Origin of the sequence: Type-D symbiont of Plautia stali, from assembly GCF_001485335.1 — a bacterium.
GTDB lineage: Bacteria > Pseudomonadota > Gammaproteobacteria > Enterobacterales > Enterobacteriaceae > Pantoea > Pantoea vagans_C.
In genome coordinates this window covers 1-57,671 of the sequence record NZ_BBOC01000024.1, presented here as the reverse complement: position 1 = coordinate 57,671, position 57,671 = coordinate 1, and the positions used below count along the sequence as shown (strand labels likewise).

47 protein-coding genes and 6 pseudogenes (1 of these 53 running past the window's edge) are annotated in these 57,671 nt (G+C 52.8%); 20 read left to right on the top strand and 33 right to left on the bottom strand.

The annotated features are described in order from the left end of the window. Positions 1 to 1,776: the 3' portion of a choline transporter gene (locus PSSD_RS09985; protein WP_058971143.1), read on the top strand. It extends 255 nt beyond the left edge of the window; the window shows 1,776 of its 2,031 coding nt (coding positions 256-2,031); its start codon lies beyond the left edge, outside the window; its stop codon occupies positions 1,774 to 1,776. A 417-nt stretch (positions 1,777 to 2,193) separates the two neighbouring features. Beyond that, positions 2,194 to 3,168, top strand: coding sequence for a UV DNA damage repair endonuclease UvsE (uvsE, locus tag PSSD_RS09980; protein ID WP_058971140.1), 975 nt, complete (start codon positions 2,194 to 2,196; stop codon positions 3,166 to 3,168). Here uvsE and yfiB read toward each other — a convergent pair. From yfiB to ascF, 5 genes and pseudogenes are all read right to left on the bottom strand, one after another. Next, on the bottom strand, positions 3,155 to 3,628 hold the full coding sequence (gene yfiB, locus PSSD_RS09975; RefSeq protein ID WP_058971136.1) for an outer membrane lipoprotein YfiB: 474 nt from the start codon (positions 3,626 to 3,628) through the stop codon (positions 3,155 to 3,157). The genes uvsE and yfiB overlap by 14 nt on opposite strands. Beyond that, positions 3,625 to 4,837, bottom strand: a pseudogene (gene dgcN, locus PSSD_RS09970) (diguanylate cyclase DgcN/YfiN). Before dgcN ends, yfiB begins: the two are co-directional and overlap by 4 nt. Position 4,838: 1 nt before the next feature. Continuing rightward, complete coding sequence (gene yfiR, locus PSSD_RS09965) at positions 4,839 to 5,411, bottom strand: regulatory sequestration protein YfiR (protein ID WP_064511453.1); 573 nt, start codon at positions 5,409 to 5,411, stop codon at positions 4,839 to 4,841. Between the two features lie 182 nt (positions 5,412 to 5,593). Beyond that, positions 5,594 to 7,027: a 6-phospho-beta-glucosidase gene (locus PSSD_RS09960; RefSeq protein ID WP_058971130.1), complete on the bottom strand. Its 1,434-nt coding sequence runs from the start codon at positions 7,025 to 7,027 to the stop codon at positions 5,594 to 5,596. Between the two features lie 16 nt (positions 7,028 to 7,043). Further along, positions 7,044 to 8,482 (bottom strand): annotated as a pseudogene (ascF, locus tag PSSD_RS09955) (PTS cellobiose/arbutin/salicin transporter subunit IIBC). A gap of 245 nt (positions 8,483 to 8,727) precedes the next feature. Between ascF and PSSD_RS09950 the strand changes: the two are divergent. Further along, positions 8,728 to 9,750, top strand: coding sequence for a LacI family DNA-binding transcriptional regulator (locus PSSD_RS09950; protein ID WP_058971127.1), 1,023 nt, complete (start codon positions 8,728 to 8,730; stop codon positions 9,748 to 9,750). On the opposite strand, the gene PSSD_RS09945 is transcribed toward PSSD_RS09950, so the two are convergent. After that, positions 9,738 to 10,628 (bottom strand): LysR substrate-binding domain-containing protein, encoded by an 891-nt coding sequence (locus PSSD_RS09945; RefSeq protein WP_058971123.1) that lies wholly within the window; start codon positions 10,626 to 10,628, stop codon positions 9,738 to 9,740. The two genes, PSSD_RS09950 and PSSD_RS09945, sit on opposite strands and share 13 nt — an antisense overlap. Before the next feature lie 132 nt (positions 10,629 to 10,760). Between PSSD_RS09945 and PSSD_RS09940 the strand changes: the two genes are divergently transcribed. Both PSSD_RS09940 and PSSD_RS09935 read left to right on the top strand, forming a co-directional pair. Further along, positions 10,761 to 11,015 (top strand): hypothetical protein, encoded by a 255-nt coding sequence (locus PSSD_RS09940; RefSeq protein WP_058971120.1) that lies wholly within the window; start codon positions 10,761 to 10,763, stop codon positions 11,013 to 11,015. A 422-nt stretch (positions 11,016 to 11,437) separates the two neighbouring features. Then, positions 11,438 to 12,496, top strand: coding sequence for an acyltransferase family protein (locus PSSD_RS09935; protein ID WP_058971117.1), 1,059 nt, complete (start codon positions 11,438 to 11,440; stop codon positions 12,494 to 12,496). Positions 12,497 to 12,527: 31 nt separating this feature from the next. Here the strand turns inward: PSSD_RS09935 and PSSD_RS09930 are convergent, their stop codons facing one another. Both PSSD_RS09930 and PSSD_RS09925 read right to left on the bottom strand, forming a co-directional pair. Further along, positions 12,528 to 12,851, bottom strand: coding sequence for an AzlD domain-containing protein (locus tag PSSD_RS09930; RefSeq protein WP_058971115.1), 324 nt, complete (start codon positions 12,849 to 12,851; stop codon positions 12,528 to 12,530). A gap of 1 nt (position 12,852) precedes the next feature. Continuing rightward, on the bottom strand, positions 12,853 to 13,593 hold the full coding sequence (locus PSSD_RS09925; RefSeq protein WP_058971112.1) for an AzlC family ABC transporter permease: 741 nt from the start codon (positions 13,591 to 13,593) through the stop codon (positions 12,853 to 12,855). Positions 13,594 to 13,697: 104 nt separating this feature from the next. On the opposite strand from PSSD_RS09925, the gene PSSD_RS09920 reads away from it, so the two are divergent. From PSSD_RS09920 to PSSD_RS09910, 3 genes are all read left to right on the top strand, one after another. Continuing rightward, positions 13,698 to 14,531: a helix-turn-helix transcriptional regulator gene (locus tag PSSD_RS09920; RefSeq protein WP_058971161.1), complete on the top strand. Its 834-nt coding sequence runs from the start codon at positions 13,698 to 13,700 to the stop codon at positions 14,529 to 14,531. A 107-nt stretch (positions 14,532 to 14,638) separates the two neighbouring features. Next, complete coding sequence (locus tag PSSD_RS09915; RefSeq protein WP_153011427.1) at positions 14,639 to 15,709, top strand: NAD(P)H-dependent flavin oxidoreductase; 1,071 nt, start codon at positions 14,639 to 14,641, stop codon at positions 15,707 to 15,709. 319 nt (positions 15,710 to 16,028) lie between these two features. Beyond that, a complete protein-coding gene (locus tag PSSD_RS09910) occupies positions 16,029 to 17,483 on the top strand; it encodes a PTS fructose transporter subunit IIC (RefSeq protein WP_058971105.1) in 1,455 nt (484 codons plus the stop codon). A 28-nt stretch (positions 17,484 to 17,511) separates the two neighbouring features. Here the strand turns inward: PSSD_RS09910 and PSSD_RS09905 are convergent, their stop codons facing one another. From PSSD_RS09905 to PSSD_RS09890, 4 genes are all read right to left on the bottom strand, one after another. Next, positions 17,512 to 18,744, bottom strand: a complete 1,233-nt coding sequence (locus tag PSSD_RS09905; protein ID WP_058971102.1) for a multidrug effflux MFS transporter — start codon at positions 18,742 to 18,744, stop codon at positions 17,512 to 17,514. Positions 18,745 to 18,865: 121 nt separating this feature from the next. After that, positions 18,866 to 22,012 carry an efflux RND transporter permease subunit gene (locus PSSD_RS09900; protein ID WP_039334152.1) on the bottom strand — a complete coding sequence of 1,049 codons (3,147 nt, stop codon included), beginning with the start codon at positions 22,010 to 22,012 and terminating at the stop codon, positions 18,866 to 18,868. Then, a complete protein-coding gene (locus tag PSSD_RS09895) occupies positions 22,012 to 23,172 on the bottom strand; it encodes an efflux RND transporter periplasmic adaptor subunit (RefSeq protein WP_058971100.1) in 1,161 nt (386 codons plus the stop codon). The genes PSSD_RS09900 and PSSD_RS09895 overlap by 1 nt, the downstream gene beginning before the upstream one ends. Positions 23,173 to 23,208: 36 nt before the next feature. After that, positions 23,209 to 23,559 carry a helix-turn-helix domain-containing protein gene (locus tag PSSD_RS09890; protein WP_039334157.1) on the bottom strand — a complete coding sequence of 117 codons (351 nt, stop codon included), beginning with the start codon at positions 23,557 to 23,559 and terminating at the stop codon, positions 23,209 to 23,211. A 283-nt stretch (positions 23,560 to 23,842) separates the two neighbouring features. On the opposite strand from PSSD_RS09890, the gene PSSD_RS09885 reads away from it, so the two are divergent. Next, entirely contained in the window at positions 23,843 to 24,736 is an 894-nt protein-coding gene (locus tag PSSD_RS09885; RefSeq protein ID WP_039334159.1) for a LysR family transcriptional regulator, read from the top strand. A 7-nt stretch (positions 24,737 to 24,743) separates the two neighbouring features. Here the strand turns inward: PSSD_RS09885 and PSSD_RS09880 are convergent. Continuing rightward, positions 24,744 to 25,432 (bottom strand): annotated as a pseudogene (locus tag PSSD_RS09880) (type 1 glutamine amidotransferase domain-containing protein). Between the two features lie 13 nt (positions 25,433 to 25,445). Beyond that, positions 25,446 to 26,864 (bottom strand): coniferyl aldehyde dehydrogenase, encoded by a 1,419-nt coding sequence (locus PSSD_RS09875; protein WP_039334163.1) that lies wholly within the window; start codon positions 26,862 to 26,864, stop codon positions 25,446 to 25,448. A 104-nt stretch (positions 26,865 to 26,968) separates the two neighbouring features. Between PSSD_RS09875 and PSSD_RS09870 the strand changes: the two genes are divergently transcribed. Further along, positions 26,969 to 27,865 (top strand): LysR family transcriptional regulator, encoded by an 897-nt coding sequence (locus PSSD_RS09870; RefSeq protein ID WP_058971097.1) that lies wholly within the window; start codon positions 26,969 to 26,971, stop codon positions 27,863 to 27,865. A 220-nt stretch (positions 27,866 to 28,085) separates the two neighbouring features. Here the strand turns inward: PSSD_RS09870 and mqo are convergent, their stop codons facing one another. The 3 genes from mqo to PSSD_RS09855 all read right to left on the bottom strand — a co-directional run bounded on the left by mqo (position 28,086) and on the right by PSSD_RS09855 (position 32,381). Next, on the bottom strand, positions 28,086 to 29,732 hold the full coding sequence (gene mqo / locus PSSD_RS09865; protein ID WP_039337112.1) for a malate dehydrogenase (quinone): 1,647 nt from the start codon (positions 29,730 to 29,732) through the stop codon (positions 28,086 to 28,088). A gap of 282 nt (positions 29,733 to 30,014) precedes the next feature. Further along, positions 30,015 to 31,403 (bottom strand): APC family permease, encoded by a 1,389-nt coding sequence (locus tag PSSD_RS09860; RefSeq protein WP_039337113.1) that lies wholly within the window; start codon positions 31,401 to 31,403, stop codon positions 30,015 to 30,017. Positions 31,404 to 31,544: 141 nt separating this feature from the next. After that, complete coding sequence (locus tag PSSD_RS09855; RefSeq protein ID WP_039337114.1) at positions 31,545 to 32,381, bottom strand: helix-turn-helix domain-containing protein; 837 nt, start codon at positions 32,379 to 32,381, stop codon at positions 31,545 to 31,547. Positions 32,382 to 32,534: 153 nt separating this feature from the next. Between PSSD_RS09855 and PSSD_RS09850 the strand changes: the two genes are divergently transcribed. From PSSD_RS09850 to PSSD_RS09820, 7 genes and pseudogenes are all read left to right on the top strand, one after another. Next, complete coding sequence (locus PSSD_RS09850) at positions 32,535 to 33,674, top strand: ornithine cyclodeaminase family protein (protein WP_058971094.1); 1,140 nt, start codon at positions 32,535 to 32,537, stop codon at positions 33,672 to 33,674. A gap of 23 nt (positions 33,675 to 33,697) precedes the next feature. Further along, on the top strand, positions 33,698 to 34,120 hold the full coding sequence (locus PSSD_RS09845) for a RidA family protein (RefSeq protein ID WP_039337116.1): 423 nt from the start codon (positions 33,698 to 33,700) through the stop codon (positions 34,118 to 34,120). A 16-nt stretch (positions 34,121 to 34,136) separates the two neighbouring features. After that, positions 34,137 to 35,431, top strand: a pseudogene (locus tag PSSD_RS09840) (NAD(P)/FAD-dependent oxidoreductase). A 221-nt stretch (positions 35,432 to 35,652) separates the two neighbouring features. After that, the gene (gene leuC / locus PSSD_RS09835) at positions 35,653 to 37,089 is read left to right on the top strand and encodes a 3-isopropylmalate dehydratase large subunit (protein WP_058971091.1); all 1,437 of its coding nucleotides are present in this window, start codon (positions 35,653 to 35,655) and stop codon (positions 37,087 to 37,089) included. Next, positions 37,076 to 37,702 (top strand): 3-isopropylmalate dehydratase small subunit, encoded by a 627-nt coding sequence (gene leuD / locus PSSD_RS09830; RefSeq protein ID WP_039337123.1) that lies wholly within the window; start codon positions 37,076 to 37,078, stop codon positions 37,700 to 37,702. Before leuC ends, leuD begins: the two co-directional genes overlap by 14 nt. Further along, complete coding sequence (locus tag PSSD_RS09825) at positions 37,699 to 38,613, top strand: alpha/beta fold hydrolase (RefSeq protein WP_058971088.1); 915 nt, start codon at positions 37,699 to 37,701, stop codon at positions 38,611 to 38,613. The genes leuD and PSSD_RS09825 overlap by 4 nt, the downstream gene beginning before the upstream one ends. Positions 38,614 to 38,643: 30 nt before the next feature. Beyond that, positions 38,644 to 39,603, top strand: a complete 960-nt coding sequence (locus PSSD_RS09820; protein WP_039337127.1) for a LysR substrate-binding domain-containing protein — start codon at positions 38,644 to 38,646, stop codon at positions 39,601 to 39,603. A gap of 26 nt (positions 39,604 to 39,629) precedes the next feature. Here PSSD_RS09820 and PSSD_RS09815 read toward each other — a convergent pair whose 3' ends face one another. Together PSSD_RS09815 and kup are read right to left on the bottom strand one after the other, a co-directional pair. Continuing rightward, the gene (locus PSSD_RS09815; protein ID WP_039337129.1) at positions 39,630 to 39,935 is read right to left on the bottom strand and encodes a YdgH/BhsA/McbA family protein; all 306 of its coding nucleotides are present in this window, start codon (positions 39,933 to 39,935) and stop codon (positions 39,630 to 39,632) included. 277 nt (positions 39,936 to 40,212) lie between these two features. Further along, complete coding sequence (kup, locus tag PSSD_RS09810) at positions 40,213 to 42,081, bottom strand: low affinity potassium transporter Kup (protein WP_058971085.1); 1,869 nt, start codon at positions 42,079 to 42,081, stop codon at positions 40,213 to 40,215. A 366-nt stretch (positions 42,082 to 42,447) separates the two neighbouring features. Here kup and PSSD_RS09805 point away from each other — a divergent pair, with 366 nt between their 5' ends. Then, positions 42,448 to 43,557, top strand: coding sequence for an SDR family oxidoreductase (locus PSSD_RS09805; protein WP_058971082.1), 1,110 nt, complete (start codon positions 42,448 to 42,450; stop codon positions 43,555 to 43,557). Positions 43,558 to 43,598: 41 nt separating this feature from the next. Here the strand turns inward: PSSD_RS09805 and PSSD_RS09800 are convergent, their stop codons facing one another. Beyond that, positions 43,599 to 44,399 carry a MetQ/NlpA family ABC transporter substrate-binding protein gene (locus tag PSSD_RS09800; protein ID WP_039337134.1) on the bottom strand — a complete coding sequence of 267 codons (801 nt, stop codon included), beginning with the start codon at positions 44,397 to 44,399 and terminating at the stop codon, positions 43,599 to 43,601. A 403-nt stretch (positions 44,400 to 44,802) separates the two neighbouring features. On the opposite strand from PSSD_RS09800, the gene PSSD_RS09795 reads away from it, so the two are divergent. Beyond that, entirely contained in the window at positions 44,803 to 45,009 is a 207-nt protein-coding gene (locus PSSD_RS09795) for a hypothetical protein (protein ID WP_153011426.1), read from the top strand. Between the two features lie 18 nt (positions 45,010 to 45,027). Here PSSD_RS09795 and PSSD_RS26200 read toward each other — a convergent pair whose 3' ends face one another. Beyond that, positions 45,028 to 45,354, bottom strand: coding sequence for a TetR family transcriptional regulator C-terminal domain-containing protein (locus tag PSSD_RS26200; protein ID WP_268810629.1), 327 nt, complete (start codon positions 45,352 to 45,354; stop codon positions 45,028 to 45,030). A gap of 173 nt (positions 45,355 to 45,527) precedes the next feature. Here PSSD_RS26200 and PSSD_RS09785 point away from each other — a divergent pair. After that, a pseudogene (locus PSSD_RS09785) lies at positions 45,528 to 46,130 on the top strand (ABC transporter six-transmembrane domain-containing protein); the annotation flags it as partial. Here the strand turns inward: PSSD_RS09785 and PSSD_RS09780 are convergent. From PSSD_RS09780 to PSSD_RS09725, 12 genes and pseudogenes are all read right to left on the bottom strand, one after another. Further along, a pseudogene (locus tag PSSD_RS09780) lies at positions 46,131 to 46,920 on the bottom strand (MBL fold metallo-hydrolase). It abuts the pseudogene before it with no gap. A gap of 71 nt (positions 46,921 to 46,991) precedes the next feature. Beyond that, complete coding sequence (locus PSSD_RS09775) at positions 46,992 to 47,318, bottom strand: gamma-glutamylcyclotransferase family protein (protein WP_058971073.1); 327 nt, start codon at positions 47,316 to 47,318, stop codon at positions 46,992 to 46,994. Positions 47,319 to 47,493: 175 nt separating this feature from the next. Continuing rightward, positions 47,494 to 48,021: an RNA polymerase sigma factor gene (locus tag PSSD_RS09770; protein WP_231568922.1), complete on the bottom strand. Its 528-nt coding sequence runs from the start codon at positions 48,019 to 48,021 to the stop codon at positions 47,494 to 47,496. Between the two features lie 26 nt (positions 48,022 to 48,047). Further along, positions 48,048 to 48,479: a hypothetical protein gene (locus PSSD_RS09765; protein WP_039337147.1), complete on the bottom strand. Its 432-nt coding sequence runs from the start codon at positions 48,477 to 48,479 to the stop codon at positions 48,048 to 48,050. Positions 48,480 to 48,628: 149 nt separating this feature from the next. Beyond that, a complete protein-coding gene (locus PSSD_RS09760; protein WP_058971068.1) occupies positions 48,629 to 49,915 on the bottom strand; it encodes an MmgE/PrpD family protein in 1,287 nt (428 codons plus the stop codon). Continuing rightward, positions 49,912 to 50,835 carry a serine hydrolase domain-containing protein gene (locus tag PSSD_RS09755; protein ID WP_058971065.1) on the bottom strand — a complete coding sequence of 308 codons (924 nt, stop codon included), beginning with the start codon at positions 50,833 to 50,835 and terminating at the stop codon, positions 49,912 to 49,914. The genes PSSD_RS09760 and PSSD_RS09755 overlap by 4 nt, the downstream gene beginning before the upstream one ends. 2 nt (positions 50,836 to 50,837) lie before the next feature. Continuing rightward, entirely contained in the window at positions 50,838 to 51,602 is a 765-nt protein-coding gene (locus PSSD_RS09750) for an ABC transporter ATP-binding protein (RefSeq protein ID WP_039336956.1), read from the bottom strand. Next, positions 51,599 to 52,462 carry an ABC transporter ATP-binding protein gene (locus tag PSSD_RS09745; RefSeq protein WP_039336955.1) on the bottom strand — a complete coding sequence of 288 codons (864 nt, stop codon included), beginning with the start codon at positions 52,460 to 52,462 and terminating at the stop codon, positions 51,599 to 51,601. The genes PSSD_RS09750 and PSSD_RS09745 overlap by 4 nt, the downstream gene beginning before the upstream one ends. Then, positions 52,455 to 53,390 (bottom strand): ABC transporter permease, encoded by a 936-nt coding sequence (locus PSSD_RS09740; protein WP_052206286.1) that lies wholly within the window; start codon positions 53,388 to 53,390, stop codon positions 52,455 to 52,457. The genes PSSD_RS09745 and PSSD_RS09740 overlap by 8 nt, the downstream gene beginning before the upstream one ends. After that, the gene (locus PSSD_RS09735) at positions 53,387 to 54,457 is read right to left on the bottom strand and encodes an ABC transporter permease (protein WP_039336954.1); all 1,071 of its coding nucleotides are present in this window, start codon (positions 54,455 to 54,457) and stop codon (positions 53,387 to 53,389) included. The genes PSSD_RS09740 and PSSD_RS09735 overlap by 4 nt, the downstream gene beginning before the upstream one ends. Positions 54,458 to 54,469: 12 nt before the next feature. Further along, entirely contained in the window at positions 54,470 to 56,062 is a 1,593-nt protein-coding gene (locus PSSD_RS09730) for an ABC transporter substrate-binding protein (protein ID WP_052206284.1), read from the bottom strand. 17 nt (positions 56,063 to 56,079) lie between these two features. Continuing rightward, the gene (locus PSSD_RS09725) at positions 56,080 to 57,507 is read right to left on the bottom strand and encodes a M20 family metallopeptidase (RefSeq protein ID WP_058971060.1); all 1,428 of its coding nucleotides are present in this window, start codon (positions 57,505 to 57,507) and stop codon (positions 56,080 to 56,082) included. Between the last annotated feature and the right edge of the window lie 164 nt (positions 57,508 to 57,671).

The following is a 57,671-nucleotide window of genomic DNA, read 5'->3' as shown; positions in this document are numbered from 1 at the left end:
TCCAAACCGGAATTCAGCTTATTAAGCTGGTCAGCGATGCTGTTTGCTGCGGGGATCGGCATTGACCTGATGTTCTTCTCAGTGGCGGAACCCGTCACGCAATATATGCAGCCACCGGAAGGGGCCGGGCAAACCATGGAGGCAGCACGCCAGGCGATGGTGTGGACGCTGTTCCACTATGGCGTCACCGGCTGGTCAATGTACGCGCTGATGGGCATTGCGCTCGGTTATTTTAGTTACCGCTATAACCTGCCACTCACCATTCGTTCTGCGCTCTATCCGATATTTGGCAAACGCATCAATGGGCCTATTGGTCATACCGTGGATATCGCTGCAGTGGTCGGAACCATCTTCGGTATCGCGACCACGTTAGGGATTGGTGTGGTTCAGCTCAATTACGGCCTCAATGTGCTGTTTGATATTCCAGAAGGCTTTACCGCGCAGGCGGCGCTGATTGTGCTGTCGGTGATTATCGCCACCATTTCCGTGACCTCGGGCGTGGATAAAGGCATTCGTATTTTGTCGGAGCTGAATGTTGCGCTGGCGCTGGGCTTGATTCTGTTTGTGCTGTTTATGGGCAAAACCGATTTCTTGCTGAATGCGTTGGTGCTGAACGTGGGCGATTACATTAACCGCTTTATGGGCATGACGCTAAATACCTTCGCCTTTGATCAGCCCAAAGAGTGGATGAACAGCTGGACGCTGTTCTTCTGGGCATGGTGGGTAGCCTGGTCGCCGTTTGTCGGTTTGTTCCTGGCGCGTATTTCACGTGGTCGTACCATTCGTGAGTTTGTACTCGGCACGCTGATTATTCCTTTCACCTTTACCCTGTTGTGGCTGTCGGTGTTCGGTAACGCGGCCTTGTATGAAATCATTCATGGCGACGCCGGTTTTGCTCAGGAAGTGATGGCGCATGCTGAACGCGGTTTCTACAGTCTGCTGGCACAGTATCCTGCCTTTAAGTTCAGTGCTTCGGTTGCCACTATCACCGGCATGCTGTTTTACGTGACCTCAGCGGATTCCGGTTCGTTGGTGTTGGGCAACTTCACCTCAAAACTGAAAGATATTAACAGCGATGCCCCTAACTGGTTGCGTATTTTCTGGTCGGTGGCGATTGGGGTGCTGACGATGGGCATGCTGATGACCAACGGTATTTCTGCCTTGCAGAATGCCACGGTGATTATGGGCCTGCCGTTTAGTTTTGTGATTTTCTTCGTGATGGCAGGACTGTATAAATCGCTAAAAGTTGAAGATCACCGTCGTGCCAGTGCCAGCCGCGAGACCGCGCCTTATATTCCGGCCAGTAACGATCGCTTGAGCTGGAAGAAACGTTTGTCACGCTTGATGAATTATCCCGGTACGCGCTACACCCAGCAGATGATGGAGACAGTGCTGTTCCCGGCGATGCAGGATGTGGCGAAAGAGCTGGAGTTGCGTGGAGGACGGGTGTCTCTGGAGCGCGTTGAGCCAGAAGAGGGGCAACCGCTTGGGCATTTGGATCTGCGTGTGCTGTTAGGCGAAGAGCAAGATTTCGTGTATCAGATTTGGCCACAGCAGTATTCGGTGCCGGGCTTTACCTATCGCGCCCGCAGCGGTAAATCGACCTATTACCGGCTGGAGACCTTCCTGCTGGAGGGGAGCCAGGGTAACGATTTGATGGATTACAATAAGGAACAGGTGATTATCGATATCCTCGATCAGTATGAACGTCACCTTAACTTTATCCATCTGCATCGAGAAGCACCGGGGAGTAGTATTACGTTCCCGAGCGTGTAGTGAATCACTTCGTTGGCACCGTTCTGGCGCTGGCTTGCACGTAGTCGACTGCTGGCGCTGGATTGTACGCGGGCGCCGTCTGGGGCTGCACAGGGGCAGGCGGTCCTCGCGCCGCTGACGCGGTGCCTTCACTTCATTCGTCTGCCTTACGGACCGGTGCCGATGGAACATCCATGTTCCAGCGCCACCTTTCGCCCGCGTCCTGCGGGCTCTCCTGGCAGACTCACTCCGTTCAGCGCTGCGGATGCCTGCCCCTGTGCAGCCCCAGCCGGCTTATCAACCTGAGTGCGTGTCGTTAAAAAGGGCACGTGCTTTTGTTGATGGCAACGATAAACAGCATTAGCGCCTGTTCCTGATATTTTCTGCAACCTTCAGATTGCCAGCTACACTTTCAGGCTGTTCTGAAGGGGATGTAAGATGAAATTAGGGTTTGCGTGCAAATTCTTAGATGCACAGGCTAAGCAGCCATTTCCGTTTAAAACCACCACGCGCACGCGTTTTCTCAGCCTGGATCGTGCGGCGCAGGCCAGTTTGCTCTCTCATCTGGCCACTCTGAATCTCGAAAACCAATTTCGGATGCTGGAGCAGTTGGCAACGTTGCCAGACGCGTTGCGCATGATGCGTATTGGCAGCGACCTGCTGCCGCTGTATACCGTGCCCGAAGCCACGGTCATTTATGCAGAATTAATGCCTGATTTGCTGCCGCTGCTGTCGCGCTGCGGCGAGTTCGCCCGCGCGAACAATATTCGTCTCTCTTTCCATCCTGGCCAATATTCGGTGCTTGCTTCAGACAATGAAGGGGTCGTGGACCGGGCGATTGAGGATGTGGAGTATCATGCCAGCTGTGCTGTCGCAATGGGTTATGGCCGCCAGTTCCAGGATTTCAAAATCAACATTCATATGAATGGCAAGAAAGGCATTGAGGGATTTCGCGCCGCCTTTCTGCGGCTCTCTCCCGAGGCACGCAATATGCTGACGGTCGAGAATGACGAGATATCCTGTTCGATAGACGATGTGCTTCAAGCCCGCGATATGTGCCCGGTGGTGCTGGATATTCATCACCATTGGGTGAAAGAGAATCACTATATACTGGCGGACGATGCGCGGATTCCGTTGATCATCGAATCCTGGCGCGACGTGCGGCCGGTGCTGCATTATTCGGTTGCTCAGGAAGGGCTTATCCCAGATGAGGGTTTTCCTGACCAGCATGATTTAGCCGTCAGTAAATCTAAATTGCGTGCTCATGCGGATTATTATTTCAATCAAACGCTGAATGACTGGGTGCTGTCATTCCAGGATTTCGACATTATGTGTGAGGTGAAAATGAAGAACCTGGCGGTCGAGCGACTCTATCAATATGCACTCGACCGCCAGTTAATTACGGAGAAGTAATAATAATCGCCACGCGGCGGTTTTGAGCACGGCCTTGCGCCGTGTTGTTGCTGGCAATCGGGGCGGTCATCCCCAGGCCACGTGTGGTGATATTGGTGCGTGGCACAGCGGCACCCTGCGCCCATTGCGCCGCAACGGCGTTGGCGCGCTTGAGTGACAGTTGCTGATTGTAGTAGGCTTTGCCGTAGTTATCGGTGTGGCCATCGATCCGTACATGTTGGATCCCCGTATCAGACAGTTTTCTCGCCATGGCAGCAATGGTGGTTTGGCTGCCAGGCGTCAACTGAGACTCGTTGATGCCAAATAAAATCTTCTCTGATAAGCCCAGGCCCCAGCCTTCACTGTTTTCAGTAAAGCCTTCACTTTGCATTGCCGAGATTTGTGCCGCCGTAAAACGGCCAGGTGACTGACAGCCGACGATGGACATAATACAAACCAGCAGAAAGAGTTTTATCTTCATATCCGTACCTTATTGATCCCTTTGTTTTTGTACATATTCATGTCTGCACGTTCCAGAATCGATTCCACGGTATCGCCATGTTGTGACCAGGCGTAGCCAATGGTGACAGAAGTGGTAATCGGCGTGCCTTCCGCAATCATGATCTTCTGCGCGATAGCGCTGCGAATCTCCTCGGTGAGCAGTTGCAACTGTGATTCGGTGGCACGACTGGTGATCAGCATGGCAAATTCATCACCCCCCAGTCGGGCGACCAGATCCTGTTTGTAGGCCAGTGATGCCAGACGCGAACCGATGGCGCGTAGCACTTCATCTCCAGCGGCATGCCCCCAGTTGTCGTTGATGCTTTTGAAGCGGTCACCGTCGAGGAACAGCAAAACAAACTGCTCTTGCGCCAGCTGTTTATCCAACAGCGAGGTCAACTGAGCAACAAAAGCGGCGCGGTTGGCCAAACCGGTCAGCGGGTCTTCTAAGGCTTTGGCTGCCAGCGAGCGGTTATCGCGCAGCAGTGACGCTTGTAATGACTGCATCTCAGCCAACAGCGAATTCAGGTCTTCAGAGAACAGCTGGAATTCTTTCGTCCGGCTTTCTGGGATGCGTAATGAAAAATCACCGGAGCGGATAACGTAATGAATTGAACTGGTGATATTGCGCAGTGACACCAGAATACCGCGATGCAAAAAGGCGCTCAGCAGTGAGGCGACGACCAGCACGCAGATCATACCGCTGGTTAAAATCATCACCGAATAGCGAATAAAGTCGGCAGCCCCGGTCACCGTGCCAACCAGTGTCAGAGTACCGACCACATTCTCAGAATGATTGATATTCACACTGATCGGGCGAGCATAGATCCATTCACGCAGGAAGTTCTGATACCAGCCGCTTTGCTGCTGCTGATCTTGCCAGTTCACTAATACCGTTTGATCATCAGTGACCAGTTTTGCTGAGGCGAACATACCTTCATTGCCTAACATGGCAATTTTTTTATGCGCATCATAGCTGTCTTCAAATACGGTAGCAGCGGTCAAACTGTTACTTAGCGTAGCGGCAATCAGCTCCAGATTTCTTTTTCATAGCGTTTAATGAACAGCAACGAAGTAGAAGAGAGCAGCAGCCAGCACAGCAGTAAAATAACAGCCGAGTTAATGATGCTGATTTTGCGCAGCTTTATGCGGATAGATGATTTCTCATTTTTATTTTTTCAAATTTCATCTTATTGGCTTCCTTTGCGCGACAGCAACAACACATCCGGGCTGACTCGCACGCCGCTGCGGCTCAGCGAGTCAAGGTTGACGGAAAACATGGGATGATCGGCATTGAAGATTAAACAGAAAGCGGCACCGACGGCGCAATCTGGGTTATTTTCAGCCAGCGACAGCACTGCTTTACCGGGCTCCATGGCCAGTAATTCCGTCTGTTGTTGCGGGGTCTGGTCGCCAAAATAAATGGCATCGCAACGATTACTGGCTAACTCATTGTCACTATTCAGGTAAATGACACTAAACGGCAGCGAGTTTGCCGTTGGGCTGGCGGGAAAGTTGAGGTGCTGTGCAGAGGAGAACACACAAAGTTGTGGTGCGCCGTGCAGGGCTGGCCAGCGGGTAAAACTGATAATACCGCTGACAATACGATTGGCCTTGTCATCTTTTCCCGCAGCAAGAGCAGGGGAAGAGAGCGAGAACAGCAGAAACGCAACAGCAGCAATCAGGGCAAGCGCCACTTTAAGCTGGGCAAAAAGCAGAAAGAGAACTTCACGTAAGTGAAGGCGTGGATCAGAACGTAACATGCCGCAATTCCGCTGGATTAATCGCGGAAATAGTACCATCGACTTTTACGAAAGAGTACAGATGTTCTCTGTCAGAAGAGTCTTATCTTTTAATTCAGTTGGATAATTAGCGCCATTCATTAATAGAGATCATGGCTTATTAAATGAGATGCAGGGCGCAGCAAGCTGCGCCACAAAACGAATTAATCACCTAGGTCACTGCCGTTACTGGCAATGACTTTCTTATACCACCAGAAAGACTTTTTACGCGAACGCGCCAGTGAGCCGTTACCCAGGTCATCACGATCGACATAGACAAAACCGTAACGCTTACTCATTTCACCGGTTGAGGCGGCCACCAGGTCGATGCATCCCCATGTGGTATACCCGATGACCGGAATGCCATCCGCAATCGCTTCGCCCATGGCATGAATATGCTGGCGTAAATAACTGATGCGGTAATCGTCGTGAATTTCACCGTTTTCATCTGGTTCGTCGCGTGCACCCAGCCCGTTTTCCACTAAAAATAGCGGTTTTTGGTAGCGGTCATACATCATGTTCATGGTGATGCGCAGACCCAAGGGATCGATGCCCCAGCCCCATGCGCTGCGTTCGATATGGGGATTGGTCAAGGACTTCACGACATTAGCCGCGCTGCTGTTTTTCTCATTCATATCCGCTGAGGCACAGCGCGATGCGTAATAGCTGAATGAGACAAAATCAACGGTATGGCGCAGGATCTCGGCATCGCCATCCTGCCAGGCAATTTCAATACCTTTTTCACGGAACACGCGCGCAGCATAAGAGGGATAGGCACCGCGCGCTTGCACATCAATAAAGAACAGGTTTTCGCGATCCTTTTCCAGAGCCGCCCAGACATCTTCCGGTTTACAGGACCAGGGATAGAAGTTACCGCCCGCCAGCATGCAACCCACTTGGTTTCCTGGATTGATCTCATGCGCGATTTTGGTCACCAGTGCGCTAGCCACCAACTCATGATGAGCTGCCTGGTATTTCACCTGCTCTGGATTATCTTCTGGACCGAATACCAACCCCGCACCAGAGAAAGGACTGTGCAGCAGAATATTGATCTCATTGAAGGTCAGCCAGTATTTCACTAGTCCATTGAATGCCTCAAAGCAGGTTTTGGCGTAACGCGCGAAGAACTCAATCATCTTGCGGTTGCGCCAGGAACCATACTCGGTGACCAGATGCATCGGCACATCGAAATGACATAACGTCACCAGTGGCGTGATGCCATACTTCTGGCACTCTTCAAACAGGCTGCGATAGAAGGCAATGCCTTCCTCATTGGGCGTCAGTTCATCGCCATTCGGGTAAATACGGCTCCAGGCGATAGAGGTGCGGAACACGGTGAAGCCCATTTCCGCCATCAGTGCGATGTCATCTTTGTAGCGACGATAAAAATCGATAGCATCATGGCTGGGATAATACTCGTCTTCACGTAATGCAAAACGCGGTTCCAGCCCTAATTTCACTGGCATGCGGTTTGCTCCGTGCGGGATCATGTCCACCGTCGTCAAACCCTTACCGCCCGCCAGATAGCTCCCCTCTGACTGATTAGCGGCTAACGCGCCGCCCCATAAAAATCCTGCAGGAAATGTCACTTCAGACATAAAAAACCTCAATTTATCAATTAGCGCTTACGGCTTTGGTTGCCTCTGCAACCGGTTGTTTAGAGGCCGTTTCACTGACCGGAACATCTTCAAACCCGAGAATCAGGGTCAACACAAAAGAGAGCACCACCGACAGCACCATCACGCCGCCCACCCAGACGATGCTCATGGGATTGGTCGGATCAAAAAACTGCACGCTGGTGAACAGACCCGGTGAGGCCATGGAATGGCTGGCGAGTCCGCCAATGCCGGCGACGGCACCACAAATAAAGCCGCTGATTAAACAGGCGATCAGCGGACGTTTCAAACGCACCGCGACACCATAGAGCGCGGGTTCGGAAATGCCGGCGACAATGGCGGAAGCTGCAGCGGCGAAGGCGGTTTGGCGCAGTTCAGGGTTTTGGTTTTGAACGCCACCGCCAGTGACGATCCGCCTAAGGACAAATTGGCACCAATTTCAGACGGCATCACCATGCCTTCTTTGCCGGTTTCAGCGATGGTTTGAATAATGGTCGGTGTAAAGACGCGGTGCATCCCGGTCATCACCAGCAGTGGCCACAGCGCACCCATAATCGCCACGGACAGCCAGCCGAGATAGCCATGGATGGTGTAGACCAACGCAGAAATGCCGCTGCCGATCCAGATACCAATCGGCCCAATGAGCACAATGGCGATAGGCGCAGCAATCAACACGATCAGCATCGGTTTCAGGAAGTTTTTGGTGACCGCCGGGGTAAAACGATCAACCCAATATTCGATGTGAGACAAAATCCACGTCATCACCAGGGCGGGAATAACGGTGTAGGTGTATTTCACCGCCGTGACGGGAATATAAGCGAACTCTACCGCCTGGCCTTGCGCTGCTTTTGCCATGAGATCAACAAAATTGGGGTGCACCAGCACGCCCGCAATGGCAATGGCTAACGACATGTTGGTTTTGAATTTCAACGCCGCTGACGCCGCAACCATGATCGGCAGGAAGAAGAAAGCACCGTCGCCGATGACATTCAGTATCACCAACGTGGACGATCCTTTCGGCAGTACGCCGCTCATTTCCAGCACCATCGCCAACAGTTTCACCATCGACCCACCAATGATGGCAGGGATCAGCGGTGACATGGTGCCGACCAACGCATCCAGAATACCTGCGCCAATCGATCGCAGCGTGATTTTACGTTTTACCGCTGTACCGAGGCTGCCATCAGGCGTGCCCAGCTTCAACACCTCCTGATAGGCGAGATTAACGTTGTTGCCGATGATCACCTGGCATTGTGTATCGGTGTGCACCACGCCCATCACGCCAGGAATGGCCTTGAGGGCGGCGTTATCGATTACCGCGCTGTCTTTTAACACGAAGCGCAGGCGCGTCATGCAATGGGTGACGGCTTCAATATTGGAAAACCCGCCGAGTGCAGCCACGATGGCGCGCGATACTTCAGCATAATTTTTAGCCATGGATGTTGGATCTCTGTTTTTTTAGTAGGGGTACAAACGTCAATGAGTGACTTGTGAGAAACCGGTTTCACAAAATCATGAACAGCCACTTCAATCCAGGCAAGGTATTTATAAACTGATGTTGATAAGTGTGAAGTCGATCGTTTTCTTAACGCGCGTACTCGAAAGGTTTTTTGGAGAAAAACTCCCGCACTATTCGCCGCTTAGGTACACTGCGGCAATGCAGGCATCTAAAAGAGTGAAAAATGGCAACCATCATTGAGGTGGCAAAAGTTGCGGGTGTGTCCAAAGCCACGGTCTCACGTGTTCTTTCAGGCAACGGCTATGTCAGCGAAGAGAAGCGCGAAAAGGTATTTCAGGCTATAGCTGAAACCGGTTTTCGCCCCAATTTACTGGCGCGTAATCTGGCGACCAAATCAACGCAGACGATTGGTCTGGTTATCACCAATACCCTTTACAGCGGCAGCTATTTCACTGAATTGATGCAACATTCGGCACGGTTGATGGAGCAACAGGGGCGGCAACTGTTACTGGTGGATGGCAAGCACAGTGCAGAAGAGGAGCGGGCGGCGATTCAGTTTCTGCTCGACCTGCGTTGTGATGGTGTGATCATCTATCCACGTTTTCTCACCATCGAAGAGATGGATGAGATCATTGATCAGCACAAGCATCCCATTCTGGTGATTAACCGCCGTTTACGTCAGCATGACAGCTACTGTATTTATTCAGACCAGCAGCAGACCTGTGCGGATGCGGTAGAACAACTGATCGCACTGGGGCACCGTGACATTGCGTTTGTTACCGGATCACTGGATTCACCCACCGGACGTGAACGACTGGCGGGATACAAATTGGCACTGGCCAAGCATCAGATTGCGGTGCAGGACGCGTTGATTATTGAGGGAAAATGGCAGGCGCAAAATGGGGTGACGGCCGTTGAGACACTGCTGGCGCAGGGGAAACCCTTCAGCGCACTGGTTGCCAGTAACGATGAGATGGCGGTCGGCGCGCTGAAAGCGCTGGCGGCGCATCATATTGCGGTACCCGCTCAGGTCTCAGTATTGGGTTTTGATGATATTCCACTGGCTCCGTTTACCATCCCGTCACTCTCCAGCGTCAAAATGCCAGTTACAGACATGATTCAGGAAACCCTTGAACGGCTGATCTCGATGCTGGATGGTGGCGAAATGCGCAATCGCAGAACTTTCTCCGGCGAACTGGTGCGCAGAGAGTCGATTGGACCTGCGCCGCAATGTCACGGTTCATGAAAAGCCCGCAATAACCACTGTTTGAACTGTTGTACATCCTGGCGCTGTGCCTTTTCCACACTGGTGACGAATGTGTAACGGGCGCCCGGTAACGTTCCTGGCAAGGCAATCTGCAATAAGCCTTGATTCAAGGCGCGCTGAATCAATAATTCACTGGCCAGCAACACACCCTGACCGGCAATGGCCGCTTGAATTGCGTGCGTTTCGTCGTCGAAATGGATGCCGCTCTCCACCTTTAAATCATCGGGACCATAGCTCTCCTTCCACTGTTGCCAGTTGGGCTCCGGTGTGGGAACGCGGCGGTTCTCAACATGAAATAAGGTGACATTGCGCAAATCGGTAACGTCCTGCAAGTCCAGCTGTGGGCTGGAGACCAGAACAAATCTGTCGTTGTAAAGCAGTGTAGAGTCCAGGTCCTCATCAATGTTCATGCCATATCGAATGGCACAATCCGCTACGGAACCACGTACATCCACCAATTCAGTGCCGCTATGGAGGCGCAGCGCCATATGCGGATGTTCCTGATGCAGTCTGGACAGACGTGGCACCAGCCAGTTGGTGAGGAAGTTAGAGGTGGTACTCAGGGTCAAAGTGGCCGGGGATTCGGCAGCCTTGAGAGTATCAACGGCATCGCGCAGGGTGGCGAAAATATGTGTCGATGCCTGGAAAAGTGTTTCACCAGCGGGTGTGAGCGTCACGGCACGTGCAGACCGGGTAAATAAGCGTTGATTCAGTGCTTCTTCCAATACCCTTATCTGATGGCTTATCGCAGTGGGTGTGACGCCAATTTCATCCGCGGCCATTTTAAAACTGGCATGACGTGCAACGGCATCAAAGGCGCGAATAGCACCAAGTGGGGGTAGGCGCTGTATTTTCATGGATGAATTCATCTCATGTATGGTTGAAAACTATGACTTTGTAGTATAACACCAATGAGACGTAACCTGTCAGCATCATCTAATCAGGATGAATACTGTTCATCCTTTTGCTGCTTACAGGAATCGTACATTATGTTGAGATCTTTATTTTGGGCCAAAGGCCTCTTTGCCTTACTCAGTCTTGGAAGTGTGGTTTTCGCCATCATGATTTATTTCATTCGGGGTGAAATGAGTTTCCTCGTCAATCGTACTGCAGCGGTACTGCTGCTGCTTTTTATCCTTCATGAGCGCTACAGCCAGCAACCTGTGTTTCGCCACTGGGCAATGATCTTTTACTGGCTGGTAGGTGCGGGCATGTTGACTCTATTTATTGTTGATACTCTGTAAAATGGGCGGCAAAACAGCTTCATCCGACACTGTTTCCCCAGATTGATATGGTGACCGCCACGCAGGCGTTTTATCGACAGTTTTACGATTACCCACTCAGCGCGGGTGATGCGCAGCGTATTTTGCAGGCATTACCGCCAGAATAAGTATTGATTAGCATTTTTTACAGATATTTATTACAGGCCGGTCATGATGCTGTTAATGACTGGCCTGTTATTACTGCGAGCATGTAGATAAATGACCTGTAGAGTTCGTTGTTTAATAATGATAGTAAGGCCAATGTAAACTTGTGCAGTATGAGTCTGTGTTGTTAAATAAACTTTTGTTTGTAACTTATTTAATCAGATTTAGTCTTATTGTGATAGGAATTGCTTCAGTGTTAATTTGACTTTACTCACACGGTCATCTTTCCTGAGGGAATTATGCACGCACGTATCAAGCATCTTGATGGAATGCGCGGCTTAGCTATTTTATTGGTCATTGGCTACCATGCCTATGCACGTTGGCCTGAGCTGTTGCCTTATGTTAATCATACCCAACATATTCCCATATTTTCTTTTGGCTGGCTCGGGGTGGAACTATTTTTTATGATCTCCGGGTTTGTCATATTTATGACGCTGGACAAATCAGAAAGCTATATCAGTTTCCTGAAGAAACGCTGGTTGCGCCTGTTTCCAGCGATGCTGATTGCCAGTTTGTTGCTTTTCTTTGCGGGAGGTTTTTACCCTGAATGGTCAGCCATGACGCCACATGTCAAAAACTTGCTGCCAGGCCTTATCTTCACCAATCCTGAGACGCTAACGCAAATCACCGGCATTGAATTCAAATCCATGGCGGGATCTTTCTGGTCGCTTTACGTTGAGGCGGTATTTTACCTGATTATCGGTTTAATCTATTTTACTCTGGGACGAAAATATTGTTTGCCAGGCTTGCTGGTGCCAATGTTGCTGTTATCAGGTGCGTCCGTTTTAAAATCGCTGGGACATCCTTTGCTAGTCGATGTGGTATCTAAATTCGGCTTTATCCATTACGCCTGGTTTATGGTGGGATGTCTGGTATATGAACGGATGCATGGCAGGGATAAGGCATTCCATTATGCGATTGTGGCGTTTGCGTTACTGATCAACTTCAGCTATTTCATTAAAAATGCTGGCGTCATTACTGTTATACCTTTACTGATGGTGATGCTGTTCTTTATTGCCAGTTTTTATTCAAGAATGTTAGAACGCATTTTATCGTTGCGCTTCCTGACTGCCATTGGTTTTGCCAGTTATGCGTTCTATTTGATCCATGAAAATTTGATGATTGCCACACTGATAAAAATCAATGTGCACATTAAAAATGAGTTCGTCATGTTGCTGATGCCGATAGCGGTAGCGACCGTTCTCTATTATATCGCGTGGTTTATCAGTAAATATGCGGAGCCTGCACTGAGGAATCTGTTGAAGGGCAAGCGCACGCCAGCCCCGGAGGTCAGTTAACAGGCGACGGCTTTTGGGCCGTCCCTTAAGCCTACATGCCGAATATATAGCGCAGTGCTGTATAGGCCACCATGCCTGCCAATACGGTGGCAAATAAACCACGGGTGATCACGCCCGTAATGGCGGCAATCAGCGCGGCCAGCAGGGATAAACTCAGCCCTGAAGCGGTGAGGGCCGGTTTCTCCACTAATTCGGCGGTGACAATGGCCGCCATAATCGCTGCAGGAATGAAACTCAGCCACTGTTGCGCCAGTGGGGCCAGGCGAAAACGTGAGAGCAGCAGAATCGGGCCAACGCGCATGACCGCCGTGACCAGCGCCGCAATCACAATGGTCAGCAGGACATTACGTTCCATTTTACACACCCTCCTTGTACTTCATGCGTAAAACCAGCGTTGCTAAACTGGCGGCAATTGAGGCCGCCACAATCACCACCACACTCAGGTCGAGGTGTCCGGCCGAGAAAAAGGTCACCAATACCGCCACGACAATCGCCAGCGTTTCAAGCCATTTACGACGGCTGGCAAACCACGTCATTAATATTAAGCCGATAAACATCGACACCAGGCTGAAGCTTAGACCGGCCATCAGTGATTCGGGCACTGCTGACGCTGCGTAAGCACCGATCACACAGGCAAGAATCCAGTTGAGCCAGGCGGGCAGGTTAAGGCCAAACATCCAGCTAAAGCCGATCTTGCCGTGCTGGCTACCGTGTTGTACGGCCACACCGAAAGTTTCATCGGTGAGTAACAGGCCGCTGACCACTTTCTGCCAGCCGGTTTGCCCGCGGAAAAAGACGCTAATGGCGGAACTCATCAACAAGTAGCGGAGATTCACCAGCATCACGCTTAACACCACCGAGGTCATTTCCGCTCCGGAGGCCCAGAGTGAATAAAATAAAAACTGCGCCGAACCGGTGTAGAGCAGGGTTGCTAACAGCGCGGTTTGCAGCACAGAAAACCCTGCCAGCGTGCCAATGGCGCCCGCCGCAAAACCGATGCTCAGGTAGCCTGGCACCGTGGGTAAACAGGCGATAAATCCCGCACGAAAGCTCTCCCTTTCGCTGTGTTTTGGCAGGGTTTGACTATTCAACGACATAATTAAGTTCCAAAACCTTCTCAACAGATGCAGCAATAATAAGCATGGATGCACAAGGCTATAGTAAAATCCTGCTCCCGGAGAAAATCAGCGAAGGATTTGTGATGCAGGAAAAACGTGACGACATCAAACTGTGGCGCGATCGAGGAATGCTCGGTGGAATGGAAATCCTGCGCGCGCGCTGTTATGAGCACAGTTACCCGCCACATTTCCACGACGAATATGTGATTGCCGCGTTTGCACGCGGCGCACAGCGCACGCGTATTTGTCGCCAGCAGGGTATTGCTGCTGCTGGTACCGTAATGGTTATCCAGCCGGGAGAAGTGCACACCGGGGAAGCGGTTCAACGTGATGAGGGTTGGGATTATTGTGCCTTCTATCCTTCAGCTTCGCTGGTCAATGAGGTGGCTGAGTCAATCATTGGCGGCACAGGCGAACTCAATTTTGGCGCCGAAGGGATGCGTTATGATCCTGCGCTGGCCCAGCAGATGCTGCAGGCTTCCGCCGTGATGCAGCAGAGCCCAGATGCGGTTGAAAAGGAGTGTGCGCTCTATCAGATTCTTAATACGTTGATTCGTCAACATGGCGAACGCACCCTAAAAGGCGGGCAAAAAAACGCCTTGCGTGCCGATATCCGTCAGGCGATTGATTTCCTGCACAGCCACTATCATCAACCGCTCGCAGTCAGTGAGATCGCCGCCGTGGCCGGTTTGAGCGAATTTCATTTTATGCGCACTTTCCAAAAGCTCACGGGTCTGTCGGTGCATCAATATCTCACCCAAATCCGCCTGGTGCGCGCCAAACGCCTGCTGTCGCTGGGACTGGATGCGGCGCAAACCGCTAACGATGTTGGATTTTTTGATCAGAGCCATTTTATTAAAAAATTCCGCGTACATTTTGGCATTACGCCGGGCGCGTTTGCCGCGGCGTCACTATAAATGACATCGCCCGCTGATATTTAGGTGCATTTAAAATGCATGTTATCTGGAGGCGGCTTTGAATCGGTGCTACTTTTATTTCACTTAAATTTAGCGTGGATATCACCGTGGCACTTTCGCTTTGTGAAGCATTAGGTTTGCAATACCCGATAGTACAGGCGCCGATGGCCGGTGTATCAACACCGGAAATGGCAGCCGCCGTGACTGAGGCAGGGGCGCTGGGTTCGATCAGCGTGGGGGCGGCAACGCCTCAACAGGCGGAAGCGATGATCGCCAAAACACAGGCACTGACGCGTGGCGCGATCAACGTTAACGTGTTTTGCCATGCCCCAGTTCAACGCCATGCTGCACGCGAGCAGGCATGGATTGAACGGTTCCGCGAATTGTTTGCCCGCTATGGCGCAGCGCTACCAGATGAACTGCAGGAGATTTACCAAACCTTCTTAGGCAATCATGCGATGTTTGATGTGATTGCAAAGGCAAAGCCTGCTGCAGTCAGCTTTCATTTTGGCCTGCCAGAAGCTCAGGTGATTGAGCAGTTTAAACAGCGGGGGATTATCACGTTCGCTACCGCCACCAACGTCACGGAAGCACTAGCGGTTGCTGAACACAAAATTGATTTTATTGTTGCTCAAGGCATGGAGGCGGGTGGTCACCGTGGGCAATTTGATCCACGGACTTTCGATCCTCAAATGTCGACGTTGACACTCGTGCAGGCTATTCGGCAACACACTTCCCATCCGGTTATTGCTGCTGGCGGAATCATGGATGGCGCTGGCATGGCCGCCATGATGCAGTTGGGCGCGACCGGCGTGCAAATGGGCACGGCTTTTGTACTCTGTCCAGAATCGGCAGCGAATGACGCCTACCGCGCCGCACTCAAACAATCCAATGAAACGGCGACGGTGATGACGGCGGCCATCTCGGGCCGTCAGGCGCGCTGCTTACGCAACGCTTTCTGCCGTTTTAGCCAGGATGTCAGATCCGACGAGATCCCCGACTATCCCTTAACCTACTCACTGGGCAAGGCTTTAGCCGCAGCGGCTGCCGCCAAAAATGAACCCGGTTTTGGCGCACAATGGGCAGGACAGGGCGCGGGGCTGGCGCGAGAAATGCCGGCCGGGCAACTGATCCAGACAATCGTGCGTGAGTGGCAGAATCAGAGTAGGGGCCTTTAAATCAATGCCAGTGCGTTGGCTTACCCTGGCGCGCATAAAATGCGCACTCTGCGAACACCCCGCACGACCATCGTAGGGTTGCCATGTATGGCGACCCAAAACCAGCATTAAACCTTCGGCCTCCAGCGGCTGTAATCCCTATCCCTGATGAAGCCAAATTGTAGTGTTCAATAAAATGTCCACAATCTGCCCAACATTTAGTATTTCGCCCTTCGTTCAATCGTTTTACAACCTTACTCATCGAATAACCAAAAGCCGTCAATAGTGGCGAAGTCGAATAAACGACATCGCGATAATATCGACCATGTGGAGTTTATCAATGAGACTCATTGCCATCACCGCCTGTCCCACAGGCGTCGCGCATACGTATATTGCGGAAGCCAACCTGAAAAAAAGTGCTGCAAAAATGGGTATTGATATTGTGGTGGAAACCCACGGTGCGGTGGAAAGCAAATATCACTTCACAGATGAAGATATTAATAACGCAGATGCGGTATTGATTGCAGCGGATAAAGTGATTGATACAGGCCGTTTTAGTGGCAAACGTATCTTTAAAGTGCCGGTCGCTCGAGCAGCAAAAGATGCCACGGGACTATTAAACAGCATTCTGGATGGCGCGCTTCAGCCCGAAGCGCTTGTTGAGCAGAAAAAGGAAACGACCAAAGACACGCCTCCTCTCACTAACGGTAAATCTATTGTCTCCCAACTCTATGTTCACTTAATCACTGGGGTAAACCTGATGATCCCCTTTGTGGTGGCCGGCGGCATTCTGATTGCCCTCAGTTTTTCTTTCGGCATTACTGCCGCAACGCCAGGTGATGCCCATTTTAGTCCTATCGCCAAAATGCTCTCTGACGTAGGCGGCGGCGCTGCGTTCGCGTTAATGTTGCCCATTCTGTCGCTGGGCATCAGCAAATCTATCAGCGGTAATCTCGGTATTGTCTCCGGCGCCGTGGGCGGTATGCTCGCCGTGCACACTGGTGCAGGTTTCTTAGGCGCACTGTTCGCCGGTTTCCTCGCCGGATATATCACCCTGTTGGTGGTGAAATATATCCAGTTACCGCAGGTGCTCGCGGGATTGAAACCTATTCTGATTGTGCCTTTATTAACGGTGCTACTGACCGGAGCTCTGATGATCCTGGTGATTGGGCAACCGATAAAATTATTACTGGAAGCACTTACCACCTTTTTACAAAGCATGGGCAATATGAATGCGGCTGTGATGGGGATGATCATTGGCGTCATGGTGGCATTTGATATGGGTGGGCCGCTAAATAAAACCGTCTGCATGTTTGCCATTGGATTAATGTCGACAGGAATATATGAACCGATCGCGGCGTGTATGGCCGCGGGCATGGTGCCACCCATTGGCATTGCGCTGACGACAACACTGTTTAAACGTAAATTCAGCGCACAAGAGCGTGAAACCGGAAAAGTGACCTATGTATTAGGACTCTCTTTTATTACTGAGGGCGCGATTCCTTATGCCGTATCCGATCCACTGCGCGTCATTCCTGCAATATGTGCCGGGTCTGGCCTGGCCGGTGCGCTCTCCATGGGACTCGGGTGCGCTTCTCGTGCACCGCACGGCGGCGTGTTCGTGCTGTTTATCCCCAACGTCATTACGCATGTACTGGCCTATATGTTTGCCATCGCTGCGGGGGCGTTACTCACCGCGGTTATTCTGCGCGTGATAAAAAAAGATGTGACTCAGCCCGAAACAGAAAGTATGGCGTCGGTGAGTCAAACTAAGGAATCTCTTGAGCGAGGATAAATAATGAAGGGCGATCATTCGCCCTTCATTATGACTGCGCCCTGGCGTCGATTGACGCTTTTGGCATGTGTGGTCTGCGCCCGCCAAGCGTGATCAAGAAACTGAGCAGCGTGAAAACCGTCATAATGCCGACCATGATCCACGGCGTGCCGTTATTCAGCCATGCCAACAGCAAGGATGAAATAATCCCACTTCCGTATTGCAACGAACCGATCAGCGCGGAAGCCGATCCCGCTGCATTAGGCACTGCATCCAGCGCTGCCGCCGTTGCGGAAGCAGCAATGATGCCGTTCATGGAGAAGAACACAAAAATACAGATCGCCAGCGCGGCGATGGCAGTGGGGTGTGTTTTCAGCATCACGCACATCATTAGCGTCATCATGGCGGCGATAAAAGAGGCACCTTTCAGCAGGGTCTCAAGTTTGACCTTTTGCACTAAACGTTTATTCAGAGTGCTAATCGCCACCAAACCCAAAATATTGACGGCGAATAACCAACCATAGTGCTGCGGGTCAACGCCGAAATAGCTGATGTAGACCGCAGGTGAGCCCACGATAAAAGCATAGGCCGCCACGTAATAAAAGGTCACGCACAGGGTGAAACGCATGTAACTCTTATTACCCAGCAAGGTCAGGTAATTCGAAAATGCGTGCCCCAGTGAAGCTTTTACGCGTTTTTCCAGCGGTAATGTTTCCGGAAGCCACATTAGAGAGCAGAACATCAGTACGCCCACCAGCGCCAGGAACCAGAAGATCACCGGCCACTGCGAATAGCGAATAATCTGCCCACCCAACAGCGGGCCAGCGATGGGTGCAATCGCCATAACAATAATCAACGTGGACAGCATTTGTGCGGCGCGTGTCCGGGTAAAAAGATCACGGATCATCGCGCGCGCCAGCATCGGGCCGGTACAGGCACCGGCAGCCTGAATGACCCGCCAAAAGACGATCTGAATCATGTCAGTCGAGAGGGCGCAGCCCGCTGATCCCACGGCAAAAATGACCATGCCGATGTAGAGCGGTTTTTTGCGGCCCAACTGGTCACTAATGGGCCCCCAAATGAGCTGTGCGATGGCAAAGCCAATCAGAAATCCCGTCACTGTCAGTTCTGAATCACCGTGCAGTGCCGCGGACATAGCCGGCATGGCGGGCAAATAAATATCGGTTGAGAGCGAGGTAAATGCCATCAACGCACTCAGAATCACGATAAACGCGATGCCGGTTTTGAAATCGGGAGGATGGGTAACGGTTTTAATGTCCATGGTGTCTTTAATTGAGTGATAACAATGCGTGCAGGATGAAGTGACAGCCCGGCTTACTGTAACAAAGCCGGGCTGCGTTGATTAGTGACGAAAATCAGCTTGAACCTATGAATTTAAATCATCAATCCATAGCGTATTCATCTTCATCCTCCTCTTCGGCTTTACGCCCAGCAAAGCGGTTGCGCACCACCACGAAAAATACTGGAACAAAGAAAATCGCCAGCAGCGTAGCGGCAACCATGCCACCGATCACCCCGGTGCCCACCGCATTTTGCGCGCCCGACCCGGCACCCGAACTGAGCGCCAGTGGCAAAACGCCAAGGATAAAGGCCAGTGAGGTCATCAAAATCGGACGTAAACGCATACGCGCCGCATCCAGCGTGGCTTCGATCACGCCTTTGCCTTCGATCTCAATCTGATCTTTGGCGAATTCGACGATCAAAATGGCGTTCTTTGCCGACAGCCCAATGGTGGTCAGCAGGCCGACCACAAAGTAGACATCGTTGCTCAGTCCTCGTAACAGAGTGGCCAGTAACGCACCCAAGACACCCAGCGGCACCACCAGCATCACGGAGAACGGAATGGACCAACTTTCATACAGCGCGGCCAGACACAAGAACACCACGATGAGGGACAGTGCGTAAAGCGCTGGGGCTTGCTCGCCCGTCATGCGCTCTTGATAAGACATACCGGTCCAGTCGAAACCGATGCCGGAGGGCAGTTGTTGTGCTAACTGTTCCATCAGCGCCATGGCTTCACCTGAACTTTTGCCCGGCGCAGGCTGCCCGAGAATTTCCAGTGAGGACAAACCATTGTAACGCTCCAGCCGCGGTGAACCGTAAACCCATTCGGCGGTGGCGAAACTGGCAAAAGGCACCATTTTTCCGTTGCTGGCACGGACATACCAGTCATTAATGTCTTTTGGCATCATGCGCCAGGGCGCATCACTCATGACGTAGACCTTTTTCACACGGCCATGATCGACAAAGTCGTTCACGTAACTGCCGCCCCAGGCGCTGCTCAGGGTGGTGTTGATGTCGGAAAGATCAACGCCGAGTGCTGTGGCCTTCTCCTGGTCGATATTGAGTTTGAACTGCGGGCTGTCTTCCATGCCGTTAGGGCGCACAGCCGCCAGCGTCTCAGGATGCTGACGCGCCAGTTCCAGTAGTTGATTGCGTGCCTGCAACAGCTTGTCATGCCCGAGACTACCCTGATCAATCAACTCAAAATCAAATCCGGTGGCATTACCCAGCGCAATGATTGGCGGCAGATTAAACGCCACCACATTGCCATCTAAAATTTTGCTGAATGCTTGGGCAGCGCGGCTGACGATGCCATCGACCTTATTGCTGTCACCGGGGCGCAGCGACCAATCTTTCAGGCCGATAAAGGCGATCCCCACATTCTGGCCACGCCCTGCAAAGCCGAAACCGTTAACGGTTAATACGTTCTCAACGTTGTCTTTCTCATGAGTCAGATAGTAGTCGTTAACCTGATCCAGTACCGCTTGGGTGCGTTCCTGCGTGGCACCGGCCGGCAGTATGGCCTGAGTCGCGAGAACACCCTGGTCTTCAGATGGCAAAAATGAGGTGGGAAGGCGCATAAATAGCACCGCCATACCACCCACCAGTAGCGCATAGATCAGCAAAAAACGACCGCTGCGATGCAGCATCCGCGCCACAACGTTGCTGTAGTGGTGGCTGCTCTGGTCAAACTTACGGTTAAACCAGGCAAAAAAACCGCGCTGTTGTCCGTGGGTGCCCGGCTTAATCGGCTTCAGGATAGTGACGCAGAGGGCTGGCGTCAGGATCAGCGCCACCAGCACCGACAGCACCATCGCTGAGACAATCGTGATGGAGAACTGGCGATAGATCACCCCAGTACTGCCGCCGAAGAAGGCCATCGGCACAAAGACCGCCGAGAGCACCAGCGCAATCCCCACTAAGGCTCCCTGAATCTGGCCCATGGATTTGCGTGTGGCCGCTTTAGGTCTTAATCCCTCTTCTGCCATCACGCGCTCGACGTTCTCAACCACCACAATGGCATCATCGACCAATAGCCCGATGGCCAACACCATGCCGAACATGGTGAGGGTATTTATCGAGTAACCAAACGCGCTAAGAATGCCGAAGGTACCCAGTAATACCACCGGTACGGCAATGGTCGGGATCAGCGTGGCGCGCAGGTTCTGCAGGAACAGATACATCACCAGAAACACCAACACGATGGCTTCAAACAGGGTCTTCACCACCTCATGAATTGAGATGCTGATGAACGGCGTGGTGTCGTAGGGATACACCACTTTCAGCCCCTGAGGGAAATAGGGCTTCAGTTGATTGATGCGCGCGCGAATGGCATTCGCTGTATCCAGTGCATTGGCACCGCTGGCTAGCTGAATGCCTAAAGCAGACGCCGGTTTCCCATTGATCTTCACAACAAAGTTGTAGTTCTCACCGCCGCGTTCAATGCGCGCAACATCGTGCAGACGCACCTGTGAGCCGTCATTGTTCACTTTCAGCAGAATGTTGCCGAACTCTTCCGGTGAGGTGAGGCGCGTCTGCGCAATGATTGAAGCGTTGAGCTGCTGGCCTTTAACCGGAGGCGCCCCACCAAGCTGCCCGGCTGCCACCTGCGCATTCTGGGTGCGGATCATACTCATCACATCCACCGGGGTGAGCTGATAATTGTTGAGTTTGTTGGGATCGAGCCAGATGCGCATCGCGTATTGCGAGCCAAACAGCGTGGTATCGCCTACGCCGTTAATGCGGCTGATGGGATCTTTCAGGTTTGCCGCCACGTAATCCGCAATGTCCTCCATGCTCATGCGGCCACTTTCATCGACAAAGCCGGGCACGAGGAAAAACACGCTAGAGGATTTACGCACGGTGATCCCTTGCTGCTGCACTTCCTGCGGCAACAGGGGCGTGGCGAGTTGCAGCTTATTCTGCACCTGCACTTGAGCGATATCCGCATCGGTGCCGTTTTCAAACGACAGCGTCAACTGCAGGGTGCCCGATGAGTCGCTGGTCGAGGACATGTACATCAGGCCATCCAGCCCACTCATATTTTGCTCAATCACCTGCGTCACACTGTTCTGCAAGGTGGTGGCATCCGCGCCGGGATAGGTGGCACGGATTTGCACCGCCGTGGGGGCGACATCGGGATATTGTTCCACTGGCAATTTTAGGATAGAAATCGCCCCGGCAAGCATCACAATAATGGCTAACACCCAGGCAAAAATGGGTCGATCAATAAAAAAACGTGACATCAGTGAGCGCTCCCGGTTGGGGTAGGAAGGGTGACGGGATGCACCACCATGCCCGGCTGTGCGCGCTGCAAGCCAGATACAATCACGCGTTCGCCTGCCTCAACGCCGCCACTGACACGCCATGCGTCGCCAACGGCTTCAGCCACGCTTATCGCTCGCACTTCTACTTTGTCATCGGCGCCCACCACTAACGTGGTGGCTTGCCCGCGCGGTGTGCGAGTCACAGCCTGCTGCGGGATCAGCAATGCTTGTGGGTCGCGCCCCTCATCCAACTGGGCACGCACAAACATGCCCGGCAGCAGTTGATGTTCAGGGTTGGGTACGATGGCTCGCAGGGTGATGGCGCCGGTGGTGGCATCGACCGTGACATCAGAGAAGGCCAGGGTGCCGCTGTGGGGGTAGAGGGAACCATCACTAAACACTACGTTGACCTGGGTTTTTCCGCTGTTCTGCTGAAGGTGACCGCTGGAGAAGGCTTGCTGCAGATGCAGGAAATCGTCACTGGATTGGGTGACATCGACATACAAAGGATCGAGTTGTTGCACCGTGGCCAGTGCGTCGGTTTGTCCACTTTGCACTAACGCACCTTCGGTGACGGATGAGCGTCCAATGCGTCCGCTGATGGGCGATTTAAGCGTGCTCCAGAGCAGATTAATGCGTGCTGACTCTGTCGCGGCGAGTTGGGCATCCACCGCCGCTCGGGTTTGTGCGGCGGTGGCCTGTGCCTGATCGACCTCCTGACGGCTGACATATTGCGTATCGCCCAGTGAGCGGTAACGCGTCAACGTGAGTTGGGCGATACGTGCATTCGCCTCAGCTTGTGAAAGTGCCGCACGGGCACTGTCATAGCTGGCGCGAAAGGGTGCTGGATCAATCTGATACAGGGTTTGACCTGCCACCACATCGCTGCCTTCGCGGAAAGCGCGTTGTAATACGATGCCAGAGACTTGCGGGCGGATTTCTGCTACACGGAAAGCGGAGGTGCGGCCAGGCAACTCAGTGGTGATGGCTAATGCTGTCGCTTGCAAGGTCATCACCTGTACATCCGGAGCCGACGAGGTGGCGGAAGAGGGCGCGGATGCGGCATCGCAGCCGGTTAATAACAAAGTAAATGACGCGCATAGCAAAGCCAGCGGCTTAATTGCCACGGTGTGGGGCATTCTGATTTTCTCCCGGAGGCCGGTCGTGAAGGTGAATTACACCTGGAAAGGGAACTTTTGTGCGTTTAATCGCCGCCAGGTGGCTGGCGGTACGCGATATTTTCTGACAAATGAGCGGGTGAATGACTGTTGCGAGTCATAGCCGTATTTCATTGAGATATCGATGACTGCGTCATTGCTGTTAATTAAGTCTTCAGCGGCCAACGCCAGTTTTTTATCGCGAATGTAATTGCCTAAACTGATATGCATGATGCGCTGAAATATGCGCTGCAAATGCCATTTTGAATATCCCGCGCGTTGCGCCACCTCTTCAATTTTCAGCGGTTGGCGCAGATGGTCATCAATCCATACAATCAGGTCTTGAATGAGGATTTCATGTCTGTCCATGTTTGCGGCCTCAGTTAACGTCGAGTCTCTGACTTCTGCTCAACAGGCTCAGAGACCGACTAACAGTATCATTACAAAGTACATTTAATTAGAGGTGAAACCGCGATAAGCGCTATGAACCTCATTCATTAATTACAAGGAAAAATACAGGCGCATGGCTTCATGAGTTGATGGGTGTCACAATTTAACGCTTTGTGCCGTACTACTCGTGAAAGTCCCACATATATTTCAGGTTATGTATATTGTTTTGCCGCACGACAGCTAAACCGAAAAGGATAAAACCATGCTGAGGGAAAACTTTAATGATCTCACCTACCTGGTGGTGGTGGCGCGTGAACAGAGTTTTACGCGTGCTGCGGCTAAGCTCGGCGTTTCCCAATCGGCGTTAAGCCACGCCATTCGCGGGTTAGAAGAGCGCCTCAATACGCGTTTGTTAACCCGCACGACGCGTAGCGTCGCGGCGACAGAAGCGGGTGAGCAGCTGATTAAAAGCGTTGAGCCGATGATCGTTGATATTGAAAAAGCCCTGCAGGACTTAGTCGCTAATCAAGGGAAACCGACGGGGACGATTCGTATTACGGCGGGTGAACATGCGCTATCAACCACTTTATGGCCCTTACTAAAACCCTTCCTGCTGCAATATCCCGAGGTGAAAGTTGAGCTGTCGGTGGATAACACCCTGACGGATATTGTCAGCGGCCGTTTTGATGCCGGTGTGCGCTTAGGTGAACAGGTTGAAAAAGATATGGTCGCGGTGCGCATTGGCCCGGACTGGAGTATGGCGATTGTTGCCACTCCTGAATATTTTGCCGAAAACGGTAAGCCGCAAACGCCTTATGAATTGCAAAATCACAGTTGCATTAATATGCGCTTGCCCACATTAGGCGGATTATATAACTGGGAATTCACCAAAGACGGCAAAGAAATTCGCGTCAAAGTCGAAGGGCAACTGATATTTAATAACCTGTCATCGCGCATTGATGCCGCGCTTTCTGGCATGGGGATCGCCTGTGTGCCAGAAGATGCGGTCCGCGATCTGATTGAACAAGGGCGTTTACAGCGGGTGTTGCAGGACTGGAGTGAGCCTTTTAGCGGCTATTACCTCTATTATCCCAGCCGCAAACAGCACACCGCCGCCTTTGCTAAATTGCTGGAGGCGGTGCGCTATCAGGGCTGAATCAGGCTTATGGGCGCTGTGCAGCCAACTGCATAAGCAGGGCTTTTGCCACGTCTTCTGAACTTGCCGGGTTTTGCCCCGTCACCAGATGACCGTCCTGCACCACGAAAGGTGCCCAGTCAGCTCCTTTTTGATAGTGCGCACCCAGTTTGATGAACTCATCTTCAATCAGGAAAGGCACGACGTCAGTCAGTTCTACCGCGGCTTCTTCACTGTTAGTGAACCCAGTGACCTTTTTGCCCTGAATCAGCGGAGCACCGTTAGCGGCCTTAACATGACGCAGCGCGCCTGGCGCATGGCAGACAAAGCCAATCGGTTTGCCTGCGCGATCAAAGGACTCGATCAACTGGATGGAGTCAGCTGACTCTGCCAGATCCCACAAGGGTCCATGACCACCTGGATAAAATACGGTATCGAAATCGTGCTGATTGACGCTGCTCAGTTTAACGGTGGTGGCCAGCGCCTGCTGAGCCGCCGCGTCAGATTTAAAGCGTGCAGTCATCTCGGTCTGAAATTCGGGTAAATCACTTTTAGGATCAAGCGGCGGCTGTCCACCCGCTGGCGAGGCCAGGACCACATTAGCCCCGGCATCTTTAAAGACGAAATAGGGCGCGGCAAACTCTTCCAGCCAAAATCCGGTTTTTTGCCGGTGTTGCCCAGTTCAGCGTGCGACGTCAGAACCATCAAAATTTTCATTTTCAATCCTCAATTAATATTGGTTATTCAGCAGATCGGTCAGGGCCGCGCTTTTGTCCTGATAAGGCGCGCGCAACCGTAAATTGGTGGTGCCGGCTGCATCCTGAATCACAACCGGTTTAGCGTGACTGAAACGACGGAAACCATGTATGCCGTGGTAAGCGCCGATACCCGATGCCCCAACGCCACCGAATGGCAGGCTGTCGAGAGAAGCATGGGTCATGACATCGTTTATCACCAGTGCGCCGGAGGTGGTGTGCTGTGCCATTTGTTGCTGACGCTGCACATCATCACCAAAGTAATAGGCTGCCAGCGGGCGGGGGTGCGCATTGATGTAGCCTATCGCCTGCTGTAGATCACCACTGTAGGTTTTGACTGGCAGCAACGGGCCAAAGATCTCTTCCTGCATCACCGCCATCTCTTCAGTCACATCCAGAATCAGATGCGGAGCGATTTTGCGGCACTGTGCATCAAAGTCAGGTTCACCGGCCGGTGCCAGACTGATGACGCGAGCGCCTTTGTTGCGCGCATCCTTAATCAGATCGATCAGCCGCTGATAGTGACGATCGCTGATGATGGCGGTGTAATCCTCGTTAGCCTGTAGCGCAGGGAAGGCCTGCTGCATAAATTGCTGAGTCGCAGCGATGAAATCACCTTCAGCCTCCTGCGGGAGCAGCAGGTAATCGGGGGAGATACAGATTTGCCCGGCGTTGAAGGTTTTAATCGTCAGCGTTCTGGCAGCCGCGATGGCCACATCGGCATCAACGTCCACCACCACTGGAGATTTCCCGCCAAGCTCTAAGGTCACAGGCACCAGGTTTTCCGCTGCTGCGCGCATCACATGTTTGCCAACAGCGGTACTGCCGGTGAAGACCAGGTGGTCGAATGGCAGGGCGCTAAAAGCCTGGCCGACGCTGGCATCACCGAGCACCACCGTCAGTTCTTCGGCCGCGAAATAACGCGGTACTAATTCCGCTAATAGCTCAGACGTTTTGGGCGTTAACTCGGAGGGTTTTAGCATCGCGGTGTTGCCCGCGGCAAACACGCCCGCCAACGGACCAAAGGCCAGGTTAATCGGGAAATTCCACGGGCTGATGATGCCCACGACGCCCAGCGGTTGCGGCTCAATACGCGCCTGCATCCCGGCGAGCGGGACTTCCGCGATTTCTGGTTGCATCCACTGCTCCAGATGCTCTGCCGCATGCTGCAACATATTGATGGTGGTCATCAGGTCGGCGGCCTGGGTCTGGTAGGCACTGCGATGGCCAAAATCGGCGCTAATGGCGTGATTTAAAGCCTGGTGATTCTCCCGGATTAACGCAACGCTGCGCAGTAAACGGTCGCGGCGCAAGGCAGCTGATGCCGGAGGTGTCTGGAGATGTGCCTGCTTCATGGTGTGCAGTACACGTTGTAAATCTTGTTGGAGTGGCATGTTCTTTTCCTGTGTGTTTCACGATGCAGGCAGCTTACCCGTGCTGGCGTTTGGCGGCTAACAAGGCTATTTTGGCAGGGGTATAAATTAATTTATGGGGCTATATGTCGCTGGTTCGCCTACGTACTTTTATGGAAGTGTATCGGCAGCGCTCAATTTCTGGTGCGGCCCGCGCACTGAATCTGACTCAACCGGCAGTATCGCAACACATCAGTGGGTTGGAAGTCGCTGTCGGAAGGCCGCTGTTTGAACGTCAGGTGCATGGCGTGACCCCTACCGCCGTTGCAGACGATCTGGCCGCTGATATTGGCAACTCACTGGATACTGCCGAGTCTGCATTATCATCCGCTCGCGCCCGTTCCATGGATGTGGGCGGCACGTTGCAGATTATCGGGCATGCCGATTTTATGGCGGAGAAGTTGGCGGGTGAACTGCTCCCGCTGCTGGAGAGCGGGATCCGCGTGCATATGCACACCGGTGATGGTCCGCTGGTGTCACAAATGGTGATAGAAGGGCATTGCGATCTCGGTATTACGGCACACCCGGTCACGGATTCGCGTTTGAAAGGCGAGGTGATATTTCGCGATCGGGTGATTGCCGTTGCGGCCCCGGCGGTGGCGGCGCGATTAGCGCAAAGCGATGATTTCGCGGCCGACTTGATCAAAGAGCCACTGTTGGCTTACGACCTGAAACTGTCATTGATTGACCATTGGCTGGATAAAAATCGCATCAAATATCATACACTGTTGCCTGCAATGGTCGGCCAAGATTTGCGCGGGCAACGCAGCTTGCTCAGTCGCGGTTTTGGCTGGTCGGTGATGCCACAATTTTTATGTCAGGCGCAGATCGAGCAGGGCGAATTGGTCTGTTTAACCGCACCGGTGGGTGACACCGAGATCTGCTATAACCTGATCTGGTTACCAAGCGCCCTGCGTCAACCCCGGGTGGCGCATGCGCGGCAAGCGCTGGTGTGGGGATTGAATAATGGAAAGGTCATGTAATGTTTGTTAGTTAAACGACTGGTGATAACGCCGTCTGGGACCGCCTGCCCCGGTGCGGTCCCAGCCTGCTCATCAGCTTCAGTGCGTGTTGCCAAAAAGGGCACTTTGCCTTAAGCCAAGACGCCTCTGCTATACCATCAGCGCTACACTGAAAATACATAACAAAAAGGCTACCCCTTGTGAAAAGGGTAGCCTTGATTAAGCGTGGTAGAAGCGGTGGTTACAGCGCCATATCCTGCTTAGCGGATTCCGCACGCGGTTTTGCCTGCGTGGGTGCGACTGACTGGTCACCCATGTTAATCACTGGCGGTTTGGTCAACTGCAGGGTCGCTGCGGTGTTGTCCCATACCTGCTGAGTCAGCGCAGTATTACCATTCAGTTTCTGACCAAAGCTTGGGATGATCGCGCGGATCTTCTCTTGCCACTCTGGTGAAGCGAACTGCTCTGGGAACAACTTCTTCATCACGTCGAGGGTGATCGGTGCAGCAGTGGATGCACCCGGTGAAGCGCCCAGCAGAGCCGCGATGGTTTTCTGCTGATCGGTCACAATTTCCGTACCCAGTTTCAGCACGCCACCTTTCTCGGCATCTTTCTTAATGATCTGCACACGCTGGCCCGCTTGAATCAGTTTCCAGTCTTCTTTACGTGCGTTTGGATAGTACTCTTTCAGCGCCGCGAAGCGATCGTCGTCATTCAGCATCACCTGACCAATCAGGTATTTCACCAGGTCAAAGTTATCAATGCCCACGTGGGTCATCGGCATGATGTTGCTGGTGGTGGTGGCGCTCAGCAGATCAAACAGTGAACCGTTTTTCAGGTATTTGGTGGAGAAGGTCGCGAACGGCCCAAACAGCACCACTTTTTTACCATCCAGGTTACGCGCATCGATGTGGGGAACGGACATCGGTGGTGCACCTACAGAAGCCTGGCCGTAAACTTTCTCTAGATGGCGGTTCGCCACCTCTGGGTTCTCGGTCATCAGGAATGAACCACCCACCGGGAAGCCACCGTAGTTGTCAGCTTCTGGAATACCGGTCTTCTGCAGCAGTTTGATGGCTGCGCCGCCTGCACCGATAAACACATATTTCGCGTCAACAGCGCGATTTTCACCGCTCTTCACGTCTTTAATGGTGACGTGCCACGAGTTATCGCTGTTACGTTTGAAATCAGTAACTTCAGAGGAGGTTTCCAGTTTGAAGTTCTGATCCTTTTTCAGGCTACCGATCAGCTGACGGGTGATTTCGCCATAGTTAACATCGGTTCCAACTGGCGTCCAGGTTGCCGCGACTTTCTGATTCGGGTCACGACCTTCCATTACCAGCGGCGCCCACTGCTCGATCTGCTTGTGATCGGTAGAGAACTTCATGCCTTGGAACAGGGTGGTTTTCTGCAGCGCATCATAACGCTTGGTCAGATACTCGACATTTTTGTCGCCCCAAACGAAGCTCATGTGCGGGGTAGAGTTGATGAATGAACGAGGATCGTGCATCACACCACGCTGTACCTGCGAAGTCCAGAACTGGCGAGAAATCATGAAAGCTTCGTTGATTTCCAGCGCTTTGCTCACGTCGATTGAACCGTCTGCACGCTCTGGCGTGTAGTTCAGCTCCATGTTAGCCGAGTGGCCGGTACCGGCGTTGTTCCAGCCGTTAGAAGATTCCAGCGCGACGCCATCGAGACGCTCTACCATCAGCTGTTTCCAGCCTGGCTGTAACTCTTGCAGCCAGGTACCGAGGGAAGCGCTCATGACGCCGCCGCCGATCAACAAGACATCGGTTTTTTCCGGTGCGGTGTCTGCATGAACCACTGAAGAGACAAGCAGTGCTGCCAGGGAAAGGGCAGGCACGATTTTTTTGGTATGAGTCATTCTGATCCTGATCTTTGTACTTTGCAGGTGAACGTTAAAATTTCGGTTTGCAAATTAAAAGATTGTTACGAAAAGATTAACTTGTTTTTAGTTAATTAAGTATTGGTGTTAATTACTTAACTTACATAAAAGAGAGTTGGCGGAAATTTAAACAATGAACAAGAAGAGAGGGGACATATATCCGCTTGTAGAACGCGGTTATTCTTTATATCTGGCAAAATGACTTAGGTCAAATAAAACGCTTGCTGCGGTTAAACATCGGTTCAGCAAGCGTTTATCTTTTTAGACTCGCAGCTTCACACCGCGTTTAATTGACATGCCATATCCCGCCAGTGCACAGCCGGCAATAATCCACGGAATCCATTGCACAATGCGGGAATCACTGCCGCTCAATGATTGCAAATTATTCACCACCAAAATGATGGTAATGGTCATACACACCATCGAAAGTAACGGTGCCCAGAACACGGTAAAGCGACTGTCGTCAGTCTTAACGCGGCGGAAAAACAGCACTACCGCGGCAGAAACGCCCAGTTGTAAAACAAGAATGCACAATGTTGCCACGGCGGAGCCAATCGCGAAAATATGCACCATCGGATCGAGGCCCGCACTGCCCATGCCCGCCAGTAGCATCAGCATAATCACGCTGTGAACGTGGCTGGCATTGTGCGGCGTACCGTTGGTGGGATGGGTTTTGCACAGCTCTTTCCAGATCAATCCATCACGGCTGATACTGAACAAGTAACGCGATATGTTGTTATGGAACGCCAGCGCAGCCGCAAACAAACTGGTGATCAGCAACACCGACATGGTTTCAACTGCCCACTGCCCGACATATTGCCGCGTGATGTTGAACACAAAGTTACCCGGGTCTTTGCTGGCAATCGCCACAATCTGGTCAAAACCATAGGCCTGCACTAATGACCAACTGGTGAAACAGAAGAAAGCCGTAATTAATAGCAGGGCGCAGACCGTCGCGCGTGGCACAGTTTTCTGTGGGTCACGACACTCCTCGGCATAGATGGCAGTGGATTCAAAACCAATAAACGCCGCGATGGTGAAAATAAACGCGATGCCCAAATTACCCTGCATAAATACCGACGGTTCAAACGACTGGAACGTATAAGGGCCGACTTTTTTAATGAGCAACATGACGTCGGTTAACAGGACGATGGCCACTTCCGCTAACATCAATATACCCAGTAACTTGCCACCGACCTCGACCCGTTTAATACTGAGCATCCAGCAGATTAACACCGCCAGCATGCTCAGTGCCCACCAGGGAATATGGGTGGAAAAGTGCTCTTCAATAAATAATTGCGTGAAGAATCCCAGCATGGCAACAATCGCAATCTGAATGGAAATATACGCCATCACGGCCAGCACCGAGGCTGACGCACCCCAATTTTCCCCCATGCCCTTTGATATATAGGTATAAAACGCACCCGCATTGTTGACGTGGCGGCTCATCGCAATAAACCCCACCGCGAACAACATTAATATGATGCAGGAGAGAATATAGAAAACCGGAATCCCGCCCCCGTTACCGGAGATGATGGCCACCGGTAAACCTCCTACTACGCCCGTTAAAGGCGAAGCAGCTGCGACAACAAAAAAGACCAGAGAAAATAAACCCAACGTATTTTTGCGTAAGCCTGAATCCGTATTCATCGCCAATGCCCTCAACAGCAGGAGAAATTTCTCAGGCAGTCTGTGCCGCCTGAGGCAGGTAACGTAGCTGCATCATTTCTCAGTCTTGAGGCTATCGGATAGAAAAAATCGGACAGTCGCGCAGTGCAACGTTGCACCCTTTTAGTGCTCGGTAAAACGCAGCCGATGGAAATAGTCATCGTGGGCAATTCTGCGCTGATAGTCGCAGGGCGTGGTGCTGACAAACTTTTTAAACTCACGCAGGAAGTGGGACTGGTCACTGAATCCCAGGTCAAACGCCAGGTCACTGAATGACAGTTCCTGCCGTGAATGAATAGTGTTGATGGCTGACTGGCAGCGCAGAATACGACTGAATGCTTTCGGTGACAGCCCGGTGTCCTGGCGGAACTGGCGCTGGATGGTGCGGCAAGAGTATCCGGTTAAGGCTTCCAGCTGATCAACGCGGATGTTGCCATTTAATTTCCGCATGGTCTGAATAATCAATGAGGTGACGGAGGAGGCTTTACGCACCAGACGTGGCGTAAAGTGCGCATTAAACAACGCAATCTGCCGGGAGAAATCACGCGCTTGCACGATTTGCTCGAAAGCCAGACGCGCATCCGGCACCACATCGAGAAAACTGAATTCACTGTCAGGGATTTCCTCAGCCATCACGTCGAGAAAGTCAGGAATGATGCCCGGCGCAAAGCGTACGCCAAAATAGTGATGGTTATGCTGCATATCTGCGCCACGCGCCTCCAGCGTGGTGCCGCAAACGCGGGCGCTGGGATGTTGTGCATCGCAGTCAAACACAATATCAACACATCCGTCCGGTATGGCCAGCGTCATGCTGGCATGCTGCGCCACTTCAAAACTGTAGAAGTGGGAGATCGCCGGGTTATCTGAGGCAATCAACGAATAATGCTGCGCGGCATTCAGCACAAACCATGGCTGTTCAGGTTGAAATCCGCGATGTCGATACAGAGGAAAGTGTGTCATGGCGCGTTCCGGTGCAGGCGTTATCTGCGTTGAGTAATGCAAGCCCTGTGCCACAGCCCGAGGATTTCCCTGTCGCAAATATTCAATACAGCCTGTTTCTGGCGCGTTATTTGTTATAGCGAAGACGCAAATAGCTGATTGAAGAGGCGCAATATGAGTGATTCAACCCGGATTGATTTTATCTACCTGTCGGAACAGGACATGATTCGTGCTGGCGTGACCGATATGGCCGCCTGCGTGGATACCATGGAAGAGATGTTTGGTCTGCTGTATCACGGCGACTACCGCATGGCAGGCGCGAATAACGATTCACACGGCGCAATGGTGACTTTCCCGGAGAACTCACCTTTCCCCTCTATGCCCAAACCCACCGCTGACCGCCGCATGATGGCGATGCCCGCCTATTTAGGGGGTAATTTCTGCACCGCAGGCGTGAAATGGTATGGCTCTAACATCGCTAATCGCGAAAAAGGCCTGCCGCGCTCCATTCTGATGTTCACACTGAATGACGCTGACACCGGTGCACCGCTGGCGCATATGTCGGCCAATTTGTTGTCTGCTTACCGTACTGGCGCGGTGCCTGGCGTGGGCGCACGTCATCTGGCGCGTAAAGATTCGCGAGTGATTGGCTTACTTGGCCCTGGCGTGATGGGGAAAACCGCTGTTGCGGCATTCATCGCCGTTTGCCCGCAGATCGATACCATCAAAGTTAAAGGTCGCGGTCAGCGCAGCCTCGATAACTTCCTCACCTGGGTGCAAGAGACCTATCCGCAAATTAAGCAGGTGGAGATTGTCGATTCGCTGGAAGAGGTGGTGCGCGGGAGTGACATTGTCACCTATTGCAGCTCCGGCGAAGTGGGCGATCCCGCCACCTATCCCATTGTGAAGCGTGAATGGGTTAAAGCCGGGGCATTTCTCGCCATGCCCGCGCTGTGCAGCATCGATGCCGGCATGGAGCAGGCTGATGTACGCAAAGTGCTGGATAACACCGGTTTGTATCACGCCTGGTTTGACGAGGTGCCCAAGCCCGCTCATTGCACTATTCCAATTATCGGCGTGCGTTTTATGGATATGTTGGACGCCGGGCAGCTGCAGGCGGAGCAACTTGAAGATATCGGCAAGATCGTCGCCGGTGAAGCACCGGGCCGCCAGAACGATGAGGAGATCATCATCATGTCCGTCGGAGGAATGCCGGTAGAGGACGTGGCCTGGGGCACGGTGCTGTATCGCAAGGCCATCGAGCAAGGCATCGGCGTGAAACTGAACCTGTGGGAATCACCGGTTTTAAGCTAATCCATTGAACAAAAGAGAACATCATGACGAATATCATCAAGGTTAAAACCGGTTCCAAATTTGAAGAGCAGGCAAGTTATTCGCGTATTGTCGCGGTCGATAACTGGATTTATGTGTCCAACACTGCTGGACGTAACCCGCAAACCAAAGAGATTCCTTCCGATTTGCGCGAACAGACCTTGCAGGTGTTTGCCAACATTGAAGCCGCGCTGGCCGCTATCGATGCATCATTACAGGATGTAGTGTGCTCTCGGGTCTTTATTCAAAACCCGGAGGATGTCCCGACGGTGATGGCCATCATTGGCGAGAAGTTCCGAGGGGTGAATCCGGCATCGACCGTCACTTGCCCACCGCTCGGATCAACCGTTTATAAAGTTGAGCTGGAAGTCACTGCCTATCGTGGCGCGGGCAAAGCTGAGGTTCAGGAAATTACCGTAGCCCTGTAAGGGCGGGAGACGCGTTATGGCACCTTTTATTACGCCAGTGACAACTTCTGATGTTATGCCTGCAACCACCACTGTGGTGATCATTGGCGGTGGCATCGTCGGGTTAACCGCCGCGCTGACGCTGGCAGAACGCAACATTCCGGTGGTGGTGCTGGAGAAAGGGCGCATTGCGGGTGAGCAGTCATCACGCAATCTGGGTTGGATTCGTAAAACCAGCCGTGCGCTGGAGGATATTCCGCTGGCGCAGGCGGCAGATCGACTGTGGGCCGGGATGGCTGCGCGGGTTGGCAGTGATGTGGGTTATCGCCAGGCAGGCATTATGTTTGTCGCTCGGGATGAGAAGCAGATGGCGATGCATGAAAAATGGCTTAACGGCGTCAATGCCGCGGGGTTAGATACCCGTCTGCTCAGCCATAGCGACATTTCTGCCCGTGTTCCGGGGGGGCGGGAAAATGGTCAGGCGGCATTTTTACCGCTTCGGACGGACGCGCTGAACCGACTCTGGCGGCGAGCGCGATAGCCAAAGCCGCGCTGGCGAAAGGTGCAGTGATCATCGAACAATGCGCGGTGCGCGCACTTACCACGCAAAACGGTTGCGTGAGCGGCGTAGTGACGGAACAGGGTGAAATTCGTTGCGATCAAGTGCTGCTTGCTGCCGGTGCCTGGTCACGGCGCTTTTTAGGCAATCACGGTATCAATCTGCCCACCTTACCGCTGATCTGTTCGGTGATGCGCACAAAACCGCTGCCAGGCCCAACCAACATCGCCGTCGGCGCACCAGATTTTTCGTTTCGCCAACATCAGGATGGCGGCTTTATTGTTACGCAGCGCGGCGCGTTGGATGCCCCCTTGACGCTCGATCATCTGTTGATCGGAACCCGTTATATGCCGCAGTTACGCCATGCGCGCGACAATTTACGTATCTCGCTGGGCAAGTATTTCGTAAAAGACCTGGCGATGGCGCGACGCTGGCGGCACGACCGACGCTCGCCTTTTGAGCACGTCCGTACCCTGGACCCACCAGCCAATCCTGCACTGAATGGCGAAGCCATGCGCAACTTGCGCGCTGCCTGGCCCGCGTTTCAGCAGGCGGAGATGGCGGCGTCATGGGCGGGGGTGATTGATGTAACACCGGATTCTAACCCGGTGATCGGTCCGGTAGCTTCAATGCCAGGATTAACGCTGGCCACCGGTTTTTCAGGGCACGGTTTTGGCACTTCACCAGCAGCGGGGCAACTGGCAGCCGATTTGGTGACAGGACAGGCACCCATTATTGATCCTTCGCCGTATCGTTTGGAGCGTCTGATGTAGGCGTGATTAACTATGGTTATGTCGCAGTCTGGGGCCACACAGGGGCCCCAGACTGCTGTTTAACCTTAGTGCGAGCTCTGGCTGAACCCGCATCATTTTAGAAAGCGCATCAGTTCACATTTCGTCATTTATATCTCCACGTACGGTGTTCATTATTCCGCCCACAACTGTATTACCTTAATGTCTCTAATGACTTGTTAATACTTTATGTGGGCAATCGCATGGCTAACAAAACGTTGTATGAAAAACTGGTCGATCAACACGTCGTCCGTCAGTTAGACGATGATGGGCATGTTCTGCTCTATATCGATCGCTCCATTTTGAATGAATACACCAGCCCGCAAGCCTTCAGTGGTTTGCGCGAACATCAGCGTTCGGTGCGCCATCCGGCGACGATTCTGCTCAATGTCGATCACGTGAATCCCACTCGTCCGCAACGTGATGACGCCATGACGGATGCGGGAGGACAACTTCAGGTGGAGTACTTCCGGCAGAACGCGGCACATTTCGGCATTGAACTGTTTGATGTGATGGATCCGCGTCAAGGTATTGAGCATGTGGTTGCCCATGAACAAGGGATGGTGATGCCCGGCATGGTGATTGCGGCCGGTGACAGCCACACCACAACCTATGGCGCGTTTGGTGCGCTGGGTTTCGGTATTGGCACCTCGGAAATTGAACATCTGTTGGCCACGCAAACGCTGATCTACCGCAGACTGAAAACCATGCAGGTTAACGTCAGCGGTGAACTGCCGTATGGCTGTTCGGCTAAGGATATTATTCTCGCGCTGATTGAGACTATCAGCGCTTCTGGCGCAACCGGCTTCGCCATTGAATTTTGTGGGCCGACTATTGAGGCGCTGAGCATGGAAGGGCGCATGACCCTGTGCAACATGGCGGTGGAAGCGGGTGCGCGTGGAGCGATTATCGCGCCGGATGAAAAAGTGTTCGCCTATATTGAAGGCAAACCGCAAATGCCAACGGGCGCACTGTGGGAGCAGGCAAAATCAGCGTGGCTGACGTTGCGCAGCGATCCTGATGCAAAGTTTGACCGGAGCATTTCACTCGATTGCAGCGACCTTGAACCCAAAGTGACCTGGGGGATTAGCCCAGACCAAACCAGTGCAATCAGTGGTTGCGTGCCGGACCCCGCGCAGGAGACAGACCTGATTAAACAACAAGCCTTACACACCGCGTTGCACTATATGGGGCTTGAACCGGGCACGCCATTGTCACACATCGCCATTACCCATGCATTTATCGGCTCATGCACCAATGGGCGCATTGAGGATCTGCGCGCGGCGGCTGCCGTAATTGGTGAGCGTAAAATTGCCCGTCACGTGCGCGGTATCATTGTCCCCGGCTCCACTCAGGTGCGACAGCAGGCGGAAGAAGAAGGCTTAGCAGATATATTTCAACGAGCGGGCTTTGAGTGGCGGCAGTCGGGGTGTTCTATGTGCCTCGCAATGAATGAAGATGTGCTGGCACCGGGCGACCGCTGTGCCTCGGGCACCAATCGTAATTTTCCTGGCCGCCAGGGGGCGGGCGCACGAACGCATTTAATGAGCCCGGCGATGGTGGCTGCCGCCGCAGTTGCGGGCCACCTGATCGATGTACGCAGCTTGATGACAGCAGAGGTGAAAAATGGAAGCGTTTAACAGTATCACCGGCAGAATTGCGCCATTGCCTGCCGCGAATATCGACACTGATGTCATCATGCCAAAGCAATTTCTGAAAGGCATTGATCGGCAGGGGCTGGACCGTGGCGTATTCTTTGACCTGCGTTTTCTGGCCGATGGCACGCCCAATCCTGCCTTCATTCTCAATCAGCCTGGCTGGCAGCAGGCAACCTTTCTTTTGGTCGGGGCCAACTTTGGCTGTGGTTCCAGCCGTGAACATGCAGTTTGGGGTCTCAATCAGCTGGGTATCCGCGCGATTATCGGCACCAGCTTTGCCGGAATTTTTGACGATAACTGCCAGCGCAATGGTGTGCTGACACTGACGTTGAGCGAGGAAGACTATCAGCAGTTAAGTGCAGCAACAGCCGATGCCGCTCACAATCAAATCACCGTATCACTTGAGCAGCAGATCATCCGCTTTGGTCAGCACACCCTCCATTTTCACGTCAGCGCGTTGAAACGTGAGATGTTGTTAGGCGGTGGCAGCGCAGTGGACTGGACGCTGCAATATGAAACGGACATTACGCAGTTTGAAGTGCAGCATTTTGCTCAGCGTCCGTGGCTGCAACGGGTAAAAGGACCAACAGTATGAGTAACGTAACAGACTGTGGTGCATCACCGTTTATCGACGGCTTTATGCTCAAAGACGTGAAGTTACCAAACGGCGTCACGCTGCGAGTGGCGATGGGCGGTGAAGGCACACCGCTGCTGATGTTGCATGGTCATCCGCAGAACCATCTGGCGTGGCGCAAGATCGCGCCACAGCTGGCAGAAAAATATCAGGTCATTCTGCCGGATTTACGCGGTTACGGAGACAGCGACAAACCGGTCAGCGACGAACAGCATCTTACTTATGCCAAACGCAGTATGGCCGAAGATATCAGCCAACTGATCGATGCGCTGGAGCTTGAGCGGGTGGCGTTTGTCGGACACGATCGCGGCGGTCGCGTTGGCCATCGTCTGGCGCTGGATCATCCCGAAAAACTCGCCTGCTGTACCTTTGTCGATATCGCGCCAACGGCAACCATGTATGCGCAAACCGATAAGGCCTTTGCCACGCGCTACTTCTGGTGGTTTTTCCTTATTCAGCCCTATCCGTTACCCGAAACCATGATTGGCCACGATCCGGCGTTCTTCCTGAAAAAACACATTGAGGGCCAGCTCAAAACGCCTGATGCCACCTCGGAGGAAATCTTCCATGATTACCTGCGCTGCTATCAGCAGCCAGAGATGATTCACGCCGTGTGTGAGGATTACCGTGCCGCCGCGACCATTGATTTAGAGCATGATGCGCAGGACAGCGATAAACGTATCGCCTGTCCGTTGCAATTGCTCTGGGGTGAGAAGGGTACGGTGGGCCAGCTATATGATGTGGTAGCAACCTGGCAGGATAAAGCGCGAGATGTGCAGGGAAGTGCGCTGCCGTGTGGACATTCACCCCAGGAAGAGGTGCCCGCGTTATTCCTTAACCAGCTTCAGGGCTTTCTGAACTCTGTGCTATAAACGCGTGATGTGAATTAAACGCGGAAAGATATGAAACGAGAACTGGCTGGCAAAAACACCCAGAAGCCGCTGCAGGGTTGGCCCTCCGTCGAAGATCTCTATGTCTTTATCAGTGTGGCGCGCCATGATGGATTTGGTCGTGCCGCTGTGGAGTTGGGTCAGTCGCCATCGTATATCAGCAAACGGATTGCCATTCTGGAAAAGCAGCTGGATACCCGGCTGTTTTTCCGCACCAATCGCGTGATGCGCCTGACGCCAGAAGGTGAGCAGGCGCTGGAAGGCGCAAGGCAAGTCATCGAGGAAATGGATTCCTTTTTGAATAATTTCCAACAGTGGCGTGGTGCATTAACGGGTGAGATGACTGTCGGGTGTTCCCTGGGCTTCGGTCAGGACTATCTCTCTGATGCCATTTCAGCTTTTATCTCTTTGCACCCTACGTTAAATATCAAACTTGTTCTTAGCGACCGTCAAATTGACCTGATGCAGTCAGGCACCGATGTGGATATTCAGGTGGGAGACGATCTGAATGACGCCTATATCGCCCGCAAGTTGGCCGCAAACCGGCGCATTCTTTGCGCATCCACTGGATATTTACAGCATCACGCTCCCCTTCATTCTCTGGATGGATTAATCGACCACAGCTGTTTAATCATCAATGAGAAGCACAATACTTTCGGTCATTGGGCGTTGACGGACGGTAAACAGCAGGTGTTGTGCCGGCTGAATAGTCATTATTCGTCGAACAGCGGCAAGGTTATTCTTAATTGGGCATTAAAGTCGCATGGAATTGCGCTGCGTTCTGCATGGGATGTTGCCCCTTATCTGTCCAGTGGTGAACTGGTACATGTTTTACCACAGTGGTATCAGGAAGCGAATATTTGGGCGGTGTATACGCAACGGACATCAGAATCGCCGCGCATTAAAGTCTTTATTGATTTTTTGGTGCAATACTTTGCAGAAAAAAGCCTGTCACGGGAGTGGCAGGCTTAATTTCAGCTTCGGTGCGTAGGTTAACATTAGTCGTACGCCACTTTACTGTTGATGTGGTACAGCGTTGCGGTGGCAGCCATCACATGCTGACCATCATGGCCCGGTTCATGGGATTCAACATCGGTGATGTGATAACCCACGGCACCTGCGGCGAGTGTTTTCTTCACAATCGCATCAGTCAGCTCTTCCATTGAGGTGGCCCAGCTCACTGAAGTGAAGCCTACAGGGTGAATCGATGATAATTCGCGATGGGTAAGATCAGCACGAACTAAAACCGGTTTAACATTTTGCGGTGTGAAAATAGAAATCACATCATTAATAAGTTCTTTCATGGTCATACTCCTCAAAAAATATTCGAGCCGATTTCTAAGCTGCAAATTCTATTGTTGATAATAGGTTTATAAATACCGGCAGTTGCGCACGACAGATTATCTGCACCGGTACGTTAATAAACACCTTTTGAGGTTATGCGTTTTAGCTTTAGTTGCTAATTAGTTGTTAAGAAAAGTTCAGCCACAACTCTGACAATCTTTCGGGAATATTTTTTCATCTGCTTACATTTATCACGTTCAGATAAATTAATGGGGCGCCTAAATACGCCCCAAAAGGTTAAAACTCGCGTTGACCACCCAACTCAATGACCCGATTCGGTGGAATGTTAAATTGCTCATGCGCACGCAACGCATTGCGCTGGCAGAAGTGGAAGATGCCGCCTTTAATCCGCGCCAGCCCTTTGCGCTTTTTCATCACCAGGGTGTCATGGGAAGTGAAGAAAGAGGCTTCGTTGACGGTACAACCAAATCCTTCCAGTCCACATAAATGCAGGACTTCAGCCATAGACGGTACTTCCCGCCAGCCGTAAGCCGCTGTCACCTGCCAGAAAGAGGCTGACAGTTGGGTGATGGTGATACGTTTCTGGTTATGCACGCGCGGGGTATCAGTGGTGCGGATATTCAGTAACACCACACGTTTGTGCAGAACCCGGTTGTGTTTCAGGTTGTGCAACAGCGCCTGCGGGATTTCAAACTCTTTACGCGCGAGGAAAATAGCCGTTCCCGGTACGCGGCTGGGAGGGTTGGTTTCCAGCGATTTCACCAACGCCATCAGGCTTTCCGGATCGTTATTCAAGCGCTTAATCAGTCGATTACGCTCGGTGCTCCAGATTAGCATCAATCCCATCATCGTCAGGGCCATCAGCACCGGCACCCAGCCGCCAGACAACAGTTTCATCAGATTTGCGGCAAACAGTGGGATATCGATGGTCAGCATACAGGCCAGGAAAATCAGCGCCAGCGGCAGCGGCCATTTCCAGTTGCGCAGCGCCACCACGCCCGCCAAGCACGCGGTGATCACCATGGTGCCGGTCACCACAATACCGTACGCCGAGGAGAGGGCGGAAGACTGACGGAACGCAAGCACGATCACGGTGACGGCCACAAACAGTAGCCAGTTAACCACCGGGATATAGATTTGCCCGGATTCGGTATGCGAGGTGAATACAATACGCATCGGCGGCAAGAAGCCTTGACGAATCGCCTGATGGGTTAAGGTGTAAACGCCTGAAATCACGGATTGTGCGGCGATGACAGTGGCAAGGGTCGACAACACAATCAGCGGGATCTGCCCCCAGCCTGGTGCAAGGTTGAAAAAGGGGTTATTGAGTGCTTTCACATCGGCGATGACCAATGCACCTTGTCCAAAGTAATTGAGCACCAATGCTGGCATCGCAATCACTAACCACGCCATGCGAATAGGAGCTTTACCGAGATGGCCCATATCCGCGTACAAGGCCTCAGCACCGGTGACCGCCAGTACCACCATGCCCAGTGCGGCAAAGGCGAGCGTTTCGTGAGTGACTAAAAACGTTAGTGCGAAAGCGGGATTAAGGGCATGCAGCACGGTGGGATTGAGCAAGATACCGCGAATGCCCAATACACCAATGGAAACAAACCAGATAAACATCACCGGGCCAAACACCTTGCTCACTTTCTCTGTGCCGTGTTTTTGAATCATAAACAGCAAGGTGAGGATCACTACCGCCAGCGGCACGACATATTTATCCAGATGCGGTGAGACCACCTCAATGCCTTCAATCGCCGACAGTACGGAAATGGCCGGTGTGATGATGCCGTCACCATAGAAGAACGCGCCGCCGGTCAGGCCCGCTAGCACAATAATATGGCCGATTTTCGGGCTGACGTGGCGACGTGCCAGTGACATCAGCGTCAAAATACCGCCTTCACCATCGTGGTCAGCGCGCATGACAAAACAGACGTATTTCAGCGTCACGATCAGCGTGAGTGCCCAGAAAATCAGCGATAAAAACCCCATCACTGCGGTGGTGGAGACAGAACCATCCGGCAGGATAGAAAGACACTCTTTGAGGGTGTAGAGCGGACTGGTACCGATATCTCCAAACACGATCCCGGCGGCGGCTAACATGCCAGCAGGCAGGGATTGTTTCTCGGTCTGACTCATAAAATTCCTGTTTCTTATCAGTATGGAACGGCGATGACTGTGTGTATGAAGCAGAACATATCGCTTAACCTGAGAGGTGAATAGCAGGTGGCGATTTTATGCACTGCATTTTTACGCCTTAATGCCATATTTTTACGCCATTTTTATATCGCAGCTTACTTTTTGATCTCAGAATAGCCGATAAATCAGAAGCAAACTGACGGCTGACGACCACAAATGCGTCAGAGATAAACGAATCCTAACCGGATCGTTTTTCCTCCCCATCCGTTAAACCACATTTATCCGCCATTTACGTTGCCTGACCTACATTCGAGCCAATCCCTGATGGACCGTTTATTTCTATAACCAACTTGTAGCTCGAAACTTATGAATACAATTCTTATTACTGGCGCGACTGGCTTTCTCGGTGGTGCGGTCACGGTTAACTTATTAAAGAAAAGCGATCACAACCGGCTTTTACTGTTAGTCCGTGGTGATTCCCCCGCTGAGGGGCTGGCGCGCCTTCAGGCAAATCTGGCCAAGTTTGGCGTTAATGAACAGTCGCTCAATACACTGACCACGGATAACATCCTGATGGGGGATTTGGCCGAACCGGAATGCTTTACTCAGGATCCACGTCTTGATGCGGTCACCCATGTATTGAATTGTGCGGCTGTCGCGTCATTTGGTACCAATCCGTATATCTGGAAAGTTAACGTCGAAGGGACGTTCCAGTTCGCCAGCCGGATGAGTCAGGTCAACGGGCTGAAGCGCTTTATTCACGTTGGCACGGCCATGTCATGTGCACCGGAAGCCAACACGTTGGTCACTGAGAGTGAACTGAACACGCTACGCGATCAGCACATCGTTGAGTACACCTGGAGTAAAGCCACGGTGGAGAAAATGATGACAGAAGCGCTGCCCAATTTGCCGTTGGTGATTGCGCGTCCCTCGATTGTGGTAGGGCACTCCGATCATGGCTGTGCGCCTTCGCCAAGTATTTTCTGGGTATTCCGGATGGCGCTGACACTGGGCAAATTTATGTGCGAACTGGATGACCGCATTGATGTGGTGCCGGTGGATTATTGTGCCGACGCCTTAGAGCTGTTGCTGACCGCGGAAAATGTTGATAAAAGCATCATTCATATTTCGGCTGGCCTCAACAGTAGCGTGACCTTTGCCGAGATTGATCAAGCGATGGCGCAAGCTTCCGGTCAGGTCCCGGTGGCAGAGAGTTATCAGAAGGTGAACTACCGCGAGTTAGCTGAAAGTAAAAAAAGTTTCTCATCGCTGTTTGGTCCCTGTAACGAGCGTATTGTGCTGCGGGCGATGAATCTGTACGGCCACTTTTCCAAACTCAACGTGGTATTCAGTAACGACAAATTGCTTAAGCTGGGGATGCCACCTTCGTCAAAATTCACCGACTATCTGCACCGCTGCGTAGTATCGACCCAGGATGCGACCATCGCCGAACTGATGGAAGTGGATTTTAAATAAAAGAAAAGCCGCGCAACGATGCGCGGCTTAAAACACTTGTCTTACCAGCCTTTGATAATATCGCCTTTATAGATTTCGTTGGCTTTATCCAACACCGGCTGAGACTGGAACGCTTCTTTTAACTTCTGCACATTGGCACTGTCTTTATTATCTTCACGCGCCACGATGGCATTGACGTAAGGTGAGGCCTTACCCTCCATAAACATACCATCGCGTGAGGCGGAGAGATTGACCAGTGCGGCAAAGTTGTTATTGATAATTGAAATATACACCTGTGGATCGTCCAGCGTACGTGCCAGCTGTGGCGTATCGACTTCGATGATTTTCAGCTTCTTCGGATTGTCGGTGATATCCAGCGTGGTTGGCAGCAATCCAGCTTCCGGTTTGACCTTAATCAACCCCTGCGCCTGTAACAGCAACAGACTGCGACCCAGCGTCGTGGCTTCGTTTGAAATAGTGATGGTGGCACCATCAGGCAGCTCACTCAGCGATTTAATTTTGCGAGAGTAACCGGCAATCGGGAACACAAAAGTATTGGTAACCACAGCAAATTTGTAGCCACGCTCTTTTGACTGCATTTCAAGGTAGGGCAGGCTTTGGAAGGCGTTAACATCGACATCTTTGTTCATCAAAGCTTCATTGGGCTGCACATAGTCATTGAACGCCACCACATCAACATCCAGCTGATATTTGTCATGGGCTACCTGTTTGACGGTCTGCCAGAGCGCTTCATCAGGACCGGTATTGATCGCGACTTTGATGGTGTTGTCTTTATTGTTATCGCAAGCACTGAGCAGTGAAACCGCGGCGGCGAGCAGGGTGGTAAGCACAATTTTCTTCATAACACAGGTCCCTTAGAAACGTAGGGAACGGACTATAATATACGTCTGGACGTCTGTACATCCATTATCGGTGCGTTTGCTTATAATTCAGCCATTCATTCATTGCTGCCATCCATAGCAAATAGTAATTAATCGCCGTGATTGACATTGATTCTGACTGATATATCCAGCATGAAACCATTCAGTGAAATCACAGTATTTTTATCACGCAAGGGCTGATAAAGCGCAGCGCGTAAATGAGATCGATCTCATTCATCAGCGTTGGCATGGGTTTTTGTTGATGTTGTGATTATTGGGATTGGGAATTTTTGCAAACTGTCATATTAATATAACTGCATTGTGCATTCAGGGACTTACAAGATAATCTGTTGCCGCAGATTATCTTGTTATAGATCAGGAGAGGATGATGCAGTCTGTTAAAGCGTTGGATATGGAGCAGTTGAATACGTTGCTGGCAAGTGGTAAGCACCCTTCAGTTATCATTGGCTTTACGCTTACCAGCGATGCGTTTTTTACCATGGCCGCTTACTGGCGCGACCGGGGTGTTACCATTGAAAAGCGCGATGAGTTTTTCGTTGCCACCACCGAGAATTCCCTGACCACTTCCTAAAACGTACCGTTCAACACCTTAAAGCGCGAGTTTAATAAAGGCATGCAGATCGTTTATCGCCTGTTCCCGCGCTTCAGTCTCTTGCACCACAATCAGTAAATCCGCATAGCCGTTTAGCATTGCGCTGAGCTGACGCGCCACCTGTTCTGCATTCGCTTCGCGAAAGACACCCGCGCTGATGCCGTCACGAATAATCCCTGCCATTAATGCCTGCCATTGCCGCGTCAGTTGTGTGGCCAATTCTGCATAGGCCGTTTCCGTTGTGGCTTTGCGCCACAGCGAACTGTAGAGCTGCCATACAGCATCCGCTTCCTTTGGCAAATAGCTGGCGATAAAAGCGTTCAGACGCTGGGGGAAGGGTAACGCATTGATCTCATGCGTAAAGTCTTGCAGATCCTGTTGTGCGAACCTTGCGCAGGCTTCGAGGCTGAGCGACGCCCAGTCGGGGAAATAGTGGTAGATATGGCTGCGAGATAATCCAAGTTGAGTGGTTAACTCGCGCGTTTTGACATTCTCTTTTGGCCGTTCCCGTGATACTTGCCCAGCGCGGAGAAGCGCATAGTCATTCGGCTATTGCTGCCAGAGTGACATTGTCACGCCAGTTTGTGGATTTTTTTGAAACTCACTTACCGATGCTGATTACTTCAACCGCCTCAATGTGCGGGGCGGTAGTGATGTTGCTGACCATCGAACCCTGGGCTGGATTAGTCTGCCTGACAATATTGCTGTTGTTTGCCTGCTTTTTGCCACGTTACACGCGCACTAACGAGTCACTGATTGCACGAATGAACGACAGACTGGAGCGGGAAGTGGGCTTTGTCAGTAGCGCCGGTGAGCAAAAACTGCAGCGTCATTATCATTTCCTGGCGCGCGTGCGCATTCGTTTATCCGATCGTGAAGCCATCAGTTATTTATCGATTGGCGTGGCTGCTGCGCTGCTGTTTGGCATCACGATTACCGTGATGGCGTTAAAAGGCGGCATGACAGCCGGACATATTTACTCCGTCATGACCTATTTGTGGATGTTCGCCATGAGCCTTGATGATGGCCCGGCGCTCCTTGAGAAGTACTCGCAGCTCAAAGAGATTGGCAAACGCGTCAACACCGGGCTGGCGGGATAATCATGACTTAAGGCAGCGGATATATCGCGCCGCTGCCTCTTTAACCCTTTTTTGCGCATCGAGGGTGATTTCCCTCCCGGCGAACGCACCATAAATTTGGTTGAATTGCACCTTATCCAGACGCTGAACCAGGGTGCTCACGGTCGCGGCGGAGAGCGGTAACATATTCGGATAGCTCCACATAAAGGATACGGTGTTCGCACCAGGTGCCACCTGTACAATATCCCCACTCAATACGATGCCGTCATTCTGTGCCCAATGGAGTACCGTTCCACCGGCGAAATGTCCGCCCAATCGCAGCAGTCTGACTTGTGGCAGAAGCTCAAGATCATCACCTTGCCACCATTGAATATAAGGACTTTGCCGCATTAACCACTGCCGATCATCCGCGTGCAGATAGACCGGCGCTTTGAATGCTGCCGCCCAGTCCTGCAAGGTGCTGTAATAGTGGGGGTGTGAAATGGCAATGGCATGGATTCCGCCCAAAGCCTTTATGAGGGTTTCCGTGGCATCATCCAGGTTGGCGATGCAATCCCATAAAATATTGCCATGCGGCGTTTGTAGTAAAAAAAGCGCGTTGATTGATAGCGAAAGCGGGGACTGTCTGTAGACTCAATAAGCCTGCTTGATGCTGCTGCCACTTATTTTGGTGTGATGCACGCAAAGCGGAAAATGCCAGCCACTGTTGGCCACTGGCTGGGACGAATTGCCGTTCATCCTCGCATATTTTGCAAGCAGTGATGCTGTCATCATCATATGAGGTGCTGCACGCGGTGCAGAGTTTGATCATGCCAGGCTCCTCAGAAAGTGTCCTTTCATTGTAGCCTCCGTCCCATGCCGTGCTTGAGATCTGGAGCGGGATTATCGCGGCTGCAACTGATAAATCCACGCGGTGATCTTTTGGCCATCAAGGGTGGTGACTTCAACATCAACCCGATCATAACCATCTTCGAACTCATCCAGCATAGGCCAGTGTGACGTCAGATTTGGCGAAAAGAATAACGATCCCGCAACGGTGCCCGCATGCTTGTCCAGCACGATGCCGGGAAAATCCGCAGCTGCACCCCAACCGCGTTCATAGAACTGCCCATTAACCGTTCCCGCCAGCCATTCACCGCCGATGTTCTCAAGGATGTGGGCATTCACGTGTCCAGGTTGTAGGGTGCCATACACAAATAAAGGTTTCATTTTCCCTCGTAAAATCAATCAAAAGAGTGACTCTAGCCGCCGATGACTGAATTGTCACCCACAAGATTAAGCGGGTTGCCCGGTCGCCATCCATGGCGACCCTACGACGATCGTGCGCGGTTTTCGTAGGGTGCGCATTTATGCGTTCCAGATTGAGGTGCCTAAAGAAGATGGCTTATTCCTGGGTCAAATCATCATACACACTGCGTAACCGTGTTCGTAAATAGAGTACCGCTTTGTGCTTGCGTGATAAAAGCGTCTGTACGCTCACACCCATCTCGTCAGCCAGCTCGTTGTAGCTGTAATCCAGCAGCTCAGTTTTCTCAAACACCTCGCGCTGTGTCTCAGGAAGTTCGGCTAAGGCTGCTTCCAGCTCCTCCCACAGCAGCGTCTTAAGATAGTCATCTTCCGGTGATTGCGGCACGCCAAACAACGTTTCCGCCAGTTCATCTTCGGGAAAGTCTTCTTCATCAGCACCGGTGAAAAACTCGGCCAACGGCAGTTCACGCTTTTTTCGTGCCCGGTCGGTTATTTCATTACGTGCGGCACGGAATAGCCACGCCGCCACATTCTCAACCGGCTGTTCCACCTGCATCAGTTTGTATGTCACTTCTTGCAGAATATCGTCAGCATCTTCGCTGACCGTAGTGCGACCGCGAATAAATGCCCGCAGTTTGGTGCGGCAGGCGCTGAGTGCTGACATCAGCAGTGAATCCTGCGCCATGTGGCTTACTCGGCGTCTGGAGATTGCGGAGCACGTTGGTCAGGCTGATCGCGGGTCTCATCGCGACGACCATGTCGGTCACAGCGGTCTCGGCGACCGCGACGAAATCCCTCGCGGCGATGCTGCATAAACTCCTCACGCTGCTCGGGGCTCATTTGCATCCAACGTTCGTGCATCCGGCGACGCGCCATACCGAACATGCCCGGACGGAAACCTAATCCGCCAAACAGAATGCGACACAGTGCCAGCAGACCTATCGCCTGCCAAAAACCGATGCTCTTCACGCCGATAATGGCGGGAAGAATGGCATTCCATAACGACATGACAAGCAAGCCCAGCACGGCAATCAACACCGCACCCAGCAGCAGCGGTTTCAGCATCCGGTGGCGGGCAAAAGGGTGGCCACGGTGGTGTCTGTGCATATCAAAATCTCTCATTGTGTTGTTCCTCATTACACTAGCGGAAATCGCCTGGTAATGAGGTAGACGAATGAGCGATGAAAATATTGCTGGGTAAATGCATTCTTTTTAAAAAAATTCTGATTCTCACTGTTTTGGCTCATTCCAACGCGGTATGAGCCGCAAGCTCAAACCATCAATTGACGAAGGAAACGCAGATCCGTTTGCTGATCTAACCTCAGCAACATTTGATAGAGCGCTGGCGCATCTACCACGTCAGCACAGCAATCGTAAAACTTTGCCTGGCGTTCACTGGCGCTGAAGGGCTCATCGAGCGTACCGCGAGCACGTCGTCTTGAATGCACGATTTCCTGCCCATCTTTGAAGCGTAACGTCAGAACGTGGGGCAAGTCCCGGCTTTCAGCGTCCTGTTCGGCAGTCCAGGGATCGAGGGTAATCATCGCCAACTGACTGGTCTCACTCTGTTGTTGCACGCGTTCCAGAGTAAAATCCTGCACGCTCAATGTGCCGTGTTTCAACATCATCGCGACACAATATTGCATGGAAAAACGTGCCTGCATCTCATCTTCCGGCTGGTGATAAGCCAGGTTGCGCCAGTTAGCAATGCCCACCTGACAATGCACGCTTTCGATATCGTCGATGTTCAACCTTTGCTGTTGTTGGAGATCAACGATGGCATCAAGAATGCGATGCGTAGAGCCACAGCACGGGTACTTTTTCGGCATCACTCCGATGCATTCGATCACATGCTGTTCCACGCCTGGCAATGAGGGTTGGTTGAGTATTCCGGCGTACAACTCCGCAAAGCCCTGAGCACACTCAATGATATCCAGTCGCCCCTGCATACCGGTTTTCGCCAGTGTCGCGGCATCAACCGCGTTCCGCGCCGCCATCCCAGCGTGAAACGGTTTTAACGGTGTGCCGAACTGCCCTTTAACGCCGCTGGCCAGGCTAACCGCGATGCTTAAAGCACGTGCGATTCCCGCTGCATCCAGCCCCATTAAGGCAGCCACGCCCGCCGCACTGCCGATGCAACCGACCGTTGATGTCCCGTGCCAACCCGCCGTGTAATGCTGATAGCCGATAGCCTCACCGATATAGGCCTGAGCCTGCAAGCCAATGAGATAAGCGCGTATCAACGCTGGACCGGCTGCATCCTTAGCGACAGCCAGCAGTGCCGGAACCAAGACAGCGGATGCGTGACTCATGCCCGGCGCAAAATTGTCATCAAAGTCGATGGCGTGTGCGGCAGTAGCATTTATCAACGCATCCTGCGACGGAGTACGTTGCGTGTCAGGCCAGGCCTGTTGCACCGCCAGGGTTGAAAAATCACTACGGCCAGCCACCAAACATGCCAGCGTATCTGTGATTGCCTCACACGCCAGTTGGCGAGCGCGGGGAGAAAAGGGCGGTGGCGTCGCGCACCACTGCGCCAGCGTTTCAATTAACGTCATGATGTCACCTCCATATCGAGAGCCGTAAATAGCGTGTGCAACAGGTTGCCGATCTGAAAACGGTTTACCTCTTGCCCAGGTATGCGGGTATCAACACGATGCACGATCACCAAATCGTGACTGGGGATCACCAAACAAAAATGTCCCCCCGCGCCGCGTGCCGAGTAACTTCCCGCGGGCAGAATCACCTCTGGCCAGGCAACTCCGGCGCGAGTCACCCACCACATGTAGCCGTAGGCGCCACGGTCCCCGGCGTGAGAAATCGGCAGCGTGCTGGTCCTGACCCAGTGCGCTGGAATCACCTGTTGATCGTTCCATCGTCCTTTTTGCAGGAACAGCTGACCGAAACGCAGCAGATCGCGGCTGGAGAGGGTAAATGGATAGGCGGGATGGTCGGAAAAAACGCCCGGCTCAAGCCAGCTATCTTCTTGTTCCCGGTAATCCTGCATGCCAATCGGATCGGCAATGCGGTGTGCAAATGCCTGATTAATGGCTTCACCAGTCAACTGCCGATAGGCCGTGCCCAGCACGTTGAAATCCCAGTTGCTGTAACACCAGTTTTCTCCTGGCGCATGCAAGTGACGCGGTGGTTTGATGCGCTGCATCCAGGCCGTTTCGTAGTTGGCTGGATGGTAAATACCCGAACGCGCGGTCAGGAGATCGTACAGCGTGGCCTGTTTTTCGCTGTCACTGAGCGCTTCGCGATCGTCAATATTCATCGCCTGTAAGCTGAGTGAAATATCGAACAGTCCTTCCGCAGCGGCACAGCCAATCAACGCACTCAAAAAGCTTTTACGCATGGAATGGCAGGGATAGCGTTGGGCCACATCACCATAGCGAAAAAGTGTTTCATGACCCCGCGCGACCAGCAGCACGGCGGTGGCTTGCGTCGCTAACTGCTGTTGAAGTTTTTCAAACATACTTAGGCCTCACTGGCTGCTAAAAACTCACGGGTATAAGCCTCGCGAGCATCGCCCTGACGCACACTGTCGTCACTCAGCTCTTCGAGTAATTTTCCTTGATGCATGATGCCAATGCGACGGCACAGGTGCGTCACCACCGCTAAGTCATGGGTGACCATCAGATAAGTCAGGTTGCGCTGTCGTTGCATGCTGCTCAGCAGATTGAGGATTTCCGCCTGTACCGAAACGTCCAATGCGGAAGTGGGTTCATCCAGTAACAGCACAGAGGGTTCGAGGATCAGCGCTCGGGCAATCGCCACCCGCTGACGTTGGCCGCCGGATAACTGATGGGGGTAGCGATAACGAAAAGCATCCGAGAGACCCACTGCCTGCAGCACCTCACTGATACGCGCTTCGTGACGATCCAGCCCGTGCAGTTTTAACGGTTCACGCAGACTGGCCCAAACCATCTTGCGAGGGTGCAATGACGCATAAGGGTCCTGAAACACCATCTGCACCTGACGATAGAAAGGTTTGTCACGCTGCGGCTGCTGTTCCTTGTTGTTGAACAGGATGTGTCCTTGATAGTCGTGGTTTAAACCCGCCAACGCGCGCAATATCGTTGATTTTCCACAACCGGATTCGCCGATCAGCCCATAACACTCACCCTGAGCCAGCATCAGGCTCACGTTATCTACCACCTGACGGCGTTGAGTACCGTTTCCAAAGGCAATGCTGACGTCCACCATCTCGATACTGCGCTGTGCGCCAGGAATGGGATTCATATCGCGACTCCATCTCGAAAGCAGGGACCGGTCAGCCAACTGGCGTCACGTGTGGGCACGCGCAGCATCTCCAGCGGTTGATGCAGGCGTGGCTGACTGGCGAGCAGGGCTTGGGTATACGGATGCTGCGCCTGCTCCAGACGATCCGCGCGGATCTCCTCGACGATGCGCCCGGCATACATCACCAGCACACGATCGCAAAAGCGTGAGACCAGGTTGAGATCGTGACTAATAAACAACAAACCGGTTTGCCGCCGTGCAAGTTGCTCGTTGAGAATACTCAGCACCTGCTGACGCACCGTGACATCCAGCGCCGAGGTCGGTTCATCGGCGATGATCAGGTCTGGTTCCGGGATCAACATCATGGCAATCATCACGCGCTGGCCCATGCCACCGGAGATTTCATGTGGATAAAGCCGGGCAACTTTTGCCACGTCACGAATGTGGACCGACTCCAGCATCGACATGGCGCGTTCGCGGGCTTCGCTTTTACTGACGCGATGATGCAAGCGGTAAGCCTCGGCCACCTGTTCCCCCATACGCATCAACGGATTGAGCGAAAAACGGGGATCTTGCAAGATCATTGAGATGCGGTTACCCCGGATCTGGCGCATCTGCTTTTCACTGCTGTTCAGCAAATCAATCTCGCCAAACTGCATCTTCTCAGCGCTGACGCGGCCAATCTTCGGGGTGAGTTGCAGTAACGCACGGCAGGTTTGTGATTTACCCGACCCGGATTCACCCACAATCGCCACTTTCTCGCGGCCAACCTGAAAAGAGACGTCACGCACCGCGTGCTGTTCACCGTGTGCACTACGAAAGACGATACTCAGGTTCTTCACCTGCAGCAGATTATTCATGGCGGATATCCATTACGTCGCGCAGACCATCACCCAACAGGTTGAAGGCCAGACTGGTGAAGAGAATCGCTAAACCGGGGATGGCGGCTATCCAGCCATTGGTCAGCATAAACTCGCGTCCGGATGCCAGCATGGCCCCCCATTCGGGGCTGGGTGCTTGTGCCCCCAGGCCCAGAAAGCCAAGGCCCGCAGCCGTAAGGATGATGGCGGCCATATTGAGCGTGACGCGCACCACCACTGAGGGCAGGCACATGGGTACAATATGGTGGACGATAACGTGCCAGGCCGATGCCCCTTGTAGCCGGACCGCCGCAATGTAATCCATTTTGCGGATGGCCAAAGTCTCGGCGCGGGCCAGGCGAGCAATCGGCGGCCACGCCGACAGTGAGATGGCAATTATCGCGTTCTCTATGCCAGGACCCAGCGCGGCCACAAACGCCAGCGCCAGAATCAGGCTCGGAAACGCGAGGAAGATATCCACCAGGCGCATCAGTACGGTATCGACCCAACCGCCAAGGTAGCCCGCGGTCGTCCCGACCAGCAGGCCGATGGGTGTAATGATCAACGCAGTGAGTCCCGCGATATACAACGTGATGCGTGCGCCATACATCAGGCGGCTGAACATATCTCGTCCCAGTTCATCGGTGCCCAGCCAGTGTGATGAGGAGGGCGGCTGCAAACGTTGAGCGAGGTTTTGCACATAGATATCGTGATTCACCAGCCAAGGCGCGAACAACGCCGCGAACACAATCACCAGCAGCACTAACAGGCCAAACAGAGCAGAGTGGTTGGCACAAAAACGCCGCCATTGGATCCACATTAATTGCATCTTCGCCTGAAATGGTGACTGTGGTGCGGGGTCGCGCAGCCAGGCGCGCAGTCCATGTGAGACGGGAATGTTCAAAGGTTTATTCACAGAATCAGTCATGCTTCCTCCTGACGCGTGCGCGGATCAAACAGGCGATAGAGCAGGTCACACAGCAGATTGATCGCCACAAAGATGGCACCAATCAATAACGTGCAGCCAACCACCGCGTTCATATCACCCGCCAGCAAGGCGTTAGTGAGATAGCGGCCAAAGCCCGGCCAGGCAAACACCGTTTCCGTTAAAACAGCCCCCTCCAGCAGCCATGCCCAGGAAAGCGCCACCACCGTCAGCGTTGGCACAGTAATATTGCGAAAGGCATGAACCCAGACGCAGCGTGCCCAAGACATCCCTTTAACCCGCGCGGTGATGATGTACTCCTGTGAAAGCTGCTCCAGCATAAAACTGCGTGTCATACGGCTGATATAAGCCAGCGCGCTGAGCCCTAAAATGGATGCCGGCAGGATGATGTGACCGAACACGTTGCGAAAGACCTCCCAGTTACCGCTAAGCGCGCTGTCGATCAGCCAGAATCCGGTAACGGGGTGCAGATCAAATTCGTAAATAAAGTCGATACGCCCAGGGCCGCCGATCCAACCTAAGGTGGCGTAGAACAACAATAATCCCATCAAGCCGAGCCAGAAGTGCGGGGTGGAATAACTCAGCAGTCCAATAAAACGAATCACGTGATCAAACCAAGTGTTGCGGTACATCGCTGCGTATACGCCTGCTGGAATGCCAAACCCCACACCAATGATTGCCGCTACGGTTGCCAGCTCCAGCGTGGCAGGAAACACGCGGGCGATATCCTGGGCCACCGGATGGCTGGTGGTGAGGGCAACCCCAAAATTGAGGTGCAGCAGTTGCCAGACGTAATCAACAAACTGCTGCCATAACGGCAGATCTAACCCCAACTGGTGGAACATCTTGTCGTACGCTTCCTGACTGGCGTTATCACCGATAATCGCCACCACAGGGTCGATAGGCAGCAGCCGACCGATGAAAAAGGTCAATGCCGCCAGGCCGATCAGGGTGCAGATGATGGAGATCAGCCCGCGAGCGAGGCGTCTTAACAGACGCCAGCCAGCGGAGGGGGAGTTATGCGCAACGGGCAAGGTTACCTGTGACATCAGCCACCTCCTTTATTTGCTTGCGGCACCGTACCAGACGCGAAAACCGTTCCAGGTCCAGTTTTTCACTGCAGGGCTAATCCCCGCGCTGTTATACATCTGGAACATGATGGCCATCGGGCCTTGCTGCATCTGCTCTTTCTGCAAGTCGGCATACAGGGCAATACGTTTGGCGTCATCCGGTTCCAGTAAAGCGGTCTCCACTTTTTGGTTCATCTGCGGATCGTAATAAGCCGCACGCCAGCTGGGATACTGAGTGGCACGCGCTTCTTTACTGTTGTCCGGGTTGTACACCAAACGTGAGGCGTTGCCGTAGGCATCGGGCACTGAGGTTTGCCACGCCATCATGGCACTCTGGAATTCACGACCACGCACACGGCTAAACAGCTGGGCGTTTGCCATGCGTTCCAGGTTGAGTTTCACGCCGATTTTCGCCGCGTTCTGCTGCACGCTCTGGGCGATGGGGGCTGAGTGGGGTAAGGTGCCGAACAACACCGCCGTGCTAAAACCGTTGGGGTAGCCCGCTTCGGTCAATAACTGTTTGGCTTTATCCAGGTCGAGATGGAAAGGTTGGCCCTGTTTAGCATCCAGCGCGCCGAAAGCTCCCTGCTGGACAAAGCTGGCACGGGGTACGCCGAGATAAGGCATCACGCTTTTTGCCAGTCCGTCGTAATCAATCAGATAACGCATGGCGAGGCGCACTTTGGCGTTTTTGAAAATCGGGTCTTCGTTGTTGAAGGTCCAGAAAAACAGCTGAGGTTTCAGGACTTTTTCGACTTTAACTTTGCCACCTTCATCCAGCGCTTTCAGATCGTCTGCCGAGAGATCGCGGGCGATATCAACATCACCCTGTGTGACCAGCAGCCGTTGGGTGCCGGTCTCAGCCACATGGCGGATCAAAATGCGTTTTAGCACCGGTGCGGTGCCCCAGTAGTTTGGCGTGGCCTGCAACACCACACCTTCACCGGCATTCCAGCGTACCAACTGATAGGGACCCACGCAGGCAGTGTGCGTGGAGAGATACTTATGGCCAAGATCCCCGTCTACCGCCTGTTTCTCGACTTCTTTACGGTTGATTAATGAGGAGACGTTATTGGCCGCAATCGCCTGCAGCACCAGATTGGTGGGATAGGCTTTGTCGAAGGTCATAACCAGTGTTTTGTCATCCGGTGCCGTGATACGGCTGTCGACATTATCTTTATCAAATCCGTACTCCTTGATCGCCGCCGCATTGCCGTAGCCGAGTTTCACCACACGCTGCATCGACCAGGCTAAATCGCCTGCGGTGGCCGCTGAGCCATCGGCAAACTTCAGGTTGTCCTGTAAATGGAAGGTGATGGTTTTACGATCCGCTGACACCTCCCAGCTTTTGGCCAATGCCGGATCGAGTTGCGTTTCATCACTCACCCGGAAATCGACCAGCGTGTCACAGGTATTGGAGTAAATTTCACTGGTGACCACTTCGCCAATCTGAGCCGGGTCCCAAGTGCTGATGGCATCAATATTCCATGCCATCACCAGCGAATCTGCCGGTGTGGCCGCCTGCGTGGAAGCGCAGGAAGCCGCTGCCAGCATCAGTGCGGCAGTCAATGTGGTAATTTTCATGCATCTCTCCTGAGGCGTTATAGGTTGTCCGGGCGCGGCTGGATCGGGGGTTTGACTTCGGCGGGAATGGGGCAGTGGTAAGGTTTTTCGCTTACTTGCTCGAAATGCGCTTTTTTCATCTGCGCCAGCAGCATTTTGTCGGTGAGTACATCCACGGCGGTGGCGGCCATCACTTTGGCAACATGCACTAAACCTTTATGGGCGGCCGGCATTTTTCCCTGAGCGGTAAGCTGCCAGGAGTGGCCAGGTGTGCCAATGGCCATGGTCGGAACGTGCGCCTGCACGGTGGGGATCACCCAACTGACATCGCCCACGTCGGTCGAACCGATCATCACTTCACCGTGGGTATCGAGCGGGATGATGTAATCACTGAGGGGTTTAGGCTGCGCTGGCTTAATGCCGGTTTTGCGATAGCAGTTATCAATCTCTTCTGCCGTCAGCGTGGCCTGAATTTCAGCGGCAAACGCCAGGTCAGCCGAATCGAAAGGCACTGGCCCCAGGGCTTCGAGATTGCGCTGCATCGCTTCTTCCAGTGGACGATTGCCCAACAGGTTTGAGACAGCGCTCATGATGCTGATATCCACTTCGGTATCGGTCATGATGGCAGCACCTTGCGCCACACGTTTTACGCGCTCATTGAGTTCAAACATGGCGTGCACATCGCGGGAGCGAATGGCATAACGCACGGTTGATTTGGCCTGAACCACATTTGGCGCCACGCCGCCTGCATCAAGGAAGGCATAGTGAATGCGTGAATCTTGCGGCACGTGTTCACGCAGAAACTGCACCCCAACGTTCATCAATTCTGCGGCGTCCAGCGCGCTACGGCCAAGATGCGGGGAGGCCGCCGCGTGAGATGAACGGCCACGGAAGGCGAAATCCATACGCGTATTCGCCAGTGACAGCGGTTTGGCCACTTCATGATGTGCGCTTGGATGCCAGGTAATCGCCACATCGACACCGTCAAACGCGCCGGCGCGTGCCATAAATGATTTCGCCGCACCGCCTTCTTCTGCCGGGCAGCCGTAGTAACGCACGCGACCAGGTAAGCCTGACTCTTCAAGCCAGGATTTCAATGCGGTGGCGGCCAGCATGGCGGCTGAACCCAGCAAATTGTGTCCACACCCGTGACCATTGCCATTGCCTGGAAGCGGGGAGTAACTGGCGACACCCGCAGCCTGGCTCAGGCCCGGCAGCGCATCATATTCGCCGAGGAAAGCGATAATAGGACCACCATCTCCGGCCTCGCCCATCACGGCGGTGGGAATGTCTGCCACGTTTTCCGTCACGCGGAAACCTTGCTGTTGCAACATGGCGGTATGTTCAGCCACTGAGCGATATTCGGTATAACAAATTTCCGGCATACCCCAGACACGATCGCTTAAGTCGCAAAACACCGCTTGATGTTCTTCAACCCATTTCCAGACTAACGCTTTGTTTTCCATTGTGGCTCTCCGCTGATTCATCAGGATGAGCCACCACAATGGAGTACTTCAGCGTTTTAAAGCCAATGAGCAATTCACACCCCCCATTCCAAAACGGCATAGTTTCGGTTAAGCGGCGTTAACGGCCTCTCCGTTACAGGCGCGCAGCCAGATTTGTTCTGCCC

Excerpts from the sequence above, each read along its gene's own strand:
- uvsE (WP_058971140.1), top strand. The coding sequence starts at position 2,194 with ATGAAATTAGGGTTTGCGTGCAAATTCTTAGATGCACAGGCTAAGCAG.
- yfiB (WP_058971136.1), bottom strand. The coding sequence starts at position 3,628 with ATGAAGATAAAACTCTTTCTGCTGGTTTGTATTATGTCCATCGTCGGC.
- yfiR (WP_064511453.1), bottom strand. The coding sequence starts at position 5,411 with ATGTTACGTTCTGATCCACGCCTTCACTTACGTGAAGTTCTCTTTCTG.
- PSSD_RS09960 (WP_058971130.1), bottom strand. The coding sequence starts at position 7,027 with ATGTCTGAAGTGACATTTCCTGCAGGATTTTTATGGGGCGGCGCGTTA.
- PSSD_RS09950 (WP_058971127.1), top strand. The coding sequence starts at position 8,728 with ATGGCAACCATCATTGAGGTGGCAAAAGTTGCGGGTGTGTCCAAAGCC.
- PSSD_RS09945 (WP_058971123.1), bottom strand. The coding sequence starts at position 10,628 with ATGAAAATACAGCGCCTACCCCCACTTGGTGCTATTCGCGCCTTTGAT.
- PSSD_RS09940 (WP_058971120.1), top strand. The coding sequence starts at position 10,761 with ATGTTGAGATCTTTATTTTGGGCCAAAGGCCTCTTTGCCTTACTCAGT.
- PSSD_RS09935 (WP_058971117.1), top strand. The coding sequence starts at position 11,438 with ATGCACGCACGTATCAAGCATCTTGATGGAATGCGCGGCTTAGCTATT.
- PSSD_RS09930 (WP_058971115.1), bottom strand. The coding sequence starts at position 12,851 with ATGGAACGTAATGTCCTGCTGACCATTGTGATTGCGGCGCTGGTCACG.
- PSSD_RS09925 (WP_058971112.1), bottom strand. The coding sequence starts at position 13,593 with ATGTCGTTGAATAGTCAAACCCTGCCAAAACACAGCGAAAGGGAGAGC.
- PSSD_RS09920 (WP_058971161.1), top strand. The coding sequence starts at position 13,698 with ATGCAGGAAAAACGTGACGACATCAAACTGTGGCGCGATCGAGGAATG.
- PSSD_RS09910 (WP_058971105.1), top strand. The coding sequence starts at position 16,029 with ATGAGACTCATTGCCATCACCGCCTGTCCCACAGGCGTCGCGCATACG.
- PSSD_RS09905 (WP_058971102.1), bottom strand. The coding sequence starts at position 18,744 with ATGGACATTAAAACCGTTACCCATCCTCCCGATTTCAAAACCGGCATC.
- PSSD_RS09900 (WP_039334152.1), bottom strand. The coding sequence starts at position 22,012 with ATGTCACGTTTTTTTATTGATCGACCCATTTTTGCCTGGGTGTTAGCC.
- PSSD_RS09895 (WP_058971100.1), bottom strand. The coding sequence starts at position 23,172 with ATGCCCCACACCGTGGCAATTAAGCCGCTGGCTTTGCTATGCGCGTCA.
- PSSD_RS09890 (WP_039334157.1), bottom strand. The coding sequence starts at position 23,559 with ATGGACAGACATGAAATCCTCATTCAAGACCTGATTGTATGGATTGAT.
- PSSD_RS09885 (WP_039334159.1), top strand. The coding sequence starts at position 23,843 with ATGCTGAGGGAAAACTTTAATGATCTCACCTACCTGGTGGTGGTGGCG.
- PSSD_RS09875 (WP_039334163.1), bottom strand. The coding sequence starts at position 26,864 with ATGCCACTCCAACAAGATTTACAACGTGTACTGCACACCATGAAGCAG.
- PSSD_RS09870 (WP_058971097.1), top strand. The coding sequence starts at position 26,969 with ATGTCGCTGGTTCGCCTACGTACTTTTATGGAAGTGTATCGGCAGCGC.
- mqo (WP_039337112.1), bottom strand. The coding sequence starts at position 29,732 with ATGACTCATACCAAAAAAATCGTGCCTGCCCTTTCCCTGGCAGCACTG.
- PSSD_RS09860 (WP_039337113.1), bottom strand. The coding sequence starts at position 31,403 with ATGAATACGGATTCAGGCTTACGCAAAAATACGTTGGGTTTATTTTCT.
- PSSD_RS09855 (WP_039337114.1), bottom strand. The coding sequence starts at position 32,381 with ATGACACACTTTCCTCTGTATCGACATCGCGGATTTCAACCTGAACAG.
- PSSD_RS09850 (WP_058971094.1), top strand. The coding sequence starts at position 32,535 with ATGAGTGATTCAACCCGGATTGATTTTATCTACCTGTCGGAACAGGAC.
- PSSD_RS09845 (WP_039337116.1), top strand. The coding sequence starts at position 33,698 with ATGACGAATATCATCAAGGTTAAAACCGGTTCCAAATTTGAAGAGCAG.
- leuC (WP_058971091.1), top strand. The coding sequence starts at position 35,653 with ATGGCTAACAAAACGTTGTATGAAAAACTGGTCGATCAACACGTCGTC.
- leuD (WP_039337123.1), top strand. The coding sequence starts at position 37,076 with ATGGAAGCGTTTAACAGTATCACCGGCAGAATTGCGCCATTGCCTGCC.
- PSSD_RS09825 (WP_058971088.1), top strand. The coding sequence starts at position 37,699 with ATGAGTAACGTAACAGACTGTGGTGCATCACCGTTTATCGACGGCTTT.
- PSSD_RS09820 (WP_039337127.1), top strand. The coding sequence starts at position 38,644 with ATGAAACGAGAACTGGCTGGCAAAAACACCCAGAAGCCGCTGCAGGGT.
- PSSD_RS09815 (WP_039337129.1), bottom strand. The coding sequence starts at position 39,935 with ATGAAAGAACTTATTAATGATGTGATTTCTATTTTCACACCGCAAAAT.
- kup (WP_058971085.1), bottom strand. The coding sequence starts at position 42,081 with ATGAGTCAGACCGAGAAACAATCCCTGCCTGCTGGCATGTTAGCCGCC.
- PSSD_RS09805 (WP_058971082.1), top strand. The coding sequence starts at position 42,448 with ATGAATACAATTCTTATTACTGGCGCGACTGGCTTTCTCGGTGGTGCG.
- PSSD_RS09800 (WP_039337134.1), bottom strand. The coding sequence starts at position 44,399 with ATGAAGAAAATTGTGCTTACCACCCTGCTCGCCGCCGCGGTTTCACTG.
- PSSD_RS09795 (WP_153011426.1), top strand. The coding sequence starts at position 44,803 with ATGATGCAGTCTGTTAAAGCGTTGGATATGGAGCAGTTGAATACGTTG.
- PSSD_RS09775 (WP_058971073.1), bottom strand. The coding sequence starts at position 47,318 with ATGAAACCTTTATTTGTGTATGGCACCCTACAACCTGGACACGTGAAT.
- PSSD_RS09770 (WP_231568922.1), bottom strand. The coding sequence starts at position 48,021 with ATGTCAGCACTCAGCGCCTGCCGCACCAAACTGCGGGCATTTATTCGC.
- PSSD_RS09765 (WP_039337147.1), bottom strand. The coding sequence starts at position 48,479 with ATGAGAGATTTTGATATGCACAGACACCACCGTGGCCACCCTTTTGCC.
- PSSD_RS09760 (WP_058971068.1), bottom strand. The coding sequence starts at position 49,915 with ATGACGTTAATTGAAACGCTGGCGCAGTGGTGCGCGACGCCACCGCCC.
- PSSD_RS09755 (WP_058971065.1), bottom strand. The coding sequence starts at position 50,835 with ATGTTTGAAAAACTTCAACAGCAGTTAGCGACGCAAGCCACCGCCGTG.
- PSSD_RS09750 (WP_039336956.1), bottom strand. The coding sequence starts at position 51,602 with ATGAATCCCATTCCTGGCGCACAGCGCAGTATCGAGATGGTGGACGTC.
- PSSD_RS09745 (WP_039336955.1), bottom strand. The coding sequence starts at position 52,462 with ATGAATAATCTGCTGCAGGTGAAGAACCTGAGTATCGTCTTTCGTAGT.
- PSSD_RS09740 (WP_052206286.1), bottom strand. The coding sequence starts at position 53,390 with ATGACTGATTCTGTGAATAAACCTTTGAACATTCCCGTCTCACATGGA.
- PSSD_RS09735 (WP_039336954.1), bottom strand. The coding sequence starts at position 54,457 with ATGTCACAGGTAACCTTGCCCGTTGCGCATAACTCCCCCTCCGCTGGC.
- PSSD_RS09730 (WP_052206284.1), bottom strand. The coding sequence starts at position 56,062 with ATGAAAATTACCACATTGACTGCCGCACTGATGCTGGCAGCGGCTTCC.
- PSSD_RS09725 (WP_058971060.1), bottom strand. The coding sequence starts at position 57,507 with ATGGAAAACAAAGCGTTAGTCTGGAAATGGGTTGAAGAACATCAAGCG.